Raw genomic sequence first — 50,227 nt, forward strand, 5'->3', positions numbered from 1 at the left:
GTGCGTTGAACTTTGGTACCGCCAACACCCTGTATACAGAGGCTGATGGGCAAGTGCTGGGCGGCGGCGGGGCGCCTTTGTCTATTCAATGCTCGGCGGGTACTTCGCCGGTATTGACCATCACGTCCGGCGCCAATGATGGCAAATCCACCGGTGGAACGCGTGCCCTGGCAGACGGTGCCGGCCACTTTGCGCCCTATGACATCTACACCGACGCCGCCCACACGCAAATTCTTGCCAACAACGGCACTATCAATCTGGCGGCCAGCACCGGGGTTGCGCAAACCGTGAATATTTACGGTAAATCCCCAGGCAAGGTGGGTTTGCCGGCCGGCACTTATACCGACACGATTGCGGTCACGCTGACGTTTTGAATATGAGGTATATCGCTTGCGGCAATCTTCGGATGCCAAGGGAAATAATTTATTTGCTGTTCCATTTTGAACTCCGTCTTCCATTTTTGAGCGGGAGACGGCATAGATTTATTGATTTTTAAATTGATCTCTACCTGTATCGCATTCACACCCCTAAAGACATCTACGGGATGACAGGAGTTGGATGATCAGGTGCATGCATCATGTTAATATCGCCACCCCTCGTGACCGAGGGGCCTCTGGCGGGCAGGCTGGTCGAGAGAAAATCCCCTTGTTTCCTGAGATTTATAGCTTGATGTGCCATTTTTAACGTCCATGGCATGATTTCGTGGGCGTTAATCAGCCGATATTCATTTTTCCATTTAAAGCTGCGCTTGCTATGGCAGCAGTTCAGAAACTATACGCCTCAAAAGGAAGAGTCATGGCCGTACCACGCATTATTTTCCCAATAGCCATTGCTGTTGTCGTGCTCGGAGCCGGCACGCTGATCTATCAGGGCCTCAACGGCACAAGCAGCTCGCTGAGCTGCGCAGATGATTTCTCGCAAGCCACGGTTATCGAGGGTGTTAAAGGTACAGTTGCCGGCGACACTACACTAGCCACCAGCCAGGCTGGTGAGTCTGGACATATTCCTTTTGCCAAGCCTTACCATTCGGTCTGGTGCAAATGGACTTCCCCAGAAGACGCAAGCTTCACATTTGATACCACAGGCTCAAAATTCGACACCGTGCTTGCCGTTTATAAAAGCACGAGCCTGAATTCGATGCCGGTGGCCGGCACGAACAATAACCAGTCGGAAAATGATGTAACCAGTGCTGTGACTTTTTCAGCCAAGAAGGGTGAAACCTATTCGATTGCCGTCGATGGGTTTGAAGGTGCTTACGGTAAGTACATCCTCAACTGGGCCAAGAAATAAGCGAACATGGCAGCTGTCGGCGGCCATTGGCTAAGGTGAAGGGGGACGACAATCCTCCACACCAGAAAACCCCGTAGATTAACGTCTACGGGGTTTTTTATTGTCTGCCGGTAAGTACGATGGGCGAAAAAACCGCAATCGCGGGCCTTTTCGCAGGGCAGCCCGACTTACTTGAACAAACCGCCAATTGCGTTGATCGCATCCGCAGCCTTGTTCACGTTTTGCTGGCGTTGAGGGTTAGTGTCCACTTGTGCCTGAGTGTTGTAGGTACTGTTGCTGCAGCTCTTGTTGGTTTGTGTCAGTGCTGCCTGGAACGCGGTCGCGCGCAACGTATCGCCCTTGGCATTGGCCGCATTGATATTGGTCTGCAGGTCGCGGATCTGTTGCTGGCAGGAGGCACTGTTGGCGTTGACGGTGTTGTTGCTGTTGCCGGCACCCCCCAAGGCAGATGACAGGGCACCGGTGAGGGCAGACAGGTCGGCGGCGTGGGCGGGCAAAGTGAACAGGCTGAACAGGGCGGCGGCTGGGGCGAGTTTGGAAAGACGCATGGCAAACCTCAATGTTTTATTGCCTGCGCATCTCCGGGGGCCCGAGCAGGCGCAGAACAATATCCGTATAAAGGTGAGCGCTCGGGTGGGGCGAAATATATTTGGTCAAATTTTGACCTTCAACCGTGAAACTCCATAAATGTGAGTTGTTTCACGTTGTTTGTCTGGCATTGACGACGTATCAAGGTGAGGGCACGAGCCCAGTGATTCGCGATGCAAGCTGAAACGCCTGGGTGCTTCACTTGGCGCAACAAATACCCGATAGCTTCACCAGCAGTGTCAGCGCGACGATTGCCCAGCCAAAGTTGAGTGCGACAAACATCCATTCCGGCGGATTTGTACCCAGGGAAATCGTCGAGGTAACCGTCAAGAAAACCATCAAAAGACCAATTGGGAGCCAGAACCAGAGGTGTTTCTGGCGCTGGCACACCTCTATGTGCAGCGGGCTATCTTCATGGAGCGTCATGTGTTGTCGGCCTCGGTAACCTGCTGCTTCCCTGCCGATGTTCAGCTCAAGAGCGCTATCCTGAGCAATGAGTCCAGGTGATGCAAGGTGCATTCGCCGTTAGTGTCAATATGAATGGACTCCGGTCCTGCGTATAAGCGTATGGTGGATGTTAAACACGGTTTGAGGTACCCACCATGGACGACAAGCTCGGCGCCCGCCTGAAAGAAGAACGCAAGGTCCTTGGGCTTTCCCAGCAGGAGTTTGGTGCGATTGGCGGTGTCGCCGCCAATGCCCAGGTGCATTACGAAAGTGGAGTGCGGCTGCCCAAGTCCGATTACCTGATTGCCCTTCGGCGCAAGGGGGTAGACGTGATTTACGTGCTGACGGGGGAGAGGGCGGCGATCAACCAGGACGACCTGAGTGAAAAGGAGACATCGATTATCAACCAATACCGCACGCTGGACTGCCTGGATCAGGAGGCGATTGCGCAAATCACTTCGTCGCTGTCCGCTGATTAATGGCACAGGGCAAGGAACCGCTTGGTGTATAGCTGGCAGTGCATGTGCGCTATTACTGTTTGTTGAATGCCCGGGCCTGATGAAGTGTATGCCCGTATCTCCCGGTAGCTGTACGGGGCGAATACCGACGCAACGTTCTACTGTCTTGGCCACAGTACTTCGTTCGGATGTTGCCCATGTTCATGTCTTCAAGCCTGTTGTCAGCCTTTGCGCTGTTCGCCTTTGTCTCCTCGATTACGCCCGGCCCCAATAACACCATGTTGCTGGCGTCCGGGGTGAACTTCGGTTTTATTCGCTCGATCCCCCATGCACTGGGGATCAGCATTGGCTTCATGTTGTTGGTGATCGCCGTGGGCCTGGGCCTGGGCGAAGTGTTCAAGGCGTTGCCGTGGGCCTACACCGTATTGCGTTATGTGGGGGCGGCGTATTTGCTGTACCTCGCCTGGAAAATCGCAACGTCCAGCGCGATGTCCGATGACACCGATAACAAGCGCAAACCCATGACGTTTCTCGGTGCGGCGGCCTTCCAGTGGGTCAACCCCAAGGCCTGGGTCATGGCATTGGGCGCGATCACCACCTACACGCCTGCCGAGGGTTATGTCACCAACGTGCTGTTGATTGCTGCGGTGTTTGCCTTGGTAAACCTGCCCAGCGTTTGCGTATGGGCCGGCTGTGGCAGCGGCTTGCGCAATGTACTGCGCGAGCCACGCTGGTTGCGGGTGTTCAACTGGTCGATGGCGGCGCTGTTGGTGCTGTCGTTGTATCCGATGTTTTTTGCCGGCTGACACGCCCTCTGACCTCCAGCGGGTTGCGTCAGCAGGCCATGGATCCTAGACCGGTGAGATGGTGGCCAGCAGACCAATTGCGATGGTCAGCGCAAGAAAACCGAACAGGAAAAATGCCATCTTAGCCATAAGGCCTCCGAAATGAACGGGCCGGCAGGACGGTTCCTGCCGGGCTCCACGGGCGTGTCGGGAGTGGGTGTATTGTCAGGGCAGGGCGGTTTTCGATACAGGGGCAGATGCAGAAGAAAAAAGCGTATCAGATGGGCCGGGGCGCCGCAGGAGCAGGAAAGCCGGGGATGATCATTTTGGGGTATCAGGGAATAAACCGCGGCTCAGTAACTTGTGGGCGGGACTGCTGAAGGAACTAACCTTTTGCGGGGAGTATCGTATCCACGATTTTCGTGGGAGGTTGAAGGCGAACTGCGTCGTGCGTGGCTATTCTCAAGCGGCGCTGGGAGGGTTCCTTGAAGTGATTTCATCGGGGCGAGTAGGCAAATGGGCAAGACATTGGCTGCGCTGTCGTTTTTGATGACCCTGGTTTGGGTTTCAGTGGTTATTGCGGTAATGACTTATTTTTCCTGATGCACGTGGGGCACGGGTGCGGCACCTGGTGAAGCGGTCGGTATCGCCATTGCCCACTCCCGCCTGCAAAATCTGTAGATGACTGATCTGGCGAGCTTTTTTGTTTGCCAGGGCGCCTCTTGATTGTTTGAAAAAGCCCGCACCCGACCTTGCATCGAGGGGGCTGGATCTATATATTCCCTAGCCTGCTGCAACGCTCAAGGGCTTTTAACGCTGCTTGGCCTGCTGCATAGCGCTACCGCCCGAATGGCGAAACTGGTAGACGCATGGGACTTAAAATCCCCCGCTCGTAAGGGCGTGCCGGTTCGATTCCGGCTTCGGGCACCATCATATTCAAGGGTTTGCGGGGTTTTAGGACTTGGCTGGCTCTTTGTTTTTTTCCGCAATATTCTTCTCCTTTCCGCAATTCACTTCGTCGGCGTAACTTTTTTGCCGATGCGTTTGCGGATGTAGTTCTCTGTCATCACCACGGTTGTGTGCCCAAGCTGATCTCTGGCTTGCAGAATATCTCCGCTTGATTCCGCCTTATCGGTACCAGCCTTTGCGCGCAGGTCCCGCATCTGAAAGTCTGCCTTTTTTACGCCGGCAGCTTCTCTCGCAGCATCAAATCTCCCCCGTAACATACTGCTGGTCATGGGCTGCCCGTTGTCCATAACAATGAGTTTGCTGGACCGGATTTTATGACTGTCTTTCCTGGCCAGTATTCGGTCGATAACAACCTTCAACTCCCCAACGATCTCAATTCGTCGCTTGGCTTTGGTTTTTCCTTGCTGCACAGCCAGGCGATCTTCCCTGATATCGCGCTCATCCATTTTGAGGGTGTCAGCGATACGCTGACCTGTCAGGTAGAACAGATCGAGCGCGTCTTTTAGCGGCTGGTCTGCGTGCAAATACACCATCGCGAGCATTTCATCTTCGACGTAGATGTCACGTCCGCTTTCCTTATTGCCTTTAACACCGGCGCAGGGATTGGCCAAGGACGTGTAGCCGCTGGTCCTGGCGAAGTTCCAGATCGAGCTGAGCAATGCTTTCTCGCGATTTGCACGAACAGGTGCGGTCTTTCCTCGATGTCTCAAGTACTGAGCAACGTGATGGGGTTCAATAGCTTCCAGCGGGGCCGGTGGGTCATTGAAAAAGGCAAGTAACTGCTTCAGCTCTCTGGCGTTGTCTTTCTGCGTCGCCGGCGCTTTAGTTGGAACAACTTCCAGCACGTATTTTTCAGCGACATAGGCGAAAGTCAGTACATCCTGCGCCATGGCTTGGGATATACGGCTTTTTTCGAGCTTTGCATATTCCAAGATTGCCAGCCCGTAGTCCTTGCCCAATGGTATTTCTTTGCGTGGCGTCCCGCCTGTGTCGTAAAGGTAATACGTCGTGTCGCCACGCTTCCTTTCGCGTAGCCGGGGAATGCTCCCAGGCCGGGTTGGTTTTCGTCCCATCTACCCCACCAGCCGCGGTTGCCATTTCGGTTTTTCCATCACGCCGGCAGCCTCGCCAGTGAGTGCCGATGCGATGACGCAAGGCCACCCGCTGCGTTTGATGGTGTGGCGAATGCCGTTTCTTTTGAGAACTTGCACCTGGCCGACTTTCGTTTTCGCGCCGGTAAGCGTGCAAACCTCTTCATGCGACAGGAAGTGAATACCGTCCATAACTACCTCCCACCGGCCGCCGTGGGCCGGGCTGTCTTGATGATGTGAATGACCAGGCTGAAGGTGATCAGCATCCAGCCACAGGTGCCGGCGAAGCCGTAGAGGATGTCGGCTGTTTCGCCATCCGCCAGAAGGCGTGGGCCGAGCCAAAAGAACCAGCCGGCGCTGCCGACCAGGTACAGCAAAGCGCCCAGCAGGATCAGGGTGAGTTTGAATGCGAACATGTGGTGTCCTTGCCGCGCTGGGCGGCAGACGGTGGGTGAGATGGGGTTACGCTGACCGGCGGCGGTTCTCTTTCTGGCGCTCTACGTCGATCTGCTCGTAGAGGGCATCGACTCTTTTGCTTTTCCTATCGATGGCCTGTGAGCGTTTGATGTGGTCTGACATGGCCTTGTCGTAAGGCTCGATTTGCTTGAGAAGCCGAAGTTTTTCTTCTGGGTCTTTCGAATCATTGAATCGGACCGCAAGCCGATCGCGCGCCTTGAAATCCACACCATCCAACGCCCGGTTTTCCTTTTGCATCTCGTCGAGAACTTCGGCGGATTGCCGTTCCCAGCGCAGATACAGAACTTCGCTTCGCTTGGGGCGGAAGAAGTGCTGGTTCCTGATCCAGGCAACCAGTTCATCCTTTGTCATTTCATCGAGAACATCTTTGGTGGCCGAGCTTTTCATGCGTGCATACCTCGCCCGCCGTTCACCGGCAGGCATGTAGGGGAATGGAGTAATGGCTTTTTGCTCGGGTTTCTCAACCCTTTAGATGGGTGTACAACAGGTGTTCAATTTGCTGTGTCTGTGGGAGGACGCGTGTCACACAACCTAGATGTGCCGATCGCTCATGAGTACCGAGGTCACACGGTATTTCTCAAGTTCGTCTGGAAAAGACCTAACGACCCGGTGCCTACATCTGCGAAAATCATCGAGCCCGTGGACATACACGGAATGGGTGAAGTCGCAGCTGAGTTGGCTGGGCCGTGGGCCGATTACCCTGCCGCCCTGGACGAAGCGATGTCGGTCGCGGAGCGCTGGGTTGATAGTCAGTTGCCCTAGTCAACCTCGACAAGGTGTTGTTCTTGAGTTTCCTTTCTGAGGCGTGTCAATATTCCTGCGCCCATAAAGGAGTGTGCGGATGAGTACTTACTGGAGTGAAATCGCTGATCTGGCTCGCCAAGTGGCTAGCGCGAGCAAGCGTTTGGAAGATTTTCTCCAGCGTGTTCCTGATCCGTGGAAGGCGGCTGACAAGAAGGCATTCGCTGCTCTACATGCCGATCTCCTTCAAGCCCAAGATGCCTACTCATTATTTGAGCACTCCAAGCTCGACGTTTAAGTACCTTCTGACAAGGCTAGGCATGTAGGGGGATTGGGGTTAGGCGCCCTTGAACGGGACGACGTTTTCGAGTTCGCGCTTCACGCCATCGGCATCGCGAAAGGCTTTCCATTCGGCGTGGTGTGCAGGGCAGTAGTCGACGTTGGGCGCTACCTCGGCTGCGTGGTACTCACAGACCGGCCTGTCGCAGGTCTTGCCGTCTCCAACCGGGTAGTCGCAAAGCTGAGTCCCAACATCACCGCATTCAGCACAGTGCGGGCCCAGGTCGCCACATAGATGCCCCGTCGGCTTGCGGTTCTTGTCGTAGATCCGGTAGCAGGCCATTACTCAGGCCCCTTGTAGATGAAGACGTAGGCGAACCAGAGGGGGGCGATCATGGCGACACCTCTTTGCGGTAGCCGGCGTCGTAGATTGCTGCGGCTGCGTTTTCAGTGATGTAGGGGCCGCAATTCACGACGCTAGCTGCTTGAATATGCTTGATTTCTGCGCGGCGCTCATCTGCCGCGATCTGCTTGGGCGATCGAAACTCTGTGGCCCACTGCAATTCCTCCTGATCGAGGAAACTAACTACCGCCATTCCGCCGCGGTGAGCCAGAACTGCGCATTGCCGAAACGTGGATGTCCGAGCGCTGAGCGCTTCGCAAGTCGTTCCAACAGGCGGCAATCCTTCGCCGTTCCAGGGGTTTCCATTTTCTTCAGGCATGACTTCGTCCTTGCCGCTATAGCGGCTGACTTTAAAGGGGGAGGGGATGAGCAGAAATATATAAGTACATCGCACTCAAAGCCGCGAAATAGGCCCATACTCCGGCGCTTTGGGGGGCTCGGAAATGTTCACTCGCGGTAGAACCTTTTGGACTTGGGCAAATCCGCACCTTCATTGCCGAACCAAAGATGAGCGTCTTGCTGACGGCGCTCAGGTCAACGTTCAGGTGCGGACTTCAAGCACAGGCGCTGTGCAGCTGTTTCTTGGGTTATACGCTCCGAAAGGAATTATGATTTTTGAGGAGTCGTTTGACTCACGGCCTGGCCAAACAATGACGCAAGCGATGGAGTGGGGCATATCCAGAGCAAAAGAACTCTGGACTACCTCCAGGGAAAAATCTCTGAATACGCGTAAGTTTTCAAAGCTCCCTCGATCGATATCTGAGTAGTCCACGTGACCGCTCATCGCTCTATTTGAGTGCGCACATGTAATTAGATGTCACTGCTTCGGTGGGAACATTCCGGGGCCTCCGGCAATAACCGCCGCAAGGCGAATTTATGAGCGGAATAGATGACTTCAGATTCAAATCTCACCAGCTCTTAATCGAACTCGACGCGGCCACCAGCAAAATGATGATGATGGTTTCCGCTAAGGAAGTAGTAGGGGCTGCCTGGGAAGCCGCAACTCTGCGCCATCACGATGCTTTCGAGGCTTGGAACTCTTTTCTTAACTCTCCTGAAAACCCTCTGGATAAATCTGTAAACCAGATTCACTAACGCTCGGCGAAGAATTGTTTTTCTGTCGGTATGGGGAGTCCTTGCCGGGCCATGCCCGGGGTGTGGTGCTACGATGACCCCTCCTCTAAATGGGCTGGACCATGACCAAGCACGATATTTACGATGAGATCGAAGGCTTTCAGGTTTGGAACTACATGGAGTGCGACAAGGACGAGGACGGCCGGGAGACCTGGCGCATCAACGTCGAGGTAAAGCGTGGTGGTGAGGTGGTGGTGCCGGTTGTTGCGGGTGACCGAACCTATGTTGATCGTGGCCTGGCGCAGGTTGCTGGGCGCGAGTTCGGAGCCAAGATGATTGCTGGCGCAGGTCTATAGGTTTTCTGCGGGCATGGTAAGTTCCGGTCTGGCCACCCCCCCTGGCGGTTGAGGGTAGGGGGGATCAGGCGATTGCGGATAGCGCGAGGGTATCCTCACCACCGCGCGCGATACCGGCGTGCAGTTCAACCTTGCTGCCAGCAAGCATTCCAGCGATTTGGGCGTTAAGATCCAACTCTACAGATTTTCCTTTCCTGGATTCCCCGATCTCCTTGGTAGCGAGATATTCGCTGATCAGCGCCTTGTCTTGAGCCTGAATCGCAACAAGGTTGTGACCGGTGGCGGCGCGGCCGAGCGGGTCGTCGTCGCCTTGAGGTACAAGCGCTTTCAGCTTCGACTGAACCTCCCAGACCCACGCCAGTGCAAAGTGGTCGCCGGCAGTTTCTGCCGAATACTGACTGCGATGAACGCCAGATCTGACTCCTGAGCAGTAGGCCTTTCGGGCCTGGGTGAGCTTGGTATGCAGCGCCTCATATGCGTACAGCGCAATGTTCTGGGCGGGAGAAACGCCGACGAATTTCGCGCACTCAATGACTTGACCTTTAGCGCTACTCCACGTGCGGCGACGCAGGGTTGTACAGCTGAATGCGTCTGCTACAGCGATGCTCAGCTGTTGATCCCACGCCGGTCGGCGCTTGGTGCGGAACAGGGTCGACTCAACTTCACCGACGTCGCTCAACTTCACATCCATCTCGGTCAGCCGGTACTCGCGCATCAATGCCTGGGCCTGCCGGAGTGCCGTTGCGGATTCGTTCTCATTGGCGCTCTGGGCAAGTGCCAGGCAGTGCTTAATTTTGCGGATCGCGCGCTCAAGCTTCTTTTCGTCGATCTGTTGTGCGGACATAGTGGATGCCTCTCCGATTGGCGATAACTGGAATGATGTGCCTTACTCGTTGCTCAACTTTGAGCAAGGAGAATGGCAATGGCGCCGATGACACGTCAAAGAACAAAAGCGTATTTCGATTGGGCAGCAGCGCGCGTGCCGTACTCGAGCAAGGAGGAGACGCTGCCGAACGGGGTTTTTATTGAGGCTTGCGGCCGGCAGCTAAGCAGCGGGCAGATCCAGCTTTTTGTTGGCGTCCACACTGCCGAAGGAAAGCCCGTCCTTGAGGACTACACCGACAATGCTCAAGGCATGACTGTCCAAGAAGCCATTGACTGGGGTTTTGATCGTGGTCGAAGTGTCGCCAATGGGCAAAAGTAAGAGTGAATGAACGCTCCTCTCGAAGCGTTTTTTATGGAGTCTGAGCAAGAGGGTGTGACATAGGTGATTCACACCGGCTGGCTTGATTCGTTGATATGGGGTATTACGGGTGACCGGCATGGAGCCGGATCAAGGAAAACGAGATGCCACTCTTAGTTGACCGTACGCCGCCAGTTGACTACGACGACCCGATTCACGGCGTGCCCTTCGTGATCGCCTTTAACTGGGGCGATCAGCACAATCCGGTTCCCCAAGAGCTCATCGTTCTGACAAAGGTCGGCAACGACATCATCGTCGCGGCGACCCGGCAGATTGGCTGGTCCTCTTATGAGGAAGCTGTCTGGATTGGCAAGCTGGCGGCTGATAACTTCGTCTCGAAATACTGGCAGGACTGAAGGACAGTCAGTGAGGCGTGGTGACTTCGTCTTCTGGGTCTGGAGGGTCGTCGGCGAGCGACTTCAATCCCGCCGCCCTGATGATCTGCGACACCTTTCCGTAACTACTAGGTGTCGCGACACTCCATCGTACCCGTCTAGACACGCAGAATATCGAGGAACGAATGCGTGAGTTACATCGACAACTCTCTGAGCTTACGCTCGGTTGCTCGATCAAACTGGAGGAGAAGCACCTCACCTTGCTCTCCAGTGATGACGCCAGCGCAAGTCAGGCCGATTACAAAGCCATGAGCTTTCGCGCCGTATTTCACCGCCAGTATTAGTGATCCAGCCGTTTCTATATCTCTGAGAATTTTCTCTGCAGGACGCAGCGCTGCGACTGGCAAGTCGAAACTTTCACTGGTCATCATTGACTCCGAACGCACACACAAGGTTTTTAGGCGATATGCCAATCGGGGCTTTTTGCCCTCTATAAAATCACGACTGCTGCGGTAAAGCGGGGTTCAAAATAATGAACTGACCCAGCTTATGAACTCAGGCTGTAGAAAAATATTCGTCGCATGGATCGTTGCGTAATTCTCGCAGACTTTCGCTATGAAAGGCTCGCGCCACGTTTGCGCTAATTAGGATTTCGAGGCACGGATAGCTCTGATCAGACCGTTGCGCGCTTGAGCTGATCCGTCAACTGCGTGGGCAGGTTTCGCAGCGTCAGGGTGCCGCCCGCTTCGTCGAACTCGATCTTGTCGCCCAGCAGGTGCGCCTCGAAACTGATCGACATACCCTCAGCCCGCCCGGTGAACCGCCGGAATTTGTTGAGGGTCTTCTTGTCCAGCGGCAGGGTTTCGGAAATGCCGTAGTCCTTGGCCTTGATGAAGTCGTAGAAGCTGCGTGGCTGGTCCTCGTCGATCAGGCCCGACAGTTCGTCGATAGCGATCGGCTCGCCCAGTTTGGCCTGGGCCATGGAGTAGCTGACCAGCGCCTGGGTCTTCTCGCGTGCCGACTCTTCTGGCAGATCCTCGCTTTCAACAAAGTCGCTGAACGCCTTCAGCAGCGTCCGGGTTTCGCCCGGTCCGTCGATCCCTTCCTGGCAGCCAATGAAGTCGCGGAAGTACTCGCTGAACTTCCGACCCTGCTTGCCCTTGATGTACGAGATGTACTGCTTCGACTGTGGGTTGTTCTGCCATTCGCTGATATTGATCCGCGCGGCCAGGCGGATGTGGTCCAGGTCCAGGCGCTTCACTGTCATCAGGTGGAGTTCTTCGGTCATGGTCACAGCTTCTGTTTCCTGCACCAGGGCGATGACCAGGTAATCGGTCATACCTTGCTGGTAGTGGCAGAAGAGCGCGTGCCCGCCGGTGCTGAGGTTCGATTCTTCCATCAGCTTGGTCAGATGTTCGACCGCGGTGGTGCTGAACTCCAAGAAGGTGGAGCCGCCGGCCAGGTAATTGCTGAGCCAGCCGCTGAGGGGGTAAGCGCCTGATTCAGCATGGAAGAAACCCCAGGCCTTGCCGGCGGTTGCGTTGTAGCTTTCGTTTAACTGGCTGATCAGGTTGTCATGGGAAGCGCTTTCTACCTGCTCGGCGGCTGCCAAGTGCAAAACTGCTGGGGTGCCGTCAGGCTTCTTGTCGATCTTGTGGATCACGCTGTGAAGTACGGGCATTGCATTTACCTCGGGTAGGCGCCGCCCTCCTTGACCGGTGGTGGCAATTTGGTTTGGGTTGGGGTATTACGGGTGACCGGCATGGAGCCGGATCAAGGAGCGAAAAATGCCAATAACTATTACGTTTGATATCGAAAGCGCCTCTGTCGCGGACACGAATGACCGCAACAGAATTTACGCTGCGTTCGAACGGCTCGGATGGGAAAATACCGGAGGATCTGCTTGGCGTTACCCTGCATTAGGTAGCGACAATCCGTCCGAGGATTGGTTTAACCACGTAGTCCCGGCACTGATGTATTTTAGAAGCATGGTTGAGCACGCAAACTTGAATGTGACGACTTTTACCGTTGATGCGCACTCAGAGGCAGGATTTCGAGGAAAGCAACAGCCAACAGTTGGAGCCCGAATTGTCCCGGCGGCTCTAATTGAGATGTACGACACCACGGCTGATAAGCTATCTGAGGACAGGTTGAGGAGATTTATTTCCGACGCCGCTGACAGCCTTGCTTAGCATCAAGATATTGGCTCGATGATCTCGTCGCCCGGGTCGTGCTGAATGGCGAGTAGGCTTTTATTGCGGAATTCCCGCGCCACGTTTTCGGATATCGTGAATTCGTGGCGCGGCGGATCGAGTAAGGCTTTTGACTTGGCGCCCAGCGCATGCAGGTGATGGATCATCAGCGTCATCGCCTCGCCCTGCTCAGTAATGCCTGACCACTCCATCAAGTCGGCCAGCGCCTGCCGGGTGCCGGGGCGAACCCTGAGCCTCAATTCCTCTTCGGCATTCGCCACGCGCTTCTTGGCAGTTTTCTCGGAGCGTTTTTTCTGCGGTACTGCTGCCATGGCCTACCTCTTCTATTCGGCTGGTCGGCAGTGCGAGCCAGGTTTGGCGTTTGCGTTGTTGGAAGCGGGCTATGCGGCGCATTTAGTTCGCCCCGGTTTTGCTTTTGGGTAGTCGATCCCGTGGGCAGCGATGATCCGCTCAAAGGCTTTCGATCCCATCGCCAGCCTTCCAAGGCACTGGCGCCGGGTCAGGCCCAGCTCCAGGAATGCCCGGATTCGCTCAGCGTATTTCGCATCGCTGGCTGCATCCGCTCGCCGGGGCACCAGGTTTCGAGCGCCGCCCCGGGTTGGAGCCTTGAACGTAATCCCGAACTCCTGGCCGATGGTGGATACCGTGCGCCGGTCAATCCCGAGCTCTTCCGCTACATCTACCTTTGCGTGAGTGGGGGCAAGCTCGCGAATGCGCTCAACCAGCTTCAGGCGTTTCTGGGTACGAATATCGAGCGGCGCCATTGGAAGGGGAGCCGACTCAACCCGCCGCCGAACAAACGGCTTCGGCGCCGGCGGCATCTGGTTGCTGTAGGTGATGGGCTTCGGTTTGTAGCCGACGGGCGCCGCTTCTTCGATCTGGCCGCCGCTGGCCAGGAACTGGGCGACCTGGGCCGCCAGTTCATCCGAGGCCGGGCGAAGCGCCTCGACCAGGCTGAGGTGGTTGCTAATCATGCTGCGATCCCCAGGACCTGGTTCATGCGCTCGTCGAGGATTTCGTAGAAGGTCTTCACACGCTCGGTAAGCTTGCGGATCATCGCTTCGTCCCGGTAGGCGCGCTTGATGAACAGAGGCATGCCTGGCCAGTAGCAAACGAAGTCGATCCACTCACGCTCGGAGACCCACAAGCCGCCTTGGCACTGAGCGACGTGCTCCTTTGGGATCTCGCCGGACAGGATCACTTCAACCTGAAACTTCGGCAGCTTGGTTTTGATCTCGGTCAGGCCTTTGGGCCCGACCAGAGAGTCTGGCGAGTAGCCGGCGCCGTGGTTGAGGATGATTGCAACCTGGTTCGTTTCAACCTCTTCGCGATCCTCGTAGAGCTTCCGGGCAACGCCTTCAAGCTCATGGCCGCGCTCGGTGTGGCGGTTGCCTTGGAAGGGGTCAGCAGCCTCGCCGGTGATGCGCTCGCCGATCAAGGTATTCATGTAGGTGAAAGCACCGGCGCCGAATCCTGCCTCACCTTTGCCGTTAACCAGCAGGCACTCCAGTTCGGAGCAGGTGACGATACCCAGGCGCAGTGCCAGCCACTCAGGTGAGCCCTGCTGTATTTCAGTGATGATCTGCATGGCTTACTCCTGTGTCCGGCTGGCGGCTTTGGTGATTCGAGCCGACACGGTGTCGAACTCTGACTTGAAGACGTTGGCGGCGCAGCCGTACTTAGCTGCGAAGTTGTCCTGCAGCACCTGGCTGCACTTTTTGAGCAGAGCGTCGAGCTGCGCGGCCTGGCCAGCGGTGATGACTGGCTCGGCCGGGGCGGCGGGTTTTTGGTTTGCGGTTTGACCGTCGTCGTCCTCACCGGTGGTCGTGAAGTTGAGCAGCGCGCCAGCGGTGTAGCGCTTGCCGTAGCTGACCGAGCTGGCGACCGCCTGAACGGCGTTTTTACTGCCCGTAGTGTCAGCAGGAAGCAAAATCGATGTGGTTTCTCGATGGCCTTCTTTGTGGCTCAGCACGCCTTCAACCTCGACACCATTCGCGCCGCGGGGAATGCGAAACGAGAGAGCAAACCCGTGCTTTGCAAGAATGGGTTTCAGCTCCTCGTTGATGTCTTCCCAGAGGGCATAGGTCGATTGCACGTTCTTGAACTTGTCGCGGATGGCGCCACGCTCGCGAATCACCGGGAGCTTTTTCTGCATCTCGGCCATTGCGGCATCAAATGCCTGTTTCGCCAGCCTGTCCTGGTGCTGCTGATGCATCACCATCAACCTTTCCATCTTGTCGATATCAGCGGCCGGGTCGGTGGCCACCTGCTGAATGATCGCCATGATCGTGGCGGATTCGCTTTGCACGGCCGGCAAGCGCTCGACCTTGTCCTTCACTGCAAGATTGCTCATGGCGACCTCAGTATTGAATTGAAATGGCGGGGATCTTCCGCTGGGCGATCAACTTGATGGCTTGCTTAGCGCACTCTTCTGTCATTCCGCCGGCAACAAATGCCTTCAGCGCTGCGCCATTGATTGACCGTTGATGTTCAAGGTCAGCCTCACGCGCTGCCGCCTGGCGCAGGGCCTCGTCAGCGGCTGCGTTCGCCCTGGCTACTTCTGCCAGTCGTGCCTGCTCGACGGCTTCTTCCTGCCGTCGAATGGCCGCGAGTCGTTCCTGCTCGGCGCGATGCTCAGTGGCGATGCGGTTCGTCTCGGCCTGTGCCGCTGCTGCGCGGGACTGTTCGGCCTGCAGCTCCAGTTGTAGGCGCTGGCGTTCGGCGGCTGCCTCGGCGTCCAGTGCTGCCTGTGCAGCGGCGCGTTGAGTCGCGGCTGCCTGGTCCAGCAGTTCCTGCTCGCGACGGGCGGCAGCTTCGCGCTCGACCTGGGCCTTCTGCTCGGCTTGGAGCCGCGCCTGTTCGGCGGCAACCCTGGCAATCTCTGCGTCACGGTCGCGCTGGGCCTGTGCTTCAGCTTCGGCGCGCAACCGGACCAGTTCGGCCTGCTCCGCTTCGTACCGGGTGCGCTCGGCCAGCAGGGCGCGCAGTTTTACGAGGGTCTGGTCTTTCACCTGGGCGGCTTCAGCCAGGAACTCTTCCCATGTTTCGCTGATTGCGACCAACTCAAGCTGGGCGATGAGGTCGGCGACATGAGCGGCGGTCGGCGTGGATTCGAAAGCGGCCAGATCCTTGATCGCCTGGATACCGTCAACATGCTTGTCGGTGCGGGCCAACTCTGCTGCCTCCCAATCCGTCAGCGGCTGCCGGGTGGCATCGCGCAGGGCATCCATCTTGGTCACGAACTCGCGTAACTCAGCCTCGACCACCTTGGGCATTTCCTTGAGGCGCTTCAGGTAATCGCGGCCGGGTGTTTCGACTGCCTTTTTGGACTTGCTCACCGTTGCGGCCAGAGAAGCAATGCGCTCTCGGCCCTTGCGGGTGGTCAGATCGGGAACCTCGGCGGTGACTTCGGCCTTCACCGCGTCGAAGAACTGGCCCAGGCCACCGGCAACGTAAATCGCCGGCGCGTTGTCGGCGCTGATGTCGTCGATGGTGATCACTTGCTGTTGTGCGGACATGGGGAATCCTTGCCGCGATGCTCGCAGCGATTGAAGGTGTTGTTTATTGAGTGATTCGATCAGCGAGCGCGCTGAGCAACATCAGAAAGGTGCAGACGGAGAGGGCAGAGAAGGAGCCGCGCCAGATGAGTAGGCGCCGAGTGCGTTGGTGGGTGGTCATGGCCAGGGCCTCAATTGCTGCAACACCAATTCGTGCAGCGCCTTACCGTTTCGGCTCATGCGCTGCCCGCGAAGCTGCCACTTCTTCGTGCTGGGCCAGCAGTCGATCATTCGACCGTCGGGTAGCGTCAGCACAACGTGGTAGCCACTGTTGTGCTTCTTGTGGGATATACCGGTGCGGGCCAGCCAGCCATCGAAACGCTGCATGGCTTCGGCCTTCATGCGCTTCTTGTGACCTTCTGGGTTTGGCTCGCTGCCTTCGCCACCACAGTTCCGGCAACACCGCGTATACCCAACATCCTCACCGATGAACTCGCAGCAGCTCATGCAGTGGCTGCCGTCTTCGATGTTGTCTTCAAAGAAGCTCACGGCCGAACCCTCACCGCGATCCGCCCGCCCTTCATTGTCGGCGCCAGGCGCTGGGGCAAGTCCCGCACCAGGTCTTCGCGCTTGCGGCCGATCACCTCATTGAAGGGGAGGCCGAAGCCCAAGATGGCGATGCGGCACTCGATGTCGTCGAGCTGCTCATCAGCCAGCGATTTCACGATTGGCGTGGTCATGCAGCCTCCTTGCGCTGCCGGCTGATCTTCAGCAGCCAGGCGCTGTAGTGATGGAACTCTTCGGCATTGATGGCGCCGGAAGTGAAGTGGCGGACAATCAGGCCCTCAGTCAGCGACTCGGCCAGATCTGTCGTGTCCGGATGCTCAAGAGCGAGAAGGGCGGTGGTTATCGCGACGTGAGGGCTCATAGGTCGGCATCCACGTCGTCCTCTACAGCTTCCCGCTCTGCTGCTACGGCTTCGGCGGCGTAGGGCTTGAGCAGATCCATGGCGATGCGCTCTGCGGCTTCGATGGGGCGGGGCTGGCCGATAAGGTCAGCTGCGTGTCCGCGTGAATCTGCCTGGCCGCCGAGGATCGACGACAGGAACAGCCGGGCAAGTGAGTCGCGCTCGTCCAGGCCGTCGATCTGGCGTTGGTTCAGGATGCCTTGCAGGTAGGTGCAGTACCGATCAAACGTCACCACTTGCGGCTGGCCGTGGCGGCGCTTCCACTTGATATCGACGCCGCACACCAGCTGTTCCGCCGAGTGTTCCAGCCACTCCTGCTCCGGATTCGCCTCGCCTACCTCTTGAGGCAACTGAGCGTCGAAACGCTCTTGGCATAATTTGAATGCTGCGCTCATGCTGCCTCCGGCCAATGGCGTTCGATGCTCTCTTTTGCGTAAGGCGATAGCCGCCGATAGCCGTTCACCGAGCCGCAACCAGGCATGGTTCCTTCCAGCTCAACACAGGCGCGCACATCGCAACGCCTGGAGCAGACCCAGCCGCCGTAGTGGCAGCGGTGGACCTCACCTTTCGGCTCGGGGTGGTAGGCAAGCCCGGCTTTCCATGACGGCGACCCGCGTAACTTGAGGCCGCATCCTCGGCACACCGCTTGAGTTTCAGTACAGTTATGCATGGCGACCTCCAGTGTTTGGGGTTAGGCGGAACGGGCGTCAAGCATGGCCTCGGCCTGTGCGTAGGCCATTTCTGCGACCGTGTCGAACTCGTAATCGTCGTAGTAGGGGTTCGCGCTCATGCCTTGCATGGCTTTTGCCGCAAAGTAGTCGCGCAGGCTCATGCCAGACAGATCACGCTTCGTTTCGGCGACCGTTGCCGGCTGAAAAACCATGTGGTCGTAGTCAGCGACCGGGAAGGCAGGCCCTCCGTCTTGAGTGCTCATGACTTGCTCCATTTGTTGGTTCACCTGTATTCGTCAACACTCCTTCCTCCCGCTGGTTGCCGATGGGCGCGGGGGAGGAGTGCTGATGTAATAGAGGTGAGAGAAGGGTGCCCAGGCCCGCTACTGGCGACGGCCTGGGTTTGCAGCGTCAAGTTGTCCTGGTGCGCTGGGGTGGCCTACCGGAGTTCCGGCTGATGCGCGGTGACATCGACGGCCTACTGTCCGCTGCCTGTATGGTTGTTGGGCGCAGCCTTCAGGCTTACCGCGCCACGCAGGTGAATCGTTGGCCTACTTCATGGCAGCAGCTCCTATCGTTCGCTCACTGGGAAGGCAGTGGCCACCTATCAAGTCTGCATGGGAGATCGCTCGAGTCTGGCTGGCGAGTAAACCGTCTTCGCCGCGTTGTTCGTCGCTCTGGCTCGGGTAAAGGTGGCCACCCTGCTATCTCGTGACAGTCAGCCGAGCGATCTCCGATACAGCCTGCGCTTCGGCACGCAGGTGGATCGGGCAGTTAGCGACAGGCTGTCGTGGCGCTGGTTGTTCAGCCGGGGAATTTGAAGCCAGCGTCTTGGAGGGCCTTTAGGCGCTCACAGAGGGCAACGTACTCCCTGAGTTCTGAGAGGCTTTTTGCATCGAGGGTTGATTTCAGTTGCTTGATTGCCTGGGTGATCTCGGCGGCTTCGCGAGTAACCGTCTGCCTGAACACCCGAAGCTCTTCGATGTTTTCTTTCTTGATCTCCTCAAACACATGCTTGGCGTTGATCACGCCGGAATATGCGGCCTCTAGGGAGGCAGTCGTTTCCTTTACGCGGTCCTGAAGCTGAAGGCTTTTGGCCAACAACTCTTCGTAGCTGGAAATCTCCGAGGACAAAAAGTCCTCTCTATTGAGCTGGCTCATGCGTTCCTCCGTTGATTTCCAATGCCGCCTCATAGAAGCGGCATCAGTAAATCTGTGGGTGTTTCATCTCCACCACGCGCATCGCCCGATTCATATCTCTGGCCGGCGTCACACATTTCGTGGACGGTGTTATTCGCCGACCGGCTTGCGTGGTTTCGCGTACTCACATTTGATGAGCACGGCCAGTTCCAGAGCTGGCATGGGGATCGAATTTGTTTTTCGCGCTGTTCGCCGTATTGGCGATGCCTCAAGGGCTTCCCGTTTCCGGGGATCGATCCGCGAAGATTTCAGGTTTTTAAAGAGCGGCGGGCGGAGGCCCTTCGCAGTGGCTGTGTGTTGCTGCGATGGATGAACTATCACGCATCGTGTTTATTTCGTCAACACGAAATGTGATTTATTTTTGCGAATTAACACACCAGTTCTCGGTTACGTTTTCGGGGTGTGTGGGATATGATTCTTTAATACTGTACGGATATACAGCAAATTAACGGGGGTTGATTTCATGGCGAAGAAGCAGGCAGGTCCGGCAGCACAGCAGGAAATGAGTGGTATGGAGCGCCTTGCGCTACGCGTCTCATCGATGATCAATCACCCGGTCGCGCAGGCGCAGCGCTGGGTGACGATTCATCGCCTGGACACGGATGGGGATCGGGAGTGGGAAGAGGTGCTGAGCGTGATCGCTGATACCGACGAGCTTGAACTGACGCTCAATGACGACGGTAGCGTGACGGTGAGATGGGAGCAGCAGGAAGTCGAGGTAGCGGGGAGGGGAGAGGTCGAGTTTCAGCCAGAAGAAGAGGCAGCGCCTTTCTGACGGGCATAAAAAAGCCCGCGCTTGGCGGGCTGAACAATTCAAATTTGTGCGTGACTTCTATTTGCCCCGGGATGCCCACCTTGCGAGAGTCCAGTACGTAGACTGACCGATTCTTGGTTCCTTCGCGTACTCTGTGGGGCGCTTCAAGCCTACCTGTACAAGATCGTCACGAACCTGAAGCACGGTCCAGCGAATGCCCTTTGCTAAGTCTTTTTGGAGAAAGCAGTTTTCTCCGGAGGTTCTGTCGGCCCACGCTGTAAATTCTGAGCGATTATAGTGAAACATGGACTCATTGAAGTCAGTAGCGGAAGCGCAGCCAAAAGCTGAGCTGTCTAAAACCACCAGGTCGTCCGCTGCCAGAGAAAAAGTAGCGGGCGCGGAAGTGTGCGTAGGCGCATGAGTGGTCGGTATCAATCTGTACGCAATGGCGCCGATAATGATCGCCACAAGCGCAGAGCATAGTGCGACAAACAACGCATTGCTGCTAGGTATCGAGACTGCTCCTGAGTTGACATCTGCAGCGCCCGTACCCCACGAATGGCTCTCTTCGGCAGAGGGTTTAGCGTCATCTTTTGCTGATACATCGGCGCCGCAATGCTTGCACTTTATTGCTGCGCGCTTGATGGTCTCGGCGCACATCGGGCAAATTCTGTCAGATGAGGCTCCAACCTCAGAGGTCTCCCTTTGCTCTGTATTCGCCGAAACTGACCATACTAGCGCAGCGATCCATCCAAGCGCCGTCCATCCCAGCAACAGGTTCACCAAAAAAATTGAGTTGCCGTTGCGATGCTTGCGCTTTGCAGCTATGAAGGTGGGAGTGAAATAAATGATGAAGGCGGCCATAAGAAACACAAAGCCGGCCACGGGGCTTCCGCTATCCATATCAAAAACCTGATCCGTTGAATTGAGCCCGCACTTTACCATTCGTGGCGTACAGCCACCATCAAAGGGGCGGGGCGTGCAGACAACAAAAAGCCCGCACGATGGCGGGCTCTCTATAACACCTGGGGCTGCCAATCCTTCAGCGTTGCCAGTCTGCATTCACGCGGATTGCCAGCTCAATGGTGGCACGACGAAGGGTAGAAACAAGAAGCCCGGCGCTTAGCCGGGCATTTCCAGAAAAACAGGCTATTTCATCGGGTGCGATTCATTGCCTCGGAAATTTTCTTACTGACAACAAACGGCATTATGACCAGTGCGCACCCGCCAACAAAGAAAGCAGCTGTTACGTCTGGAATCTTGGAAACGTAAGCTGGATAGCCAGAGGTGAATACAAATGCGAAACCGCTTGGCAGAGTCGTGAAAGTGAATGCCTTTGCCACGCATTCAAAGGCGCGCGACGTATCGCATTTATAGCAGCCGAACAGGATCATTCCAGCTAAGAAGCCCACAGCTGAATTTATTGGTTGTAGATTCTTAAAAACAATGTCCGCGGCTTCAAAAACGGTCATCAAGCATTCCTTGCTTTCGCAGAAACATACTTACCTATCGCTAAGCCACAGATGGATGCAGCGATTCCCAAGCCGACTGGAGACGGCACCGCTGACGCAACGCTCCAGCAGACACCGGCCACCGAGCTGAAGAAAAAAGCCGACCCAATCATCACAGGGATATCAATCAAGTCAATGTGAAGCAAGGCTTTAATCATCTTCTTTCGCTCCATAGCTGCGTTGGGTGCTACCCACTCAGTATACATGCGAAACCGCTCATCAACTGGCGAAAACCTAATTGTATGAGAAACCTCTATGTTTTCAACAGTCATGAAAAAACCATGCGCAAAGGAGACCTTCCCCTGAGTAGGAATTTCAGTTTCCACCAAATCAAAATATCTAGATGACTCCATAACAGCGCTCATGGGTGGTCACTCGACATAGCTTTAAAGGATATCCCCGTGTGGAAAAATCTTGTATCGCCGCAAAAATCGCAGCTAGCGGCGAAAAACCAGACCCCAATTTTAGGTAAATTAGGAACAGGAGTCGCAACCACACCAGCAGTTTCCCCTGTCGGAGATGGTGCAACCTGATATTTACCGGAGGAGCAGAATGAGCACGTCCTCCCAGGCCTCATCCGCTCAAGAAACCCCTCAAAAGCATCTTTGGGCACCTTCAAAGCTTTGTGTTCTGCTGGCTCGTCAGCAACTTGCGACTCATCAGGCAAACTTTCCTCAACTGTATCGACCACTATGATTCCCTTCTTGTGCGAAAAGCTATAAGAAATAAGTTTACTATTACAACATCTCGCCGCATCGAACCATGCGCCTATTCGGACTTGCTCCGGACTATTTGCCCCGCCTTCACCTCATCCGCATACCCATCCATCAGCTCCTCGACCTCCTGGAACCTCATAGCGATCGCTATCAGTTCGCGAGCGTCATCTTCCTGGCCGGCATCAGAAAGCTTTACAGCAGCCTGCTTCAGGTCGACGCCTGACCACTTGAGCAGGGCGGAAGCCTCTTTAAGGTCGCGGTGCAGTTGCTGGTTTGGCATGGTGAGGGGCATGCAGTCTCCTTGCTGTTTCTTCGATCCTACTCAGATTCGGTTCGCGTTATCAGTCCAGCACCAACCTCGTCTGCGAGGGCGGCGAGCCGATCCGCATCATCGTATAGCTTCGCTACCAGCTTTAGGACGGCTGCAACATCGATATCTTGGCAGTCCTTAGTGATGTTGATTATGCCGCCCGCGGTTTGCTCGAGGCCCAGCCCAAGGTAATTGAGCTCGTTGCGCAGCTGTTTGTTCGAATTGGTGAGGGGCATGGCGCTATACCGGTTGTCCGTTCCACACGTAAAGCACTCGAGCCAGGATGTGGGTGTCGTCGACACGAATGTCCTCGGGGTCGTGGTGCTTGTTGTCCGAAATCATCTTGAAGCGATCCTTGCCTTTCTTTTGCAGGCGCTTCACATACAGCATCTCGTCGTGGGAGAAGAGGTAGATCCCGTCCCCGGTGAACTCCCGGATGGTGATGTCGACCAGTAGCGGGTCGCGGTCTTTGATCGTTGGGGCCATCGACTGGCCCCACCCGGTGATCATCTTCAGGTGAAAGTGTTCTTTGAAGGTGACACCCAGGTCACGCAGGTGCTTTGGGCTGACCCTTATGTCCTGAAGCATTTCCGGGTATTCGTGCGGTATCTGTCCGCCGCCCATCGCCGCGCGCACGTCGTAGTGCGCAATCCACACCTCGTCACCGACCTGGCCAGGGCGAGAGAAGTCGACGTTTATGACGTTGCTCGACCTAAGCTCTCTCGCGGTGTCGCTGACAGCGTCTGCGATCATTCTCCGCGCTTCACCGGTGAGGTTCTTGCCGTGTTTTTCCAGCATCTGGTTCACGATTTCAGCAGCGGACGGGCGGGCAGATGGATCAGCGACCTGGCCTGGTGCGCCTGCCGACTCATTCCGCGTGTCTAGCAGAAGCTCGGACTTGTCGACGCGTAGCGCCTTGGCCATCAATTCTATATCTGCAAAAGACGGCTCTCGCGTCCCGGCCTCGTAGTTTCCCACTCGGGATTGCGACCAGCCGCAAGCCTCAGCCAGTTGAGCCTGTGATTTTCCAGCATTTTTACGTGCGCGTTTGATGCGCTCAGCTAATTCGGTCATGCGCGGGATTCAATCACGTATTGAAATACCCGGCTTTCACTTATTGTGTTTGCCATTAACACGATGCGTGTTTATCCTTGGGCCAAGAGCTATAGGAGCGATTTCCATGAACCACGTCCGAAACATTCGAGAGAAAGCCGGGATTAGCCAGGCCGCCCTTCGTCGGTCGCTTGGGTGGAATCAGTCGCGCCTCGCTAATTACGAGTCCGGCCTTCGCTGTCCGGGACTCAGCGAGGCACGACTGATCGTGTCTGCATTGAACGCCTTGGGAGCCAAGTGCGTTCTTGATGAGGCATTTCCGCCTGCGGGAGTTTCATCCCAGTCAGCCGCCTGACATCCCTGTCCGCCGTTCCATTGAGCAAATGATCGCCTCTGCACCTGCAGGGCGCCACGTAAAGAATTTCGAGGTTTTAGGTATGCAGGATTTTCTGAGGGCTTGCGACACCGTCGTCGATGAGGCGAATACCAAGAATCTCGCCACGTTGATGAGCATGCCACCTGTGAGCCTGCTTCAGCGTGCCAACGCGAATTACGACAACGCCTGGTTCAACGTAAAGCACCTGTATGCCTTACTGCTGCATACGGATGACATGCGCCCCTTGGCTGCACTGGCTGGCGAGTTTGGTTATTCGATCATGAAGACGGATCAGCCCTCGGCAATCGACATTCATGAGGCGCTGGGGCGCGCAACTCTAGAGTTTGCCGAGGTGACCGTCGAAACGCATGCAGCGATGGCTGATGGCCGAGTAGATCAGGTTGAGCGAGCGCGAATCCTGCGCGAGATCGGCCATGCCGAGAGCGCTCTGGCACAGCTGAAAGCCTCGGTGAAGGTCGCCTGATGAAAGCCGAACTGAAACTTCAACTGAACGCCGAGCCGGGCCTTTCCGAGCTTGAGGGGCTATTTGCCGCCCTTGAACAGATTCTCTCCGATGCTCCGCACCTTCGCTTGAAGGTCATCGATCTGCTTTTCACCGTCAGCGACGGCAGCCTCAAACCCGGCTTTGTCGAGTTGGTGGCGATTCCCGCATTCGGGGCAGATGGTCATTCGGTCATTGAGCTTCAGATAACCGACCGAATGAGGGAATTGGTGGGCGCACTCGCCGCAGGTGATGTTGAAGTTTTGAGTATCGATTAATGACATGTCCGGCCTCCTGGCCTTCGTTTGTGGAAATTCGAAATTACCACGGATGCGCCGGACACCTATAACGCCTGAATCTCAGGCACAAAAAAACCGGGTTCACGGCCCGGTTCATTGCTACATCACTTGAGGCAACTCTAATGCAACAGATAACTCAAGGCAATACCCCCAACAATCTCGCGCCACGTTTTTCGCAATCTAAAAACGTGGCGCGCGGAGTTTCCATGTCCAGCCTTGAGCTGGTGGATTTCATCAACTCCAAGCGCGAGAAGGGCCAGCCGACACTGACGCACAAGAACCTGATCGCCAAAGTGCCGCGTGTTCTTGGCTCCGATCAATCGGCTAAATTTTCAGCCGATTACCTTGATGCCCGTAGCCGCGCACAAAAGTGCTTTGTGTTCCCCAAGCGTGAAGCCTGTCTGATCGCCATGTCGTACAGCTACGAGCTTCAGGCATTGGTGTTCGATCGCATGACGGCGCTTGAGGATCGTGAGCGCGCCCGCGCACTGCCGAGCAACCCCAAGATCATCGGCGAACTCGCAATTCTGGAATGCTTCGACCGCCTGTTGAAGCCTGCCAACTCCAGCAAGATGCTGATGCTGGCCAAGATCGCCGCCAACAACGGCCTGGACGCCAAGTTCCTTCCTGGTTACGCCGTGGACGCCGCCCCTGATGCCGCTGGTGGCTCTTCGATGCCCACTAAGGCAATCACCGCCCTGATCAAAGATCACGCCATCGCCAGCACTGCCCGCGCCTTTAATCTCGCACTGGAGGCCCACGGCTTCCTCAAGGTCCTCCAGCGCAAAAACTCGAAACAGCAAATGGTGGATTTCTGGTCCGTGACCGAGAAGGGCATGGCCTACGGCAAGAACCTCACCAGCCCTCAATGCCCCCGCGAGACGCAGCCCCACTGGTACGTGGATCGCTTCCTTGAATTGGCCGCTAAGGTCGGGAAGGCCTGACATGCAATACACCGTCACGATTAACCAGGTGAAGGCGCTGGAGTGGGGGCTGAATTCTCAGCAGGCCCTGCTGTTCGCGTTCGTCTACGGCTGCCCGAGCTGGACCAAGCCAATCAAGACCGATGACGGGGTCTTCTTCGCGCTGAGCAAGGCAAAGATCACTGAGGAGCTGCCGCTGCTCACAGACAAGCCAGACACCGCTTACCGCATGCTGAAGGCCCTGGAAGAGGCCGGTTTGATTGAGCTTTCCAGCACTTCGAACATCACGCTTTTTCGCCTTACCGAGAAGGCCATCGAGTGGAACCAGAAGCTGGATGGGTCGGAAAAATATCCGACCCCACCAAAAAACAAAGGTCGGAAAAATATCCGATCTACCTCGGATAAATCTCCGAGCAAGGTCGGAAAAAAATCCGAGCAAGGGTCGGATAAATCTCCGACAAATCAGGATACCAATCATCAGGGTACCAATCAGGACACCAGTCAGGACTTGCAGGACGCCACCGGCAAGCCGGCTCAGTCCCGCGGCTTGGTGCTGGTGGTTGATCGTGCCGACGCTCCACGTGTTGAAATCCCCGCCGACATGCCAGGCCCCAAAGATCAGTCCTGCAAAACGTTCAAGGTCTGGGCGAACTACGCCATGGCTTACCGCAAACGCTACAGCACCTGGCCGGTGTGGAATGCCAAGGTTGGCGGCCAGCTCGGCCAACTGGTCGACCGCCTCGGCGCGGATGTCGCCCACCACGTCGCTGCCCACTTCCTGAAAACCAGCGACGCCGCTGTACTGCGCAAGTGCCACAGCCTCAACGAACTGCTGGCCAACGCCGAGAGCTATCACACCCAGTGGGTGACCGGGCAGCGCATCAACGGGACAACCGCCCGCCAGATGGAACGGACCGAGGCGAACCACTCCGCAGCCGAGCAGGCCGCCCAGATGGTTCTGGCCAAACGCCAAGCAGGTGACCGCAATGAATACCTCTGAAATGAACGACCAGCAGGTTGCTGGGCTGGCCGCCGCCATCTGCGCAACCGCCGAGGCCATGGGCCAGGAAATGAACCCAGGCACTGCCGCAATGATGGCCGAAGATCTTTGCGCCTACCCGGTGCCGGTCGTCAAAGCCGCGTTGAAGGCCTGCCGCTTTGAGGTGAAGGGCAAGCTGGCGATGGCCGACATCCTGCAGCGCGTCCAGTCCTCCGATGGGCGCCCGGGCAAGGACGAGGCCTGGGCCATCGCCATGACCACCAACGACGAATTTGAAACCGTGGTGCTGACCGACGAGATCCAACTGGCCCTGGCTGCTGCGAAACCCATCCTGGATGGCGGGGACAAAATCGGCGCGCGCATGGCGTTTATCGACGCCTACCAGCGGTTCGTGGGCCAGGCCCGCGAGGATGCGAAACCGGTCAACTGGCACGTGTCCGTGGGCTTCGACTCCAACCGCCGCATCCAGGCCGTTACCAAGGCTGTGGAGCTGAAGCGCATTCCACAAGAGCACGGCCAGAAGTACTTGGCTGACCTGAGCATTGTTCCAGTTACCGAGGATGGCCGCGCCATTGCCGGTTTGCTCACCGGCGCCGTTACCCAACCTGCACCAGTGCTGCGCCAGAAGCTGGAACTGGTCAAAAACTCGATGCTGGAGATGCGCAAGGCCAGCGCCGAACGAAAAACCGAAATGCGGATTGAAGCGGCCAATGAGTTGGCGGATCGCCGGGCGCTGCTGATCCGGCAGTCTCAGGAACTGGAAGCGGAGAGGGCAGCGCAATGACCGACAACACCGAACTGAAGCGGCTGGCCGAGGCCTGTGTCGCTGCCGGCGAATACCTGCCGGGTGAAGCATGGGAAGAGGACCGTAGCTATTGCCAAGCAGAAGTGGCGTTTCTTGAATTCGCACCCGTAGCAACGCCAGCCGCGGTCCTGGCCCTGATCACCGAGCGCGACCAGCTCAAAGCCGAGAACGAATTGGCCCGCATGCGCATCAAGGAACTGGATCTGCTGTTTGGCCGCTACATCCTCGCCATGCGTTCGGCTCTCATCGAGGAAGAGCATGGCAAGGGACCTGCCGCCGCGATGGAGTGGATCTACAACTCGCTGGCCGGACCGGGCGAGCTGCCTCCAGAAGGCGAGACCGACAGCCAGGCCTACTTCGATCGGGAGATTCTCGCCGTGGATGACGGAATGCAGGAGGTAATGGCGTTCCACGAAGGTCGACGCGCCGCCACGGGCAAGGGAGAGCAGTCATGACCCTGGATTCAATCGCTTTGTGGCTCGGCTACGGTTCCATGTTGGTGGGCGGCTCTCTTTTAGTGCTGATGATGCTGATAGTCGTCGCTGTGGTTCTTAACGCAAAAATCAACCTGCTCGGCAAATACCTGCAGTTCTACTGGGACCTGAAAACCTTGCGCGCGACCATGCGTCAGCTTGAGGCGGAAGGGAAGGTGAGCAAGACGACGGGAGTGAAGCCATGACCAAGCCGGCCAAACCCCGTCCGATGCCTGTCTACCTGGTGCTGCGCCGCCTGGTCGATCCGGCCACCGGCAAAGAGGTGGCAGCGTTCGTGCCGTCCTCCGACGCCGATCGGTCGATCCTTCGCGAGCGTGAATTCAAGATGAACGCGAAGATCCGTGCGGACCTCAAACAGCCGCGCAATCCACGGTTCAATGGTTTGGTCCACGGCCTGGGCCGGGTGCTGAGTCAGAACATCGACCGGTTCTCTGGCAAGCATTCCCATGACGCGATCAAGGCCCTCCAACTGGAGTCGGGTGTGTATTGCGACGAGGAGCTGTTCGACATCCCTGGGCTGGGCCAGCTCACCCGCAAGACACCCCGCAGCCTTTCCTACGACTCGATGGGGGAGGAGACATTCCAAGACTTCTGGCGACAGTGCTGCGCTTACCTGGTGCTGCATGATTGGCCAACGCTCACGGAAGAGCGCCTGACCGAAATGGCCGAATTCGAAGCATTCAAGGAGGTCGCATGACCCATAACTTCAAGCCGGGCGACCTGGCGATGATCGTGAAAAGCTTTCCCGAATGTTCCGAAAACATTGGTCGCTGCGTTGAGGTGGTCGAGGTTGACTGTCCAGTGATGGATAAATTTCCAATTCGGGTCGCGGCAGACAATTTGAAAGGGTTGTGCCAGTTCTCTGGAGAAGTTGAGTCTGTCAATTTTTGCTGGTGCGCGCCTTCTTGCCTGATTCCCCTGCGCGGCGACTTCACCCCAGAGCAGCAGAAAGCCAAGGAGGTGGATCATGTGCACTTGGTTTGAAGTGACGCCGCTCCAAGACAACCCTGCCGAGGCCCACAACGCTGCTGGACTTGCTGATGCAGTCGGCTGCTCAGTTCGGGACCTCCCAACGCTCAGCGATACCGCCATGGAGCCAGGCGAATGTCTGTGCGATCTGGACATCGAGGCATTTGAGTCGAAGTTCGGCTACCGGCATGAAGTTGGTGAAACCTCTTTCGATAATCGTCTGGTCGAGGTTTCGGCATGAAGCGCACACCACTTCAGCGCAAGACCCCGCTCACGTCCGGGGGTCCACGTCGCAAGCGTTGCCCATCGTGCCGGGTGATGTTCACTCCAGCCCGCGCCGCGCAAGCCGTATGCGGAGAGATCGAGTGCGCCATTGCTCACGGGCAGTCGGAGAAGGGCCGAGCGATCGCCGGCAAGGCCCTGGCCGAAGTAGGGCGCCGCGACATCAAGGTTCGCAAGGAGAAGCTGAAGAGCAGGGCGGATCACCTCAAGGACACACAGCAGGCATTCAACGCCTGGGTGCGCGCCCGTGATGCTGAGCTTCCGTGCGTCAGCTGCGGCCGCCACCACCAGGGTAAGTACGACGCAGGCCACTACCGCACCGTGGGGAGCAATCCGGCCTTGCGCTTCGAGCCGATGAACTGCCACCGCCAGTGTTCGCCGTGCAACACCCGGCTCTCCGGAAACATCGTGAACTACCGCATCGAGTTGGTGAAGCGTATCGGCGCCGAGGCTCTCGAGTGGCTGGAAGGCCCTCACGAGGCAAAGAAGTACACCGTGGATGAGTTGAAGGCGATGACCGCCGACTACCGGGCAAAGACCAGAGACCTGAAGAGGGCTGCAGCATGACCTATCGCAACGTTGTTTCAGCAGTAGTTCGAGCCCTTGCGGCCGAGACCATCAGTTCCGCCGGCGGCTGCGACTTTGAGCCGAAGGTGCAATGCGCCAAGCAGAAGGGGGAGATCGTCGGCAAGGAGGCCGCGTTTCTCCAGGACTGCTGGGTGTTCGGCCGACTGCACAAGATGCTGACCCCGGCGCACTGGCGGGCACTGGTGGCGAAGTACTCGACGCATGAGGAACGAAAACACGGTGCGATACTGGAGTTGCTGAACTCTGTGAAAACGCCGGCGCCGAAGCGCTTCCGGGAATGCGCGGTGCTGACCTGGGCCATCCCGCAAGTTGCCGGTGCCGAGGGCAAGCGCTCCGCCGCGGTGCTGCCTGCGGCCTGGTATGACATTGCCAATTGGGACAATGACGGCAAGCCAGAGTCAACTCGTTATCGTTGGCGTTCATCTATACGAAATTCTTTGGATTGCCAGGTGAATGAGGCGCTGATGGCCGCTCAAGAGATCCTTGACGCCGAGGGGCTAATGGAGAAAGTCATGGCATCATAATTTGCTGCGGCAATGAACTGTACAGATGACCTGTAAGACATCAGCTTTGAGATGGGCGGGAGGTGGTAACAGGCTTCCCGCCGACGGTTTTTGATGGACTACATGGGCTCGGTGCCTGGCGTTCTAGCCCTATCACATGCCGCGCTGAAACCACCTTGCGCCAGCCATTTTTCTAATGGTTCCGCTTTCAGGGGTTTTGTTATCAGGTATCCCTGAGCCTCTGAACACCCCCAGAGCGTGATCAGGTCCAGAATGCTTTGGGTTTCGACGCCCTCTGCTACGACTCTATAGCCTAATCCTCTGGCAAGCTCGATGAGTGTCTTAACTAGCCGTTTATCTTTTTCGTTGGTGTTGAGGTTGCTGATTAGTGACTGGTCTAATTTAACCGTACTCACAGGCAGTTGCCTTAGATATGTCCAGTTGCTGTAGCCAGTGCCGAAGTCGTCCACGGAAACTTCAATGCCTAACGCGCGGGCGCGCTCAAGCTGCTCAATAACTGTCTTCGGGTCTGACATGAGCATGCTTTCCGTGAATTCAAGCTCTAAATTTTTCGACAGAAGGGCGCCGTTGTTTATATATTCTGTAATTTTATTTAAGAACTTAGAGTTCTCAAGATCACTGACAGTGACATTCATGGAAATTCGTAATTCAATACCTTTGCCGAGCCACTCCTTGGCTTGGTCAACTACGGCGTCAAGTACCCAGAAGGTAATTGCATGCATCAACGCAGTTTTCTCTGCAAGTGGTATAAATTCTGCGGGACTGATAGGCCCGAGCGTAGGATGATTCCACCGGATCAATGCTTCAACATTTTCACATGCTAGACTAGGTAATGTGACTTTCGGATGAAAAGTTAAGCTCAGCTGATCTTCAGACCGAACTGCATCAGACAGGGAGCTCAATAGGGTAAACGCTCGCTGCTGAGCTGCGTCCAACTCAGGTTGATACATCGCCCAGCCCAAGTTTCGAACCCTTGCGTCATCAGCTGCCCCTACGACTAACCGTAGCCAGTCCCTCTCTTTTGCATCGGCGATTTTCAATACTCCAATACCTGTCTGCATGAGTATTGGGATTCCTTGGCAATCAACCGGCTCGTCAAAATTTGAAAGAATCTTAAGGCAGAGACCTTCCACCGGATGGCCACCTTCTAACAGAAACCCAAAACGCGTTGGACTGATTTTGTACAAGAGAGAATTCTTAGGTAATAAAGACTGAAGTCTACCCTTAACGCTGAGCATTAAATTTTGAGAAAAGCTGTAACCAAGCGCTTTTACTACGTCATTCAAAAATTTTGGAGATATTACGTCCACAGCAAATAGATCGTGCTGAATGCCGCTAGAGCTTGCTAGTCGAATATCTTCTTCCAGTCTGAGTCGGTTGAAAAGTCCGGTTGGCTGATCAATAAAATTACGGGAACGTAAACCCATAATCCGCAAGACAACGAGTTGAGCGAAATAAACGAGCATTGCTGCATCTCGCGTGCTCATTGGTTGTCGAGGTGAAGTATCTATTATGCATAGGCTGCCCAGAGAGAAACCATCACTTGTGAGAAGTGGCGCGCTAGCGTAATAGCGAATGAAGGGCGCGCCGGTGACCATGGGGTTATCTTTGAAGCGCTCATCATTCTGCGCATCCAAAACCTCTAACGCCTTCCTGTCGCGTAGAGAGTGTGCGCAGAACGAAACGTCCCGAGGTGTAGTTTGCTGCTCAATCCCGATCCGTGCCCTGAACCACTGGCGGTGCTTGTCGACAATAGAAATCAGGGCGATGGGAGCATTGAAGTATTCTGAAGTCATTGAAATCATTTTTTCGAAGACTTCATCGTCTTGTTCATTTTGCGGGCAAAGGGCCTCAACGCGTTTTAAGCGTTCTGCTTCGTACTCAGGGAAGTGGGTATTTGCGTCCATGACTAACCTCGTGTATCACGACCATGTGGCTAAACGGTATCAGATCACCGTTAACCCTACGACTTCATTTACTTATTGAGTCAGTAGGTACGACCCATTCATGCGAAGGGAATACGGCAAAATACGGGCGTTTCGCTTCTCGAAAGGACAGAGCGCATTGGATCCGCTCACTCTGCATCTATAAATCACAATGCAGAATCCGAAGAAACGTTGCATTAATTGAGAAAATGAGAGAGTATTTATTCATCGTGCCCATACACTGCATTTCGAACGGTCTTCAGCGTTGAAATCAACCAATGAGTCCGGTCTAAAGGAGGCTCCGCCAAGTACGGGGCCTCTTTCGTTTGGTTTCAGGGAAACCTGGTCAATCTCAAGGCCTCGCCATCGTGCGGGGCCTTTTTCGTTTTCGGCCCCGCCACACCCTTCGCACTTAGTAGGGAGTGCCGCCGGGGCTGACCTATTTCAAACATGCCCCACGGAGTCGAGCGCATGGAGTATCTACAGCGCCTGCTCGACAAGATCGACAGGTTCGAATTGCTGATTGCGGGCCTAGTTGGCGCCGTGATCGCCAGTTGGTGGCACAAGGACGACTTGAACGACTGGCGTGCCTGGATGATCTTCCTGATCACCGGCATGGCCTGCTCGATTTATCTGACGAGCATGGTCAGCACCTATCTGGGAGTGACCGAGCCGAAGATCGTCGCCGGTATCGGCTTTCTGTTGGGTGCATTCGGCGGCTCGCTCCTGGCGGCCATCAATCGAGCCATCAAATCCGCTGACCTCTGGGCGCTTATTCGCCAGCGGTTCGGGGGAGGCAATCCACCATGAATCTTGAACTGATCAACTCCATCGCCTGCGGCCTTATCGCGCTGTGGGCCGCCTGGTGCGTACTGAGCGGTAAGGTGAGGGACGGCATCCTCGGGAAGCTGATCTACTCGACGATCGCCATCACCGGTTTCGTTGTGATGGTACGCAGCCAGAACATCTTCTTCGGCCCAACCACTGCTGGCCTGACGCTGCATGTGTCCCTGGCCCTGGCCGGTGCCCGGCACATCTTCATGGTCACCTATTGGCAACGGGTCAAGGTCTGGCTGTGCCGGACGCTGAACTGCGAGCACTGCCTGCACTGTGACAAGGCGCCAGGTGGTATCGAGCGCCGGACAAAGTAATCCGCGCCACGTTTTCGAATGCGCCAAATCGTGGCGCGCAATCTTGAGGGGTGCAGATGACGACCATTGCCTACAAAGACGGCGTGATCGCCTATGACGGCCGCCAGACCCGGAACGACCGCATCGTTTCCGACAGCGCGGCAAAGTGTCAGGTGGTAGATGGCGTCAGCTTCTTCCTGTCGGGGACTGTATGCGACGAGAAGGCTTTGATCGCTGCCTACTTCGGCACCGCATCGCCAGTTCCTGTTGAGTGCTCAGGTTATGCCGTTGACGGTGGCAAGCTGATGATGATCGGCCACGACGACACGACCGGCATATGGAAACAGGATCTCGACCCGGCGAACCCGGATGCCATGGGCAGTGGGGCGCAGTACGCCCTGGCCGCAATGGATATGGGCGCAAGTGCAGAAGACGCAGTGCGCGCTGCCATGAAGCGAGACATATACACTGGCGGAGCTGTTCGCACGGTGACCATCAAGCAGGACTAAGGATTCCCTATGACAACCAAGCAACCCGACTGGGAGGCGAGGATTAGCCGTATTGAGCCTTTATGCTGGTTGTCATATGATTCATTCAGGAGATGGCATTCCTCCTCATAACCGCCTTTTGGCTGATGATGCCTACGCAAACCCTATGGAGGGTGCGTAGGCTGTCGCCTGTCTTTCCATAGGGATTCTCAGATCTCTTTGGAAGTCTCGAATGTACAAGTCTCTCTTCGCGGTAATCATTGGTGGCAGCTTCGGCTGTGTGCTTCGGTGGGCGCTTGCCTTGAAATTCAATGGTGCGTTTCCAAACATGCCGCTGGGTACGCTCCTCGTTAACCTGATTGGCGGACTCATCATAGGGTGCGCCATGGCCTTCTTTATCAAGATGCCAGATCTCGATCCTGCGTGGCGATTGCTAGTGACCACGGGTTTCTGTGGCGGGCTGACTACTTTTTCAACGTTCTCCGCTGAGATCGTATTCATGCTGCAAGAAGGTAGATTCGGCTGGGCTGCTGCTACGGTGCTCACGCATGTCCTGGGGTCGTTGTTGATGACCTTCATCGGCTTCGGGCTAGTGACGGCGCTGGATTAACCCCTATAGCCGCTAGGCCTGGAAGTCTGCAAGGAGCATTCGATGGAAAGGCCATACCCTCCCTCGTCACTACTTGACCTGTCCGATTTCGGTATCCGCCTGACGCCTGCGCCCGAAGTATGGGAATGGCTCCAAGCCGAGATCCTTGCCGACACAGGCAGCATTCACAACGAAGACCATGCCCACTTACTGGATGCAGACATCCGGGTCATGTGGGCGTCGTCGAGCTTCGAGAAGCAGGGCAGGACAGTCCTGGGCCAGGCTGAGCAGGTAGCGTTCCGCGCTGGTGGTTGGCAGAAAACCCGGATGGAACAACAGATGCGTGACTGGTTCGGCGACGTGCCGGCTTTCATCATCACTCTGGCTGCTGACTACTGTGCCCAGTGCTCCGACCTTGAGTTCTGCGCACTGATCGAACATGAGCTGTATCACCTGGCTCATGCGACCGATAAGTACGGTCAACCAGCATTCACCCAAGACGGTGCACCGAAGATCAAGCTGCAGGGCCACGACGTCGAAGAGTTCGTCGGCGTGGTCCGCCGCTATGGTGCGAGCACTGATGTTCAAGCATTGATGGATGCAGCAAACAGTCCTGCTGAGGTGGGGAAATTGAACATTGCGAGGGCCTGCGGAACCTGTCTGCTCAAGTCGGCCTGATTCCATGACAGGTATTGACGGATGACAACCATATGGCAGTACTACGAAGCGAGGTCAAAGCCTTCATCGTTCAGGCTCTGGCCTGCTTCGATACGCCATCCCAGGTGGTAGCAGCGGTCAAGACAGAATTCGGGATTGAGATCACCCGCCAGCAATGCGAAACGCACGACCCGACAAAGTTTGCCGGGCAGAAGCTCGGCAAGACCTGGGTGGACCTGTTCCACGCTGCTCGCAAGCGATTCCGTGAAGAGACAACCGATATCCCCATTGCCAATCGTGCGTACCGACTTCGCGGCCTTGGGCGGCTGGCCGAGAAGGCCGAGAACATGCGCAACCTGGCGCTGACTGCCCAGCTTTACGAGCAAGCAGCCAAAGAGACGGGTGACGTCTATGTCAATCGCCGCGTTGAGCCGGACAAGTCGCTGGATGAAGAAATCAAACTGCTTGAGATCGAGAAGCGTAAGGCCGAGCTCAAGCTGATAGAGAAGGGCGGCGGCAACTCCAACGCCCAACTGCTGGCCGATCTAATCGCGAGGCTGCCGTCATGATCGCGAACACCGGCAACCTGATGCTTGATCGCCAGCTGTCCCGCTGGTACCCACTGAAGGATCACCCAGTGCAACTCGCCCTGGTGGCGGCGGTGTCGGAAGGAATTCGCTTTCCACTGGTGCCCGCAGGCCGTCGTAGCGGAAAGACTGAGCGGTTCAAGCGTTTCGTGGTGAAGCAGGCGTCGGCTTACACCGGCATGTATTTCGCGGCAGCGCCAACGCATGCCCAGGCGAAGAAAATCTTCTGGGATGACCTCAAGGCTTTCACGCTCTGCTGCATGCACAGTCGCCGGCCGTCAGAGTCCGACCTGATCATCTACCTGGACAACGGTAGCGAGATTCACGTCATCGGCCTGGACAAGCCGCAGCGGATTGAGGGTATCCCCTGGACCGGCGGTGGCATCGACGAATTCGCCGACATCAAGCCGGACGCCTGGGAGGCCAACATTCTCCCGGCGCTGAACACCGTCAACCCAACCATGCCGGATTACCGGGCCTGGTGCTGGTTGCTCGGGGTGCCGGACGGCCTGAACCACTATTACGACCTCTGCATGCAGGCTGAGTCGGGCAATGACCCGAACTTTCGCGTGTTCCACTGGAAGTCGGCCGAGATTCTGCCGGCTGACGTAATGGACGCAATGAAGCGGGCCATGTCGGCCAAGCAGTTCAAGCAGGAATTCGAAGCGTCGTTCGAAACAGCGTCTGGCCGGATCTACGAGGACTACAGCAAGGCGAACACCACGAATGCAGCCATTGAGCCTCATGAGCAGCTGATGTGGATGCACGACCAGAACTTCACGCCGCTCTCGTCCGCGATCGGTGTCCGGCGCAATGACGGCAAAGACCTTTATCTGCTGGATGAGATCGTGCTGATCAGCGCGGTATCGAAGCAGTCAGCCGCTGAGTTCGTGGACAAGTTCAAGGATCACAAGAACAAGCACGTTCTGATTTATGGCGATCCGGCGGGTAAGGCTGGTGAGAAACACGGCCACGCCTCTGACTACACCGACATCGAGGGCGTGCTGAAGGCCAATGGTTGGACGTACACGCGCAAGGTCAAGCCGGCTCATCCGTCCATCAAGGATCGGCAGAACGCAGTCCGGGCGAAGATCCTGACCGCTTCGGGCGAGACCAGCCTGTTCATCAACCCGGTCACCGCTCCCTGGTGCCACAAGGGCCTGAGTACGGTCCAGCTTCAAATGGGCTCGACCTTCCAGGAAGACCAGAAAAACGACTACCAGCACATCACCACGGCGATTGGCTATTGCATCGACGTTGAGTGGCCGTGCATCAAACGCACAGGCGGAACACGCCGAATTGGAGGCTTGGCCTGATGCCAGTGCAATCGACAAACCCCGACTACGACGCGCATATCGCCGAGTGGGAGATGATGGACGACGCGCTCGAGGGTGAGTGCGCCGTGAAGCGCAACGAGCGCAATCTGCCCAAGCCGAGCGGTATGGTTGAGGCTGAAAAGCTGGATGGCGCGGGCAACAAGTACCTCTACGAGAACTACACGAACCGGGCTCAGTACGAACATTGGGTGCGTGACTCGTTGCGTTCGATGATGGGTCTGGTATCCAGACTTATCCCTGAGATCGAACTACCCGCAGGCCTGAAAGGGCTGGAGGACAACGCCACATCTGATGGCTTCGGCCTGAAACAGCTGTTCTTCCGCATGGTGCGCCAGGCCATTTCCCACGGCCGGGTGCCGCTGGTGGTGAACATCGACGAGAGCGGTGAACCGTATTTCTCAACGTACGCCACCCGCAACGCCATCAACTGGGACACGGCCGATCAAGGTGGGCGGCAGGATCTGGTCCTCTCGGTGTTCCGCGAGTTTCGCAAGAAGGGCGGCGACCGCTACAGCCATGACTGCGACACGGTGTTCCGTGAGTTCTTCATGAAGGGCGACGTTTGCTACACAGCGGTGCGCAACGAGGGCGGGGGACTGGTCGAGGACGAAAGACCGCTTGGCACCACCGGGACCGACAACCGCCTGGTGAAAGGCCTGCCATACCTGCCCGTGATCTACTGCGGTTCGACCGACAACTCGCCGGACGTCGACGAGGTACCGTTGCTGACCATGGCACGGGCCGCGCTGAAGTCCTACCAGTTGAGCGCTGACTACTTCACGTCGTTGCACTACACCAGCCATCCACAGCCGTGGGTTGCAGGGATGGATGACGTGGAGCTGAGCGTCACCGGCCCATCCGCTGCTTGGGATCTTGGTCCGACGGGCTCCTGCGGCTACCTTGAGTTTCAGGGCGCCGGCATCGAAGCTGTCCGCAAGGCAATGGATGACCAAAAGAACGCCGCGCTTGAAGCCGGCGCCAAGGTCATGGATGTGGCCGGCACCGAGTCGGGTGAGGCGCGCAAAACACGCCAGAACGATCAGCACGCCACGCTGCACAGCATCGTCATCACTGTGGCCGAGGCGGTGGAGCAGGGCCTGCGGTACGCCGCCGAGTGGAAGGGCTACGACCCCAAGCAGGTCAAGTTCAAGGTGAACCCTGAGTTCGTGACCCCAGTGGTCGACGCTCAGGTGCTCGCCGAGCTGCTCAAGGGTGTGATGGCCGGCACGATCAGCGCTGACACCTACTGGCAGTACCTCACCACCGGCAAGCTGCCGGAGCGCCCATACGAAGACGAAGCCGAACTGATCAGCGATGAGCGCGAGTCGGCCGGCATCAACCTGGACAAAGACGATGCCATCGACAAATCTGGTGCAGGCGGACAGCCAACTGCTGGAGCAGACGACGCGCCATAGCGTCATGCTGGAGCGACTTAAGGCCGGCGAGGTAAAAAAGTTCGAGAAGTACCTGCGCCAGATCGACAAGCTGGTGCGGGAGCAACTGACCCGCAAGGAGCTGACCACCTACAGCCGGGACCGCCTTGAGCTGTTCCTGGCTCGAGTGGACGGCAAGTTGCTGGACATCTACAAGGCCTACGGCGACCTGGTGCAGGCCGATCTGGTCGACATCGCGCTGTATGAGTCGAGCTTTGAGGCCAAAAGCCTGAGCAATGCGCTCTCAATTGACGCAGTTGTGCCGACCAACACGGTGATCCGTGCGGCGGTGTTCTCCTATCCGCTTCAGGTAAAGGGCATCGACGGCGGCAAGCTGCTGAAGAGCTTCGTCAGCGGCTGGACGCGGACCGAGACGATGCGCGTCACGAACACCATCCGGCTCGGCTTCGGCCAGGGCCAGACCAACGCCCAGATCATCCAGGCGATTCGCGGCACCGCGGCGCAGAACTTCACTGACGGCGTCCTGGCGGTGAGCAACCGCAATGCTGCCGCCGTGGTGCAGACGGCAATCCAGCACGTGGCTACCACGGCGCGAATGGAGACGCTGAAGGCCAACAGTGACGTGGTTCTGGGCTACCGCTGGGTGTCGACGCTCGACCGCAAGACCTCTCAGCAGTGCAAGGGCCTGGATGGGATGCGTTTCGACCTGGGTAAAGGCCCGCTGCCGCCGGCGCATATCAACTGCCGATCAACTACGGTGCCCACCACCAGGCTTTCGGAGATGTTCGCCAAGGACGCCACGCGCGCTTCGGTGGGCGATAACGGCGGGGCCCAGGTCGACGCCGGCCTGAATTATTACGAGTGGCTGGCAACGCAACCGGCGAGCTTCCAAGACCATGCTCTTGGGCCGGTCCGCGGCAAGTTGTTCCGCGATGGCGGGCTGACGCCGGAGAAGTTTGCCAAGCTGCAGCTCGACAAGTCGTTCAAGCCGCTGACCCTGGCGCAACTGAAGGATGCAGAGCCTGACATGTTCACCCGAGCAGGCGTTACACTCGGCGCTCAACCAGGTTGAGATAGCACATGCAGATCATTGTTGAGGATGGGAAGGGCAGGCCAGACGCGAATAGCTTCGTGCCGCTGGAGAAGCTGACCTTCTACCGCGACTACTACGGGTTCCGGATACCTGAAGCAGAGGCTGAGCAGGTCGAACTGCTGCTGCGCTCTGCGGCCGACATCAACGGTCGCCAGTGGAAAGGGCGCAAAGCCAATCCTGAACAGGCAATGGCCTGGCCCCGACGTGACTGCAAGATCGAATACCAGACATTGTCTGAGACGTTCGTGCCCTTTGAGCTTGAATGGGGTCAGGTACGGCTGGTGATCGAGCTGTATGCAGCAGAGCAGGGCTTTCAGATCGAAGAGCCAACCCACTGTACCGAACCAAACGGGCGGCGGACTCGATTGAATCGAGATACGCCAGGCCTGCGTATGCGACCGCCGCCATATGCGCCGAGCAGGACGCAGTTCGCCGATTACCTGGTCATGCGCGGGCTTTCGATAGTCCGATAAACCACAGAATTCACACCAAGCCGCCCAATGGGCGGCTTTTTTATGCCCGTCAGGCGGGCCAACCAAGTCCCCAGGGGATACCCATGCCATTTGAATTTGACCCGGCCGCCGCTGGCCTCACCCTCGACGCAACTCAGACCGCAGCCCTTCAGGAGGCGCTAGGCGGAAAGGTTCAGGAGTATCTGGACAAGGAAGTAACCGGCCTCAAGTCCAAGAACCAGGAGTTGCTGGGCTCGAACCGGACCATCAAAACCGAACTGGACAAGCTGAAGGGGCAGTTCGAAGGCCTGGACATCCAAGCGGTCAAGGGGCTGCTTGCGAAGGTTGGTCAGGACGAAGAAACCAAGCTAATCGCTGAAGGCAAGCTGGACGAGGTGATCACCCGCCGCACCGAGCGCCTGCGCAGTGACTACGACACCAAGCTGAGCGCCGAGAAGACCCGCGCCGACAAGGCCGAGCAATTCGCCGCCAAGTACAGCGACAAAGTGCTGGCCGATTCCATCCGCGCTGCTGCCATCAAGGCCGGCGCGCTCCCCGAGGCTGCCGAGGACATCATCCTGCGCGCCCGGGGCACTTTCAAACTCAGTGAAGACGGTGAGGCGATTGCCACCGACCGTGACGGCGAGGTCGTTTACGGGAAGGACGGGAAGACCCCGCTGTCGCCGCTCGAATGGGCGGAATCTCTGCGTGAAACAGCAACACACCTGTGGCCAAGGGCTCAGGGTGCCGGGCAGACCGGCGACAACGGTGGCAAGGCCACGAAAAAGTGGGGTGAGTACACGGAAACCGAACGCGCTGCGATCGCCCGTGACAACCCAGAGCTCTTCAAGAAAATCCAGGCCACCAAAGGAACCTAATCCATGGCAACTACCCAACTGACCGACATCTTCGTCGGTGACTACTACGCCTCGCTGGCGCCGGTTAACAGCCCGGAAAAGACCGCTGTTTATGAGTCGGGCATCGTGACTCGCTCCCCTGTGCTGGACGCGATTGCCTCCGGCAGCCAGGGTACCGCCGAGATCAGCTACTGGCAGGATCTGAACGCTGATGAAGCCCCGAACATCAGCAACGACGACCCGAACGACCAGGGTGAAGTCGGCAAAGTCACTCAGGACAGCATGCGTGCCCGCGTCCTGTACCTCAACAAAGGTTACGGCGTAACCGACCTGACCGCCGAACTGGCAAACACCGAGCCTCAGCAGCAGATCCGCAACCGCTTCGGCACCTACTGGACCCGGCAGTGGCAGCGTTACACCCTGGGCGCGGCTCGCGGCATCATCGCCTCGAACATCGCGAACAACGGCGGTGACATGGTCATCGACGCGGGCGCAACCATCAGCGCGAACGCCTTCCAGGACGCTGCGTTCACCGCCGGTGATGCGGCCGACCAGTTCGGAGCGATCGGCGTGCACTCCGTGGTGATGAACCAGATGGTCAAGCAGGACCTCATCGAGTACCTGCGCGACTCCGACGGCAAGATCATCCTGGCCACCTACCTCGGCAAGCCAGTCTTCATGGACGACGCGCTGGTATATGGCGCGGGCAAGTACCTGTCCGTGTTCTTCGGCCAGGGCGCTTTCGGCTACGGCGAAGGAACTCCCAAGGTGCCGGTAGAGCTGGAGCGTAAGCCAGGCGGCGGTAACGGCGGTGGTGCCGAGGTGCTGTGGGAGCGGAAGACCTACATCCTCCAGCCCGCCGGCTTCAGTTGGAAGGGCTCCGAGGCTCAGAACCTTAGCCCGACCGCGACTCAGTACGCCGCCGCTGGGAACTGGCAGCGTGTGTTCAGCCGCAAGCAGGTCCCGTTCGCCGCTGTGATCAGCGGTACCACCACGCCGTAATCCGGCCCACACAGCCTGGCGCCCTTATGGCGCCGGGATGCTTTTGAGGTGACTCATGAAAGTGATCTACACGGACAAGCCGGGCAAAGAGCGCGGCGTGTGCTACCGCCTGCTGAGCGAATTCTTCGGTGTCATCGGTTCCGCCACTGAGGTGGTCGTCGATGGCGATGCGCCGGATATCTTCGATGCTTACCAGGCCGTCGGCATCAAGGTTTCCGACGGCAAGGAGCAGGAAGCACCTGAAACCGACCCTCTCAAAATGAAGGTCCCCGAGCTGAAAGAGTGGCTGACCGCCAAAGGCATTGCCTTCGACGCGACTGCCAAGAAAGAAGACCTGCAGGCCCTGGTGCCAGCGGAATAAGGACAAGCACATGACCGACTTCATCACCGTTGCCGATGTTGACACCCAGCTCGGTCCTGACTGGGCCGGCACCGGTGATCCGGTCCTTGCTGTGGCCATGGCCAATGCCTGGCTCACAGCCAAGATTAAGCGGGCTGTTCCTGTTCAGGTTCCGGCCGAGATCAAAACAGCCGGCGCCCAGGTTGCCAAAGAGGCAGCGGCGGGCAAGCTGTTCACAGCAACGCAGAAGGAAGTGCAGAGCAAGACGGTCTCGGCTCAGTCCGGCACATCGGTGAGCAAAACCTACGTGGCGGGCTCTACTGATCAGTCGGCGGGCGTCAACTTCGCCCTGGCCCTACTAGAGCCGTGGATCAAGCGCTCCGGCGTGATGATGCTGAAGAGGGTCTGACCGTGGGCATGCGTGAAGATATCCAGGCCGAACTGGCCGAAGCGTTCAACGATCCTGATGGCTTGGCCGACGCAATCAAGCCGGTCACAGGCGTGCGCAAGGTGGCGGGCGAGTATGACCCCGACCTGGGTGGCGAGACGCCTGAGACCACTGTGACTTATACCGGCCGCGGCGTCCTGAGTAGCTACCTGTCCAAGGAAATCGATGGCTCCCTCATCCAGACCACCGACAAGAAGCTGCTGGTGCTGCAAAACGAGCTATTCGTGTCGGAGGCCGGTGTTCCGACGGCGATACCGGCCGCTCCGGCCATTGGCGATATCGTCAACGGGTTGCGGGTGATGAACTTGTCCGCCGACCCGGCTGATGCGACGTGGACGGCGCAACTGAGGAAATGACATGGCGACTCAATCCGGCAGCTTCGCCCTGAGCCTGGCCGAGTTCGCCGCCCAGACTAGCGAAGCCATCGATGCCAGCGTGCGTGAAATCATCATCGAGGTCGGAAGCAGCCTGATCCACATGTCTCCCGTGGGTAACCCGGAGATCTGGGCGCAGAACGCAGTGGCCACCCAGTACAACAAGGCCGTCGACGATCACAACAGCGCGCTGCGCAGTGATCCGGCCAACCTCACGAAGGGTGGCAGGCTGAAGAAGGGCCGCAAGCTCAACGACGGCATGGACCTCAAGGCGCCAGAAGGCTACGTCGGAGGCCGCTTCCGTGCGAACTGGCACATCTCGCTGGGCGTGGTCGAGAACGTCACCTTTGACGAGGTAGACCCGAGCGGCGTCGAGACTACCGCGGCGCTGGTCGCAGCGATGAGCGATTTCACCGCCGGACAGATGGCTTACATCATCAACAACTTGCCCTACGCGATTCCGCTGGAGTTCGGCCATTCCACTCAGGCCCCCGGCGGCATGGTCCGGGTAACTGTGGCTCGCTTTCAGCAGATCGTGCTGGAGGCCATCAGGAACAACCAGGTATGAGTCACGCAATCATCGCCTCGATCTACGAGGCAAAGCTCATCGCCTGGAACGCTGTCAGGTCGGAGAAGCTGAAGATCGTCTTCGAGAACACGGCCTACACGCCGGCGGCGGGCGAGACCTACTTGCGAGCCTTCGCTATCCCGGGCGACACCGTGAGCAACACGCTCGGCGGTGATCACCGGCTGTTCACCGGCGTGTTCCAAGTGAGCATCATCGCGCCTGCGGGCACCGGTAAGACCAAGACGAACCCTATAGCAGCTGAACTGACCGATCTGTTCCCGCTATACGCCAGGGACACGAAGGGCTCCGTCACCGTGGTGACGATGTCGCCGGTCGACCAGGGCCCCGGTATCACCGGTGATTCCACCTACACCATCCCGGTCTCGTTCTTGTACCGAGCCGACACGAACTGATCCCGCCCATTGGGCAAACCCACGAACCCGCCACTGAGCGGGTTTTTTCACATCTGCAAAGAGGAAATACCCATGGGCTACAAAATTCCGGACGGCGGCACCTTCCAGCACGGTGCCACCTATGGCCCGGACATCCCGTTTTCGGCACTGAGCAACGCGGCTGAGGCCGTGGCCACTGTGACTGGCGGCACACTGTCGGCTGGCGACATCGTGATCGTCACATCCGGCTGGACTCGCCTGGGTAATCGGGTTGTGCGTGTGAAAGCTGCCACTGCCACCGCCATCACCCTCGAAGGCATCGACACCACCGATGTGCAGGTCTACCCGGCCGGCTCCGGCATCGGTTCGCTGAAGAAGGTGCTGACCTGGGTACAGATTCCGCAAATCACTGACGTGGCTTTCGCCGGCGGCACCCAGAACTATCTGGACGTGGTGTTCCTGGAAGACAAGCAGGGCCGCCAGATGCCAACCGACAAAGCGGCGGCCAGCTTGGCGCTGACCATTGCGGATGACCCGGGCCAGGCATTCAACGCCATCCTGCGTGCAGCGGATGCCAGCCAGACCATTCAGGCTGCGCGCCTAAACCTGCCGGGCAACGACACGCTGTTCTACGGCGCCTTCACCTCCTTCTCCAATCAGCCGACCGTGTCCCGCAGCAACTTGCTGACCCGCACCGTCAACCTGGCGCTGCAGGGCGAACCGACCCGTTATCTGACTGCGGTGGCGTAACCCATGGCAAAGATCAGAATTGCCCAAAACCCGACGTTCAAGGCCTTCGTGTCGATCCCTATCGTTGGGGGGGAACCCGAGAAGATCGAGTTCACCTTTAAGTATCGGGATCGCCCGGGGCTTGCCGCTCTGTTTGATGAGTGGAACCTGAAGCGCGATGAAGCTCGGACCTCCCTGGGTGAAAGCCCAACGCTTTCCGAAATCGTTGCCGCTGACACTGAGCAGCAGTCGCAGCAGATCAAGGACTTGGTGGTCGGCTGGGGCTTCGATGACAAGTTCGACGACAAGAGCATTCGAGCGCTGGTGACGTCCTGCCAGGGCGCCGCTGAGGCGGTCGTGAATGCCTACCAGAGCGCATTCAATCAGGCCCGCTTGGGAAACTGACGGACGCTGCCCGCGCACTCTACGCGCCGGCGGCACCGGCTGAACTGATGGGCCTGTTCGGGCTTTCCCCGGGCGACCTCGAAGAGGTAACCGAGGTATGGCCCTGCAACTGGCCGGCGTTCTTCCTGTTCAACCGGATGTCGACTCAGTGGCGGGCGGGCGCCGGTGGCGCGATCGGTCTCGACTACACCTGCATCCGCGACGTGGCCGGGTTCCTCGGCATCAAGAAAAAGAAACTCGCTGAAATCTTCCCTGACCTTCAGGTGCTGGAAGGCGAAGCCCTGCGCGTCATGGCGGAGGAAAGGGAAAACAGCCCGTAACCACGGGCACTTATTCAAGGTGAGTCGATGAACATTGCAGAACTCGGCGTCAAGATCGACTCGGCCGATGCAATCCAGGCGAAAACGAGTCTGGATGAAATGGCGAAGGCCGGCGGCCGGGCCGAGCAATCCGCTGCCAGCCTGATGAATGAAATGCAGGCACTGGAGAAATCACTTTCCTCCAGCGCCAAGACCACGCAGGACCTGGCAAAGCAGCGTGATGCCCTGGCGAAGCTGACCAAGACCGGCGCCTATGGCGAGGCCGAGGCAGCGAAGATCTCGGCGCAGCTCGACAAGCAGCAGGTAGCCCTGGCCAAGTCCGCCATGGACGAGCAAAAGGCCCTGAATAGCCTTCTGGGTGCTATCGACCCGGCCCGTGCTGCACTGGCGAAGCTAGATACGCAGGTCGAGCAACTGGGCAAACACCTGGACGCCGGCCGCATCAGCCAGGATCAGTACAACACTGCCCTGGGTAAGATCGACAAGGACTACGCCAAACTCGAAAAGACCACCACGGGCTTCGACAAGCTGCGCCTCGGCACCCGCCAGGCGCAGGAAAACGTCGTGCAGCTGCGTAATGCTCTTTCCTCGGGTGACTGGGGCAGCGGCGTGCGTGCTGTTGCTCAGTTGGGCGCCGGGGCTGGGGCAGGCGCTGCCGGGCTGCTTGCCATTCTGGGGCCTCTGGCCCTGGTCACCACAGCCGTAGGCGGCTTGGCCGTTGGCTATTACAAAGGTAGCGAGGAGCAGGACAAATTCCGTGAGTCGCTGGTAACCACTGGCAATGCCGCTGGCACAACCTCGTCATCGCTTGCTGCCATGGCGAAGCAGGTCAGCACAACCATTGGCACTACTGGATCGGCAGCGGCGGTTCTGGCGCAGTTGGCGGGCTCCGGTAAGATCGTCAGCAGTAGCTTCGAGCAGATTGCTATTGCAGCCCTCTCGTTCGAGAAAGCCACCGGCAAAGCGGCATCTGAAACCGTTCAGGAATTTACTAAGCTGGCTGATGACCCGGTAAAGTCGGTCGTTGCGCTCAATGACAAGTACAACTTCCTCACAGCCTCTGTGTACACCCAGATTCGGGCCTTGCAGGAGCAGGGCGACACCCTGGGTGCTCAGCAGTTAGCAGAGAGCTCCTATGCTGATGCTCTGATTCTTCGTGCCGACACCATAACCAATAATTTGGGCACGGTCGAAAGCGCATGGAATGCAGTTAAGGGGGCCGCCAAAGGTGCCTGGGACGCAGTGCTCGATATCGGGCGCGAAGATACCTTCGACGAGAAGTTCGAAAAGCTCGCCGACCGCCTGAATACGCTACGTAACGCTAAATCTAACCCGATGATCCTGGGCGACAACCCGGACATGATGATGCTCAGTGGCGGCGAAGCCGGAGCACAGAGCGACATCACCTCCTTGTTGCAGAAGGAAGTGGATGATCAGGCGAAGGCCCGGCGTGAAATGTTCCAGGCGCAGGATATTCGTGAGGGCACGAAGGCCTACGAAACCCTGCAAAACAATCTCGACGCCACGGCATCAAAGTCCACGAAGCTGACGAAAGCGCTTGAGGAAAATCAAAGGCGTATCGCTTCTGCGCGACAGGCAGGCTACACGTTCACCGCCGCAGAGGAAGCGGCTTTAGAAAAACAGACCCGCGACAAGTTCAAAGACCCAAAAGCTGCTGCCAATCAGGTCGACCTGACCGGTTTCAACAACGCCAAGAACAACCTCTCCGATATAGTCAATGAATACCGGAACGCCCAGAAGGAACTGGAGGCCCAGCAGAAAGCCGGCGTGGTATCGCTATCGGACTATGCGAAGCAGCGTTCGGCACTGATCAATCAGGAAAAGGACGATGTCACCGCGGCGTACCAGGCCGAGATTGATGCACTGGAAGCGGCCAAGGCCAAGAAAGGCACGACGGTGGCCCAGAGCATCCAGCTCGACCAGAAGATCGCTGACGCGCGCGCAGGGATGGTCAAGGCGCAGAAGGAGGCCGACAGCCAACTTGAGGTGTTGGCCACCAACGAGACCGGGCGTCTGGCCAAGCAGGAGCGGTCAATCACCACCTACGTACAGGCCCTGGCTCAGCAGCAACGAGCCTTGGAGCTTGCCGGCCAACGTGCAGTACTCGGCGTTGGCCAGGGGGACCGCCAGAACGCACTCAACGGCGAACTGAACAGCCAGCAAGACCGGTTTGCTCAGCAGTCGCTGGAGTTGGCCAACCAGAAATCCGATCCGTCGCGCAACATGTCGGAGGAGGAATTCAAGCGAAAATCCCAGGCGCTCGCAGATGCGAACAAGGCCGCCACTGACCAGATCCGGCAGAACTATGCGGATGTGGAGAACGCCCAGGGCGACTGGACGAAGGGCGCGACGTCGGCCTGGGCCAACTACCTGGATTCGGCGAAGAACATTGCCGGCCAGACCAAAAGCCTGTTCGGCAATGCCTTCAGCAGCATGGAGGACGCGGCCGTCAACTTCGCCATGACCGGCAAGGCATCGTTTTCGGACTTCGCCAAGTCGGTCCTTGCGGATATGGCGCGCATTGCTACCCGCCAGGCGAGTTCGGCATTGCTGAGCAGCTTGGTTGGCGCAACGGCCAGCTACTTTGGTGGCGGCGCCGGGAACGGCCTAGCTGCCGGGTCTGCCGGTGCCGCGTCGTCAAATCTAGGCGCTTCAGCGGGTGGCTACTCAGGCTCGTATTTTCCGCAAGCCAAGGGCGGCGCCTGGTCGGGCGGTGTGCAGATGTTCGCCGACGGCGGCGCCTTCACCAACTCAATCGTCAGCAAGCCTACGGCGTTCGGTATGGCCAACGGCAAAACCGGGGTCATGGGCGAGGCGGGCGACGAGGCAATCATGCCGCTCACTCGTACAGCCAACGGCAAGCTGGGTGTAATGGCCATGGGCGCCGGCGGGGCAGGTGCAACACAGATCAATGTCGAGGTGCATATCGACGGTGACGGTAACGCATCGTCCTCGGCTGATACCCCCGGCTACGACCTGTTTGGCAAAGAACTGGCTGCGTTCGTCGAGCAGAAATATCAGCAGCTGCGTAACAAAGACATGGGCCAGGGTGGTGTGATCAATAAAGCAATTAAGGGGCGCTGATGGCAATCGAACGATTTACCTGGGCGACGGAGAAGGGCGCGGAGGGTGATATCACTCAGCGCGTCCGCTCGAAGCAATTCGGTGACGGCTACGAGCAGTCGACGGAGGACGGGATCAACAACAAATCCCAGTCCTGGCCCGTCACCTTCACCGGCATGAAGTCCCGGATCAAGGACATCATGGACTTCATCGACCGGCACAAGGGTGCAAAGGGCTTCCTCTGGGAGCCGCCCCTTGGCGAACTGGGCCTCTACAAGTGCAACGGCTACAAGCCAGTGCACCGCGGCGGCCAGGTCTACGCCATCACCGCGACCTTCGAACAAACCTTTCACCCCTGAGATAACCACCCATGGCACTGATCACGGACATCCAGAAACTGGAGCCCGGCGCCGAAATTCGTCTGTTCGAAATTGACGGGACCGAGTACGGCGCCGATTACCTTCGCTTCCACGGTCACGCCATCCCGCACACGCCTGAGGAGCTGCTGGCCTACGAGCATTCGGAGGAGGACCTGCCGGCCAAGTCAATTTGGTGGCAGGGCGCTGAGTACGCGGCGTGGCCGGTGCAGATTGAGGGCATTGGCTCCAACAGCGATGGCACGGCCACCAGGCCGACGTTCGCAGCTGGCAACATCAATGGGCGTGTCACGGCGTTGTGCCTGGCCTTCGAGGACATGCTGAAGTTCAAGCTGACTGTTCGCGAGACCCTGGCTCAGTACTTGGACGCCGCGAACTTTCCCGAAGGCAACCCGACTGCTGACCCGACTCAGGAAGGGCTGGAGATCTGGTACATCGACCAGAAAACCAGCGAGGACGGTGAAGCGGTGGTCTGGGAGTTGTCGTCTCCGGGCGAGATCGATAACCACGGTCTGCCCGGGCGCCAGATGACTACGTTTTGCCATTGGGCCATGACCAACGGCTATCGCGGACCAGACTGCGGCTACACCGGCGCTGCCATGTTCGACGACGAGGACAACCCCACGAATGACCCGGCCAAGGATCAGTGCAAGGGTTGCCTGTCGTCCTGCAAATTGCGCTTCGGCGAAAACAACGAACTTTCCTTCGGCGGGTTCCCCGCCGTTTCCCTGATTGCCCGGAGCTGATCATGCGCAAGCACATCATTGCCGCGATCCAGGCGCACGCGGCGGCCCAGTTCCCGAAAGAATGTTGCGGCCTGCTGCTGGCCATCGGTCGAAAGCAGAAGTACTACCCGTGCCGGAACATCGCCACGGAGCCGAACGAAGAGTTTCGGCTTGATCCCGAAGACTACGCCGCGGCGGAAGACCTGGGCGAGGTGATCGGCATTGTCCATTCACACCCTGACGCAACCAGCAGACCTTCACCTCATGACCTGGCCATGTGCGAAGCCACGGCTTTGCCCTGGCACATTCTCAGCTGGCCCGAGGGCGACCTGCGCACGATCACGCCAACGGGTAGCACGCCGCTGCTCAGGCGCCCGTTCGTTCACGGCGCATGGGACTGCTGGCAGGTCTGCGCTGATTGGTATCGACGCGAGTGGGGGCTTGAGTTTGACGCCTTCCAGCGCACTGATGGCTGGTGGGAGAGTGCGGAGAACGCGAGCCTGTACGAGCAGCACTACGAGGCTGCCGGATTCGTGCGAGTCGACCGGCCGCAGCGCGGCGATCTGATCGTCATGCACGTAGGGCGGACGGTTCACCCGAACCATGCCGGGATCTACCTGGGCACTGATCCAGCTCTACCTGGTGAAGAGTCTGGCGCCTTCGGGCCTGGCCCATTTCTTCTTCACCACCTGTACGGCAGGCCGTCCGAGATTATCGTTTTCGGCGGCCCGTGGCATGACCGAACGCGCCTGATGCTCAGGCAC

General features: G+C 57.7%; 78 protein-coding genes, 1 tRNA gene and 1 riboswitch (2 of these 80 cut by a window edge). Of the genes, 50 read left to right on the forward strand and 29 right to left on the reverse strand.

The window, feature by feature from the left end; genetic code table 11:
- Positions 1-374, forward strand: the 3' portion of a protein-coding gene (locus HX815_RS11100) for a spore coat protein U domain-containing protein (RefSeq protein ID WP_032899364.1). The gene continues 163 nt to the left of window position 1, outside the view; only the last 374 of its 537 coding nucleotides appear in the window; its start codon lies off the left edge, out of view; its stop codon occupies positions 372-374.
- A 421-nt stretch (positions 375-795) separates the two neighbouring features.
- A complete protein-coding gene (locus HX815_RS11105) occupies positions 796-1,290 on the forward strand; it encodes a hypothetical protein (RefSeq protein ID WP_087693941.1) in 495 nt (164 codons plus the stop codon).
- A 167-nt stretch (positions 1,291-1,457) separates the two neighbouring features.
- Here the strand turns inward: HX815_RS11105 and HX815_RS11110 are convergent, their stop codons facing one another.
- Both HX815_RS11110 and HX815_RS11115 read right to left on the reverse strand, forming a co-directional pair.
- Complete coding sequence (locus HX815_RS11110) at positions 1,458-1,838, reverse strand: DUF1090 family protein (protein WP_003207691.1); 381 nt, start codon at positions 1,836-1,838, stop codon at positions 1,458-1,460.
- 238 nt (positions 1,839-2,076) lie between these two features.
- A complete protein-coding gene (locus HX815_RS11115) occupies positions 2,077-2,304 on the reverse strand; it encodes a hypothetical protein (RefSeq protein ID WP_256348171.1) in 228 nt (75 codons plus the stop codon).
- A gap of 176 nt (positions 2,305-2,480) precedes the next feature.
- Between HX815_RS11115 and HX815_RS11120 the strand changes: the two genes are divergently transcribed.
- The 3 genes from HX815_RS11120 (at position 2,481) to HX815_RS11130 (ending at position 4,498) form a co-directional block, all read left to right on the forward strand.
- Positions 2,481-2,804 (forward strand): helix-turn-helix domain-containing protein, encoded by a 324-nt coding sequence (locus HX815_RS11120; protein ID WP_177028201.1) that lies wholly within the window; start codon positions 2,481-2,483, stop codon positions 2,802-2,804.
- A 176-nt stretch (positions 2,805-2,980) separates the two neighbouring features.
- Entirely contained in the window at positions 2,981-3,589 is a 609-nt protein-coding gene (locus HX815_RS11125; RefSeq protein ID WP_177028202.1) for a LysE family translocator, read from the forward strand.
- A gap of 822 nt (positions 3,590-4,411) precedes the next feature.
- Positions 4,412-4,498: transfer RNA gene (locus HX815_RS11130), tRNA-Leu, on the forward strand.
- Between the two features lie 80 nt (positions 4,499-4,578).
- Here the strand turns inward: HX815_RS11130 and xerC are convergent.
- Genes xerC through HX815_RS11150 form a run of 4 tightly spaced genes read right to left on the reverse strand, consistent with a single transcriptional unit; the run spans position 4,579 to position 6,492 of the window.
- A complete protein-coding gene (gene xerC / locus HX815_RS11135) occupies positions 4,579-5,610 on the reverse strand; it encodes a tyrosine recombinase XerC (protein ID WP_177028203.1) in 1,032 nt (343 codons plus the stop codon).
- A complete protein-coding gene (locus tag HX815_RS11140; protein ID WP_177028204.1) occupies positions 5,611-5,820 on the reverse strand; it encodes a DUF4224 domain-containing protein in 210 nt (69 codons plus the stop codon).
- 2 nt (positions 5,821-5,822) lie between these two features.
- Positions 5,823-6,044, reverse strand: coding sequence for a hypothetical protein (locus tag HX815_RS11145; protein WP_177028205.1), 222 nt, complete (start codon positions 6,042-6,044; stop codon positions 5,823-5,825).
- 46 nt (positions 6,045-6,090) lie between these two features.
- Complete coding sequence (locus tag HX815_RS11150) at positions 6,091-6,492, reverse strand: hypothetical protein (RefSeq protein WP_177028206.1); 402 nt, start codon at positions 6,490-6,492, stop codon at positions 6,091-6,093.
- A gap of 454 nt (positions 6,493-6,946) precedes the next feature.
- On the opposite strand from HX815_RS11150, the gene HX815_RS11155 reads away from it, so the two are divergent.
- A complete protein-coding gene (locus HX815_RS11155) occupies positions 6,947-7,144 on the forward strand; it encodes a hypothetical protein (RefSeq protein ID WP_177028207.1) in 198 nt (65 codons plus the stop codon).
- A gap of 39 nt (positions 7,145-7,183) precedes the next feature.
- Here HX815_RS11155 and HX815_RS11160 read toward each other — a convergent pair whose 3' ends face one another.
- Together HX815_RS11160 and HX815_RS11165 are read right to left on the reverse strand one after the other, a co-directional pair.
- Entirely contained in the window at positions 7,184-7,468 is a 285-nt protein-coding gene (locus HX815_RS11160) for a hypothetical protein (protein WP_177028208.1), read from the reverse strand.
- 49 nt (positions 7,469-7,517) lie between these two features.
- A complete protein-coding gene (locus tag HX815_RS11165) occupies positions 7,518-7,847 on the reverse strand; it encodes a hypothetical protein (RefSeq protein ID WP_177028209.1) in 330 nt (109 codons plus the stop codon).
- Between the two features lie 124 nt (positions 7,848-7,971).
- Between HX815_RS11165 and HX815_RS31600 the strand changes: the two genes are divergently transcribed.
- The 3 genes from HX815_RS31600 (at position 7,972) to HX815_RS11175 (ending at position 8,958) form a co-directional block, all read left to right on the forward strand.
- Positions 7,972-8,295 (forward strand): hypothetical protein, encoded by a 324-nt coding sequence (locus HX815_RS31600; protein WP_256344569.1) that lies wholly within the window; start codon positions 7,972-7,974, stop codon positions 8,293-8,295.
- A gap of 109 nt (positions 8,296-8,404) precedes the next feature.
- Complete coding sequence (locus HX815_RS11170; protein WP_177028210.1) at positions 8,405-8,623, forward strand: hypothetical protein; 219 nt, start codon at positions 8,405-8,407, stop codon at positions 8,621-8,623.
- A gap of 101 nt (positions 8,624-8,724) precedes the next feature.
- Positions 8,725-8,958, forward strand: coding sequence for a hypothetical protein (locus HX815_RS11175; protein WP_177028211.1), 234 nt, complete (start codon positions 8,725-8,727; stop codon positions 8,956-8,958).
- Positions 8,959-9,022: 64 nt separating this feature from the next.
- Here HX815_RS11175 and HX815_RS11180 read toward each other — a convergent pair whose 3' ends face one another.
- Entirely contained in the window at positions 9,023-9,802 is a 780-nt protein-coding gene (locus tag HX815_RS11180) for a DUF2786 domain-containing protein (protein ID WP_177028212.1), read from the reverse strand.
- 78 nt (positions 9,803-9,880) lie between these two features.
- Between HX815_RS11180 and HX815_RS11185 the strand changes: the two genes are divergently transcribed.
- Both HX815_RS11185 and HX815_RS11190 read left to right on the forward strand, forming a co-directional pair.
- Positions 9,881-10,162: a hypothetical protein gene (locus HX815_RS11185; protein ID WP_177028213.1), complete on the forward strand. Its 282-nt coding sequence runs from the start codon at positions 9,881-9,883 to the stop codon at positions 10,160-10,162.
- Positions 10,163-10,305: 143 nt separating this feature from the next.
- Entirely contained in the window at positions 10,306-10,557 is a 252-nt protein-coding gene (locus tag HX815_RS11190) for a hypothetical protein (RefSeq protein WP_177028214.1), read from the forward strand.
- 173 nt (positions 10,558-10,730) lie between these two features.
- Here the strand turns inward: HX815_RS11190 and HX815_RS11195 are convergent, their stop codons facing one another.
- Positions 10,731-10,964, reverse strand: a complete 234-nt coding sequence (locus HX815_RS11195; protein ID WP_177028215.1) for a hypothetical protein — start codon at positions 10,962-10,964, stop codon at positions 10,731-10,733.
- Positions 10,965-11,209: 245 nt separating this feature from the next.
- Positions 11,210-12,217: a nucleoid-associated protein YejK gene (gene yejK / locus HX815_RS11200; RefSeq protein ID WP_177028216.1), complete on the reverse strand. Its 1,008-nt coding sequence runs from the start codon at positions 12,215-12,217 to the stop codon at positions 11,210-11,212.
- A gap of 106 nt (positions 12,218-12,323) precedes the next feature.
- On the opposite strand from yejK, the gene HX815_RS11205 reads away from it, so the two are divergent.
- A complete protein-coding gene (locus HX815_RS11205; protein WP_177028217.1) occupies positions 12,324-12,728 on the forward strand; it encodes a hypothetical protein in 405 nt (134 codons plus the stop codon).
- Positions 12,729-12,730: 2 nt separating this feature from the next.
- Here HX815_RS11205 and HX815_RS11210 read toward each other — a convergent pair whose 3' ends face one another.
- The 11 genes from HX815_RS11210 to HX815_RS11260 form a co-directional block, all read right to left on the reverse strand.
- Positions 12,731-13,060, reverse strand: a complete 330-nt coding sequence (locus HX815_RS11210) for a hypothetical protein (RefSeq protein ID WP_177028218.1) — start codon at positions 13,058-13,060, stop codon at positions 12,731-12,733.
- Between the two features lie 69 nt (positions 13,061-13,129).
- Positions 13,130-13,723, reverse strand: coding sequence for a hypothetical protein (locus HX815_RS11215; RefSeq protein WP_177028219.1), 594 nt, complete (start codon positions 13,721-13,723; stop codon positions 13,130-13,132).
- Positions 13,720-14,337: a lambda exonuclease family protein gene (locus HX815_RS11220; RefSeq protein WP_177028220.1), complete on the reverse strand. Its 618-nt coding sequence runs from the start codon at positions 14,335-14,337 to the stop codon at positions 13,720-13,722. Before HX815_RS11220 ends, HX815_RS11215 begins: the two co-directional genes overlap by 4 nt.
- A 3-nt stretch (positions 14,338-14,340) precedes the next feature.
- Positions 14,341-15,102, reverse strand: a complete 762-nt coding sequence (locus HX815_RS11225) for an ERF family protein (RefSeq protein WP_177028221.1) — start codon at positions 15,100-15,102, stop codon at positions 14,341-14,343.
- A gap of 7 nt (positions 15,103-15,109) precedes the next feature.
- Positions 15,110-16,267, reverse strand: coding sequence for a hypothetical protein (locus HX815_RS11230; protein ID WP_177028222.1), 1,158 nt, complete (start codon positions 16,265-16,267; stop codon positions 15,110-15,112).
- Between the two features lie 156 nt (positions 16,268-16,423).
- Positions 16,424-16,795 (reverse strand): hypothetical protein, encoded by a 372-nt coding sequence (locus HX815_RS31605; RefSeq protein ID WP_240678616.1) that lies wholly within the window; start codon positions 16,793-16,795, stop codon positions 16,424-16,426.
- Positions 16,792-16,986: a hypothetical protein gene (locus tag HX815_RS11240; RefSeq protein ID WP_177028223.1), complete on the reverse strand. Its 195-nt coding sequence runs from the start codon at positions 16,984-16,986 to the stop codon at positions 16,792-16,794. The genes HX815_RS31605 and HX815_RS11240 overlap by 4 nt, the downstream gene beginning before the upstream one ends.
- Positions 16,983-17,174 carry a hypothetical protein gene (locus HX815_RS11245; protein ID WP_065950848.1) on the reverse strand — a complete coding sequence of 64 codons (192 nt, stop codon included), beginning with the start codon at positions 17,172-17,174 and terminating at the stop codon, positions 16,983-16,985. The genes HX815_RS11240 and HX815_RS11245 overlap by 4 nt, the downstream gene beginning before the upstream one ends.
- The gene (locus tag HX815_RS11250; protein ID WP_177028224.1) at positions 17,171-17,608 is read right to left on the reverse strand and encodes a hypothetical protein; all 438 of its coding nucleotides are present in this window, start codon (positions 17,606-17,608) and stop codon (positions 17,171-17,173) included. The genes HX815_RS11245 and HX815_RS11250 overlap by 4 nt, the downstream gene beginning before the upstream one ends.
- A gap of 296 nt (positions 17,609-17,904) precedes the next feature.
- On the reverse strand, positions 17,905-18,147 hold the full coding sequence (locus HX815_RS11255; protein ID WP_177028225.1) for a hypothetical protein: 243 nt from the start codon (positions 18,145-18,147) through the stop codon (positions 17,905-17,907).
- Positions 18,148-18,688: 541 nt separating this feature from the next.
- Positions 18,689-19,045: a hypothetical protein gene (locus tag HX815_RS11260; RefSeq protein WP_177028226.1), complete on the reverse strand. Its 357-nt coding sequence runs from the start codon at positions 19,043-19,045 to the stop codon at positions 18,689-18,691.
- 502 nt (positions 19,046-19,547) lie between these two features.
- Here HX815_RS11260 and HX815_RS11265 point away from each other — a divergent pair.
- Entirely contained in the window at positions 19,548-19,859 is a 312-nt protein-coding gene (locus tag HX815_RS11265; RefSeq protein ID WP_177028227.1) for a DUF1654 domain-containing protein, read from the forward strand.
- A 57-nt stretch (positions 19,860-19,916) separates the two neighbouring features.
- On the opposite strand, the gene HX815_RS11270 is transcribed toward HX815_RS11265, so the two are convergent.
- From HX815_RS11270 to HX815_RS11295, 6 genes are all read right to left on the reverse strand, one after another.
- Positions 19,917-20,741 (reverse strand): superinfection immunity protein, encoded by an 825-nt coding sequence (locus HX815_RS11270; protein WP_177028228.1) that lies wholly within the window; start codon positions 20,739-20,741, stop codon positions 19,917-19,919.
- Between the two features lie 251 nt (positions 20,742-20,992).
- Complete coding sequence (locus tag HX815_RS11275; protein ID WP_119739681.1) at positions 20,993-21,310, reverse strand: hypothetical protein; 318 nt, start codon at positions 21,308-21,310, stop codon at positions 20,993-20,995.
- Positions 21,310-21,714 carry a hypothetical protein gene (locus HX815_RS11280; protein ID WP_157986830.1) on the reverse strand — a complete coding sequence of 135 codons (405 nt, stop codon included), beginning with the start codon at positions 21,712-21,714 and terminating at the stop codon, positions 21,310-21,312. The genes HX815_RS11275 and HX815_RS11280 overlap by 1 nt, the downstream gene beginning before the upstream one ends.
- Before the next feature lie 403 nt (positions 21,715-22,117).
- Entirely contained in the window at positions 22,118-22,357 is a 240-nt protein-coding gene (locus HX815_RS11285; RefSeq protein WP_177028229.1) for a hypothetical protein, read from the reverse strand.
- Between the two features lie 26 nt (positions 22,358-22,383).
- Positions 22,384-22,611 carry a hypothetical protein gene (locus HX815_RS11290; RefSeq protein ID WP_177023281.1) on the reverse strand — a complete coding sequence of 76 codons (228 nt, stop codon included), beginning with the start codon at positions 22,609-22,611 and terminating at the stop codon, positions 22,384-22,386.
- Between the two features lie 4 nt (positions 22,612-22,615).
- Entirely contained in the window at positions 22,616-23,449 is an 834-nt protein-coding gene (locus HX815_RS11295) for an XRE family transcriptional regulator (protein WP_177028230.1), read from the reverse strand.
- 106 nt (positions 23,450-23,555) lie between these two features.
- Here HX815_RS11295 and HX815_RS11300 point away from each other — a divergent pair, with 106 nt between their 5' ends.
- From HX815_RS11300 to HX815_RS11360, 13 genes are all read left to right on the forward strand, one after another.
- Positions 23,556-23,783 (forward strand): helix-turn-helix transcriptional regulator, encoded by a 228-nt coding sequence (locus HX815_RS11300; RefSeq protein ID WP_177028231.1) that lies wholly within the window; start codon positions 23,556-23,558, stop codon positions 23,781-23,783.
- Positions 23,737-24,288 (forward strand): phage regulatory CII family protein, encoded by a 552-nt coding sequence (locus tag HX815_RS11305; protein ID WP_256351092.1) that lies wholly within the window; start codon positions 23,737-23,739, stop codon positions 24,286-24,288. The genes HX815_RS11300 and HX815_RS11305 overlap by 47 nt, the downstream gene beginning before the upstream one ends.
- The gene (locus tag HX815_RS11310) at positions 24,288-24,584 is read left to right on the forward strand and encodes a hypothetical protein (protein WP_177028233.1); all 297 of its coding nucleotides are present in this window, start codon (positions 24,288-24,290) and stop codon (positions 24,582-24,584) included. Before HX815_RS11305 ends, HX815_RS11310 begins: the two co-directional genes overlap by 1 nt.
- 227 nt (positions 24,585-24,811) lie before the next feature.
- Positions 24,812-25,549 (forward strand): Rha family transcriptional regulator, encoded by a 738-nt coding sequence (locus HX815_RS11315; RefSeq protein WP_256351086.1) that lies wholly within the window; start codon positions 24,812-24,814, stop codon positions 25,547-25,549.
- Position 25,550: 1 nt separating this feature from the next.
- A complete protein-coding gene (locus HX815_RS11320) occupies positions 25,551-26,528 on the forward strand; it encodes a phage replication protein (RefSeq protein ID WP_177028235.1) in 978 nt (325 codons plus the stop codon).
- A complete protein-coding gene (locus HX815_RS11325) occupies positions 26,515-27,312 on the forward strand; it encodes a hypothetical protein (protein ID WP_177028236.1) in 798 nt (265 codons plus the stop codon). The genes HX815_RS11320 and HX815_RS11325 overlap by 14 nt, the downstream gene beginning before the upstream one ends.
- A complete protein-coding gene (locus HX815_RS11330; RefSeq protein WP_177028237.1) occupies positions 27,309-27,788 on the forward strand; it encodes a hypothetical protein in 480 nt (159 codons plus the stop codon). The genes HX815_RS11325 and HX815_RS11330 overlap by 4 nt, the downstream gene beginning before the upstream one ends.
- Complete coding sequence (locus tag HX815_RS11335) at positions 27,785-28,012, forward strand: hypothetical protein (RefSeq protein WP_177028238.1); 228 nt, start codon at positions 27,785-27,787, stop codon at positions 28,010-28,012. The genes HX815_RS11330 and HX815_RS11335 overlap by 4 nt, the downstream gene beginning before the upstream one ends.
- Positions 28,009-28,524 (forward strand): hypothetical protein, encoded by a 516-nt coding sequence (locus HX815_RS11340; protein ID WP_177028239.1) that lies wholly within the window; start codon positions 28,009-28,011, stop codon positions 28,522-28,524. Before HX815_RS11335 ends, HX815_RS11340 begins: the two co-directional genes overlap by 4 nt.
- Entirely contained in the window at positions 28,521-28,811 is a 291-nt protein-coding gene (locus HX815_RS11345; protein WP_177028240.1) for a hypothetical protein, read from the forward strand. Before HX815_RS11340 ends, HX815_RS11345 begins: the two co-directional genes overlap by 4 nt.
- Entirely contained in the window at positions 28,795-29,037 is a 243-nt protein-coding gene (locus tag HX815_RS11350; RefSeq protein ID WP_177028241.1) for a hypothetical protein, read from the forward strand. The genes HX815_RS11345 and HX815_RS11350 overlap by 17 nt, the downstream gene beginning before the upstream one ends.
- A complete protein-coding gene (locus HX815_RS11355; RefSeq protein WP_177028242.1) occupies positions 29,034-29,645 on the forward strand; it encodes a recombination protein NinG in 612 nt (203 codons plus the stop codon). The genes HX815_RS11350 and HX815_RS11355 overlap by 4 nt, the downstream gene beginning before the upstream one ends.
- Positions 29,642-30,190, forward strand: a complete 549-nt coding sequence (locus HX815_RS11360) for a hypothetical protein (RefSeq protein ID WP_177028243.1) — start codon at positions 29,642-29,644, stop codon at positions 30,188-30,190. Before HX815_RS11355 ends, HX815_RS11360 begins: the two co-directional genes overlap by 4 nt.
- 98 nt (positions 30,191-30,288) lie before the next feature.
- On the opposite strand, the gene HX815_RS11365 is transcribed toward HX815_RS11360, so the two are convergent.
- Entirely contained in the window at positions 30,289-32,097 is a 1,809-nt protein-coding gene (locus HX815_RS11365) for a GGDEF and EAL domain-containing protein (RefSeq protein ID WP_177028244.1), read from the reverse strand.
- 489 nt (positions 32,098-32,586) lie between these two features.
- Here HX815_RS11365 and HX815_RS11370 point away from each other — a divergent pair, with 489 nt between their 5' ends.
- The 24 genes from HX815_RS11370 to HX815_RS11485 all read left to right on the forward strand — a co-directional run.
- On the forward strand, positions 32,587-32,925 hold the full coding sequence (locus HX815_RS11370) for a hypothetical protein (RefSeq protein WP_003218335.1): 339 nt from the start codon (positions 32,587-32,589) through the stop codon (positions 32,923-32,925).
- Positions 32,922-33,266 carry a hypothetical protein gene (locus HX815_RS11375; protein ID WP_177028245.1) on the forward strand — a complete coding sequence of 115 codons (345 nt, stop codon included), beginning with the start codon at positions 32,922-32,924 and terminating at the stop codon, positions 33,264-33,266. The genes HX815_RS11370 and HX815_RS11375 overlap by 4 nt, the downstream gene beginning before the upstream one ends.
- 56 nt (positions 33,267-33,322) lie before the next feature.
- Positions 33,323-33,754 carry a proteasome subunit beta gene (locus HX815_RS11380; protein ID WP_177028246.1) on the forward strand — a complete coding sequence of 144 codons (432 nt, stop codon included), beginning with the start codon at positions 33,323-33,325 and terminating at the stop codon, positions 33,752-33,754.
- Positions 33,755-33,833: 79 nt separating this feature from the next.
- A riboswitch (Fluoride riboswitch) is annotated at positions 33,834-33,896 on the forward strand.
- A gap of 69 nt (positions 33,897-33,965) precedes the next feature.
- Positions 33,966-34,343 (forward strand): fluoride efflux transporter CrcB, encoded by a 378-nt coding sequence (crcB, locus tag HX815_RS11385; RefSeq protein ID WP_177028247.1) that lies wholly within the window; start codon positions 33,966-33,968, stop codon positions 34,341-34,343.
- 42 nt (positions 34,344-34,385) lie between these two features.
- Entirely contained in the window at positions 34,386-35,000 is a 615-nt protein-coding gene (locus HX815_RS11390; RefSeq protein WP_177028248.1) for a putative metallopeptidase, read from the forward strand.
- 32 nt (positions 35,001-35,032) lie between these two features.
- Positions 35,033-35,548, forward strand: coding sequence for a DUF2280 domain-containing protein (locus HX815_RS11395; RefSeq protein WP_256346308.1), 516 nt, complete (start codon positions 35,033-35,035; stop codon positions 35,546-35,548).
- Positions 35,545-36,882, forward strand: coding sequence for a hypothetical protein (locus HX815_RS11400; RefSeq protein ID WP_138725816.1), 1,338 nt, complete (start codon positions 35,545-35,547; stop codon positions 36,880-36,882). The genes HX815_RS11395 and HX815_RS11400 overlap by 4 nt, the downstream gene beginning before the upstream one ends.
- Positions 36,882-38,318: a DUF4055 domain-containing protein gene (locus HX815_RS11405; protein WP_169872396.1), complete on the forward strand. Its 1,437-nt coding sequence runs from the start codon at positions 36,882-36,884 to the stop codon at positions 38,316-38,318. Before HX815_RS11400 ends, HX815_RS11405 begins: the two co-directional genes overlap by 1 nt.
- The gene (locus HX815_RS11410; protein ID WP_218168932.1) at positions 38,257-39,369 is read left to right on the forward strand and encodes a minor capsid protein; all 1,113 of its coding nucleotides are present in this window, start codon (positions 38,257-38,259) and stop codon (positions 39,367-39,369) included. Before HX815_RS11405 ends, HX815_RS11410 begins: the two co-directional genes overlap by 62 nt.
- 8 nt (positions 39,370-39,377) lie before the next feature.
- Positions 39,378-39,863: a DnaT-like ssDNA-binding protein gene (locus HX815_RS11415; protein WP_177028249.1), complete on the forward strand. Its 486-nt coding sequence runs from the start codon at positions 39,378-39,380 to the stop codon at positions 39,861-39,863.
- A gap of 83 nt (positions 39,864-39,946) precedes the next feature.
- The gene (locus HX815_RS11420) at positions 39,947-40,720 is read left to right on the forward strand and encodes a hypothetical protein (protein WP_177028250.1); all 774 of its coding nucleotides are present in this window, start codon (positions 39,947-39,949) and stop codon (positions 40,718-40,720) included.
- 3 nt (positions 40,721-40,723) lie between these two features.
- Positions 40,724-41,701, forward strand: a complete 978-nt coding sequence (locus HX815_RS11425) for a major capsid protein (RefSeq protein WP_134326529.1) — start codon at positions 40,724-40,726, stop codon at positions 41,699-41,701.
- A gap of 55 nt (positions 41,702-41,756) precedes the next feature.
- Positions 41,757-42,062: a HeH/LEM domain-containing protein gene (locus tag HX815_RS11430; protein WP_177028251.1), complete on the forward strand. Its 306-nt coding sequence runs from the start codon at positions 41,757-41,759 to the stop codon at positions 42,060-42,062.
- 10 nt (positions 42,063-42,072) lie between these two features.
- Positions 42,073-42,450 carry a hypothetical protein gene (locus HX815_RS11435; RefSeq protein WP_177028252.1) on the forward strand — a complete coding sequence of 126 codons (378 nt, stop codon included), beginning with the start codon at positions 42,073-42,075 and terminating at the stop codon, positions 42,448-42,450.
- 2 nt (positions 42,451-42,452) lie between these two features.
- Positions 42,453-42,845, forward strand: coding sequence for a hypothetical protein (locus HX815_RS11440; RefSeq protein WP_177028253.1), 393 nt, complete (start codon positions 42,453-42,455; stop codon positions 42,843-42,845).
- A gap of 1 nt (position 42,846) precedes the next feature.
- Positions 42,847-43,431 carry a hypothetical protein gene (locus HX815_RS11445; RefSeq protein WP_177028254.1) on the forward strand — a complete coding sequence of 195 codons (585 nt, stop codon included), beginning with the start codon at positions 42,847-42,849 and terminating at the stop codon, positions 43,429-43,431.
- Positions 43,428-43,844, forward strand: a complete 417-nt coding sequence (locus HX815_RS11450; RefSeq protein ID WP_177028255.1) for a phage tail terminator-like protein — start codon at positions 43,428-43,430, stop codon at positions 43,842-43,844. Before HX815_RS11445 ends, HX815_RS11450 begins: the two co-directional genes overlap by 4 nt.
- Before the next feature lie 72 nt (positions 43,845-43,916).
- A complete protein-coding gene (locus HX815_RS11455; protein ID WP_010211415.1) occupies positions 43,917-44,573 on the forward strand; it encodes a phage tail protein in 657 nt (218 codons plus the stop codon).
- Positions 44,574-44,576: 3 nt separating this feature from the next.
- Positions 44,577-44,957: a phage tail assembly chaperone gene (locus HX815_RS11460; protein WP_058419808.1), complete on the forward strand. Its 381-nt coding sequence runs from the start codon at positions 44,577-44,579 to the stop codon at positions 44,955-44,957.
- Positions 44,958-45,004: 47 nt separating this feature from the next.
- Positions 45,005-45,277 carry a DUF1799 domain-containing protein gene (locus HX815_RS11465; protein ID WP_177028256.1) on the forward strand — a complete coding sequence of 91 codons (273 nt, stop codon included), beginning with the start codon at positions 45,005-45,007 and terminating at the stop codon, positions 45,275-45,277.
- Positions 45,278-45,304: 27 nt separating this feature from the next.
- A complete protein-coding gene (locus HX815_RS11470; RefSeq protein WP_177028257.1) occupies positions 45,305-48,382 on the forward strand; it encodes a phage tail tape measure protein in 3,078 nt (1,025 codons plus the stop codon).
- Positions 48,382-48,720 carry a phage tail protein gene (locus tag HX815_RS11475; protein ID WP_177028258.1) on the forward strand — a complete coding sequence of 113 codons (339 nt, stop codon included), beginning with the start codon at positions 48,382-48,384 and terminating at the stop codon, positions 48,718-48,720. The genes HX815_RS11470 and HX815_RS11475 overlap by 1 nt, the downstream gene beginning before the upstream one ends.
- A gap of 11 nt (positions 48,721-48,731) precedes the next feature.
- Positions 48,732-49,484 carry a phage minor tail protein L gene (locus tag HX815_RS11480; protein WP_177028259.1) on the forward strand — a complete coding sequence of 251 codons (753 nt, stop codon included), beginning with the start codon at positions 48,732-48,734 and terminating at the stop codon, positions 49,482-49,484.
- A gap of 2 nt (positions 49,485-49,486) precedes the next feature.
- Positions 49,487-50,227, forward strand: partial view of a C40 family peptidase gene (locus HX815_RS11485; protein WP_177028260.1) — the 5' portion only. The gene runs 24 nt beyond the window's last position; the window shows 741 of its 765 coding nt (coding positions 1-741); the start codon lies at positions 49,487-49,489; the stop codon falls past the right edge of the window.

This window comes from Pseudomonas sp. E6002 (genome assembly GCF_013385565.1).
Classification (GTDB): domain Bacteria; phylum Pseudomonadota; class Gammaproteobacteria; order Pseudomonadales; family Pseudomonadaceae; genus Aquipseudomonas.

Excerpts from the sequence above, each read along its gene's own strand:
- HX815_RS11105 (WP_087693941.1), top strand. The coding sequence starts at position 796 with ATGGCCGTACCACGCATTATTTTCCCAATAGCCATTGCTGTTGTCGTG.
- HX815_RS11110 (WP_003207691.1), bottom strand. The coding sequence starts at position 1,838 with ATGCGTCTTTCCAAACTCGCCCCAGCCGCCGCCCTGTTCAGCCTGTTC.
- HX815_RS11115 (WP_256348171.1), bottom strand. The coding sequence starts at position 2,304 with ATGACGCTCCATGAAGATAGCCCGCTGCACATAGAGGTGTGCCAGCGC.
- HX815_RS11120 (WP_177028201.1), top strand. The coding sequence starts at position 2,481 with ATGGACGACAAGCTCGGCGCCCGCCTGAAAGAAGAACGCAAGGTCCTT.
- HX815_RS11125 (WP_177028202.1), top strand. The coding sequence starts at position 2,981 with ATGTTCATGTCTTCAAGCCTGTTGTCAGCCTTTGCGCTGTTCGCCTTT.
- xerC (WP_177028203.1), bottom strand. The coding sequence starts at position 5,610 with ATGGGACGAAAACCAACCCGGCCTGGGAGCATTCCCCGGCTACGCGAA.
- HX815_RS11140 (WP_177028204.1), bottom strand. The coding sequence starts at position 5,820 with ATGGACGGTATTCACTTCCTGTCGCATGAAGAGGTTTGCACGCTTACC.
- HX815_RS11145 (WP_177028205.1), bottom strand. The coding sequence starts at position 6,044 with ATGTTCGCATTCAAACTCACCCTGATCCTGCTGGGCGCTTTGCTGTAC.
- HX815_RS11150 (WP_177028206.1), bottom strand. The coding sequence starts at position 6,492 with ATGAAAAGCTCGGCCACCAAAGATGTTCTCGATGAAATGACAAAGGAT.
- HX815_RS11155 (WP_177028207.1), top strand. The coding sequence starts at position 6,947 with ATGAGTACTTACTGGAGTGAAATCGCTGATCTGGCTCGCCAAGTGGCT.
- HX815_RS11160 (WP_177028208.1), bottom strand. The coding sequence starts at position 7,468 with ATGGCCTGCTACCGGATCTACGACAAGAACCGCAAGCCGACGGGGCAT.
- HX815_RS11165 (WP_177028209.1), bottom strand. The coding sequence starts at position 7,847 with ATGCCTGAAGAAAATGGAAACCCCTGGAACGGCGAAGGATTGCCGCCT.
- HX815_RS31600 (WP_256344569.1), top strand. The coding sequence starts at position 7,972 with ATGTTCACTCGCGGTAGAACCTTTTGGACTTGGGCAAATCCGCACCTT.
- HX815_RS11170 (WP_177028210.1), top strand. The coding sequence starts at position 8,405 with ATGAGCGGAATAGATGACTTCAGATTCAAATCTCACCAGCTCTTAATC.
- HX815_RS11175 (WP_177028211.1), top strand. The coding sequence starts at position 8,725 with ATGACCAAGCACGATATTTACGATGAGATCGAAGGCTTTCAGGTTTGG.
- HX815_RS11180 (WP_177028212.1), bottom strand. The coding sequence starts at position 9,802 with ATGTCCGCACAACAGATCGACGAAAAGAAGCTTGAGCGCGCGATCCGC.
- HX815_RS11185 (WP_177028213.1), top strand. The coding sequence starts at position 9,881 with ATGGCGCCGATGACACGTCAAAGAACAAAAGCGTATTTCGATTGGGCA.
- HX815_RS11190 (WP_177028214.1), top strand. The coding sequence starts at position 10,306 with ATGCCACTCTTAGTTGACCGTACGCCGCCAGTTGACTACGACGACCCG.
- HX815_RS11195 (WP_177028215.1), bottom strand. The coding sequence starts at position 10,964 with ATGACCAGTGAAAGTTTCGACTTGCCAGTCGCAGCGCTGCGTCCTGCA.
- yejK (WP_177028216.1), bottom strand. The coding sequence starts at position 12,217 with ATGCCCGTACTTCACAGCGTGATCCACAAGATCGACAAGAAGCCTGAC.
- HX815_RS11205 (WP_177028217.1), top strand. The coding sequence starts at position 12,324 with ATGCCAATAACTATTACGTTTGATATCGAAAGCGCCTCTGTCGCGGAC.
- HX815_RS11210 (WP_177028218.1), bottom strand. The coding sequence starts at position 13,060 with ATGGCAGCAGTACCGCAGAAAAAACGCTCCGAGAAAACTGCCAAGAAG.
- HX815_RS11215 (WP_177028219.1), bottom strand. The coding sequence starts at position 13,723 with ATGATTAGCAACCACCTCAGCCTGGTCGAGGCGCTTCGCCCGGCCTCG.
- HX815_RS11220 (WP_177028220.1), bottom strand. The coding sequence starts at position 14,337 with ATGCAGATCATCACTGAAATACAGCAGGGCTCACCTGAGTGGCTGGCA.
- HX815_RS11225 (WP_177028221.1), bottom strand. The coding sequence starts at position 15,102 with ATGAGCAATCTTGCAGTGAAGGACAAGGTCGAGCGCTTGCCGGCCGTG.
- HX815_RS11230 (WP_177028222.1), bottom strand. The coding sequence starts at position 16,267 with ATGTCCGCACAACAGCAAGTGATCACCATCGACGACATCAGCGCCGAC.
- HX815_RS11240 (WP_177028223.1), bottom strand. The coding sequence starts at position 16,986 with ATGACCACGCCAATCGTGAAATCGCTGGCTGATGAGCAGCTCGACGAC.
- HX815_RS11245 (WP_065950848.1), bottom strand. The coding sequence starts at position 17,174 with ATGAGCCCTCACGTCGCGATAACCACCGCCCTTCTCGCTCTTGAGCAT.
- HX815_RS11250 (WP_177028224.1), bottom strand. The coding sequence starts at position 17,608 with ATGAGCGCAGCATTCAAATTATGCCAAGAGCGTTTCGACGCTCAGTTG.
- HX815_RS11255 (WP_177028225.1), bottom strand. The coding sequence starts at position 18,147 with ATGAGCACTCAAGACGGAGGGCCTGCCTTCCCGGTCGCTGACTACGAC.
- HX815_RS11260 (WP_177028226.1), bottom strand. The coding sequence starts at position 19,045 with ATGAGCCAGCTCAATAGAGAGGACTTTTTGTCCTCGGAGATTTCCAGC.
- HX815_RS11265 (WP_177028227.1), top strand. The coding sequence starts at position 19,548 with ATGGCGAAGAAGCAGGCAGGTCCGGCAGCACAGCAGGAAATGAGTGGT.
- HX815_RS11270 (WP_177028228.1), bottom strand. The coding sequence starts at position 20,741 with ATGGATAGCGGAAGCCCCGTGGCCGGCTTTGTGTTTCTTATGGCCGCC.
- HX815_RS11275 (WP_119739681.1), bottom strand. The coding sequence starts at position 21,310 with ATGACCGTTTTTGAAGCCGCGGACATTGTTTTTAAGAATCTACAACCA.
- HX815_RS11280 (WP_157986830.1), bottom strand. The coding sequence starts at position 21,714 with ATGAGCGCTGTTATGGAGTCATCTAGATATTTTGATTTGGTGGAAACT.
- HX815_RS11285 (WP_177028229.1), bottom strand. The coding sequence starts at position 22,357 with ATGCCCCTCACCATGCCAAACCAGCAACTGCACCGCGACCTTAAAGAG.
- HX815_RS11290 (WP_177023281.1), bottom strand. The coding sequence starts at position 22,611 with ATGCCCCTCACCAATTCGAACAAACAGCTGCGCAACGAGCTCAATTAC.
- HX815_RS11295 (WP_177028230.1), bottom strand. The coding sequence starts at position 23,449 with ATGACCGAATTAGCTGAGCGCATCAAACGCGCACGTAAAAATGCTGGA.
- HX815_RS11300 (WP_177028231.1), top strand. The coding sequence starts at position 23,556 with ATGAACCACGTCCGAAACATTCGAGAGAAAGCCGGGATTAGCCAGGCC.
- HX815_RS11305 (WP_256351092.1), top strand. The coding sequence starts at position 23,737 with ATGAGGCATTTCCGCCTGCGGGAGTTTCATCCCAGTCAGCCGCCTGAC.
- HX815_RS11310 (WP_177028233.1), top strand. The coding sequence starts at position 24,288 with ATGAAAGCCGAACTGAAACTTCAACTGAACGCCGAGCCGGGCCTTTCC.
- HX815_RS11315 (WP_256351086.1), top strand. The coding sequence starts at position 24,812 with ATGTCCAGCCTTGAGCTGGTGGATTTCATCAACTCCAAGCGCGAGAAG.
- HX815_RS11320 (WP_177028235.1), top strand. The coding sequence starts at position 25,551 with ATGCAATACACCGTCACGATTAACCAGGTGAAGGCGCTGGAGTGGGGG.
- HX815_RS11325 (WP_177028236.1), top strand. The coding sequence starts at position 26,515 with ATGAATACCTCTGAAATGAACGACCAGCAGGTTGCTGGGCTGGCCGCC.
- HX815_RS11330 (WP_177028237.1), top strand. The coding sequence starts at position 27,309 with ATGACCGACAACACCGAACTGAAGCGGCTGGCCGAGGCCTGTGTCGCT.
- HX815_RS11335 (WP_177028238.1), top strand. The coding sequence starts at position 27,785 with ATGACCCTGGATTCAATCGCTTTGTGGCTCGGCTACGGTTCCATGTTG.
- HX815_RS11340 (WP_177028239.1), top strand. The coding sequence starts at position 28,009 with ATGACCAAGCCGGCCAAACCCCGTCCGATGCCTGTCTACCTGGTGCTG.
- HX815_RS11345 (WP_177028240.1), top strand. The coding sequence starts at position 28,521 with ATGACCCATAACTTCAAGCCGGGCGACCTGGCGATGATCGTGAAAAGC.
- HX815_RS11350 (WP_177028241.1), top strand. The coding sequence starts at position 28,795 with ATGTGCACTTGGTTTGAAGTGACGCCGCTCCAAGACAACCCTGCCGAG.
- HX815_RS11355 (WP_177028242.1), top strand. The coding sequence starts at position 29,034 with ATGAAGCGCACACCACTTCAGCGCAAGACCCCGCTCACGTCCGGGGGT.
- HX815_RS11360 (WP_177028243.1), top strand. The coding sequence starts at position 29,642 with ATGACCTATCGCAACGTTGTTTCAGCAGTAGTTCGAGCCCTTGCGGCC.
- HX815_RS11365 (WP_177028244.1), bottom strand. The coding sequence starts at position 32,097 with ATGGACGCAAATACCCACTTCCCTGAGTACGAAGCAGAACGCTTAAAA.
- HX815_RS11370 (WP_003218335.1), top strand. The coding sequence starts at position 32,587 with ATGGAGTATCTACAGCGCCTGCTCGACAAGATCGACAGGTTCGAATTG.
- HX815_RS11375 (WP_177028245.1), top strand. The coding sequence starts at position 32,922 with ATGAATCTTGAACTGATCAACTCCATCGCCTGCGGCCTTATCGCGCTG.
- HX815_RS11380 (WP_177028246.1), top strand. The coding sequence starts at position 33,323 with ATGACGACCATTGCCTACAAAGACGGCGTGATCGCCTATGACGGCCGC.
- crcB (WP_177028247.1), top strand. The coding sequence starts at position 33,966 with ATGTACAAGTCTCTCTTCGCGGTAATCATTGGTGGCAGCTTCGGCTGT.
- HX815_RS11390 (WP_177028248.1), top strand. The coding sequence starts at position 34,386 with ATGGAAAGGCCATACCCTCCCTCGTCACTACTTGACCTGTCCGATTTC.
- HX815_RS11395 (WP_256346308.1), top strand. The coding sequence starts at position 35,033 with ATGGCAGTACTACGAAGCGAGGTCAAAGCCTTCATCGTTCAGGCTCTG.
- HX815_RS11400 (WP_138725816.1), top strand. The coding sequence starts at position 35,545 with ATGATCGCGAACACCGGCAACCTGATGCTTGATCGCCAGCTGTCCCGC.
- HX815_RS11405 (WP_169872396.1), top strand. The coding sequence starts at position 36,882 with ATGCCAGTGCAATCGACAAACCCCGACTACGACGCGCATATCGCCGAG.
- HX815_RS11410 (WP_218168932.1), top strand. The coding sequence starts at position 38,257 with ATGCCATCGACAAATCTGGTGCAGGCGGACAGCCAACTGCTGGAGCAG.
- HX815_RS11415 (WP_177028249.1), top strand. The coding sequence starts at position 39,378 with ATGCAGATCATTGTTGAGGATGGGAAGGGCAGGCCAGACGCGAATAGC.
- HX815_RS11420 (WP_177028250.1), top strand. The coding sequence starts at position 39,947 with ATGCCATTTGAATTTGACCCGGCCGCCGCTGGCCTCACCCTCGACGCA.
- HX815_RS11425 (WP_134326529.1), top strand. The coding sequence starts at position 40,724 with ATGGCAACTACCCAACTGACCGACATCTTCGTCGGTGACTACTACGCC.
- HX815_RS11430 (WP_177028251.1), top strand. The coding sequence starts at position 41,757 with ATGAAAGTGATCTACACGGACAAGCCGGGCAAAGAGCGCGGCGTGTGC.
- HX815_RS11435 (WP_177028252.1), top strand. The coding sequence starts at position 42,073 with ATGACCGACTTCATCACCGTTGCCGATGTTGACACCCAGCTCGGTCCT.
- HX815_RS11445 (WP_177028254.1), top strand. The coding sequence starts at position 42,847 with ATGGCGACTCAATCCGGCAGCTTCGCCCTGAGCCTGGCCGAGTTCGCC.
- HX815_RS11450 (WP_177028255.1), top strand. The coding sequence starts at position 43,428 with ATGAGTCACGCAATCATCGCCTCGATCTACGAGGCAAAGCTCATCGCC.
- HX815_RS11455 (WP_010211415.1), top strand. The coding sequence starts at position 43,917 with ATGGGCTACAAAATTCCGGACGGCGGCACCTTCCAGCACGGTGCCACC.
- HX815_RS11460 (WP_058419808.1), top strand. The coding sequence starts at position 44,577 with ATGGCAAAGATCAGAATTGCCCAAAACCCGACGTTCAAGGCCTTCGTG.
- HX815_RS11465 (WP_177028256.1), top strand. The coding sequence starts at position 45,005 with ATGGGCCTGTTCGGGCTTTCCCCGGGCGACCTCGAAGAGGTAACCGAG.
- HX815_RS11470 (WP_177028257.1), top strand. The coding sequence starts at position 45,305 with ATGAACATTGCAGAACTCGGCGTCAAGATCGACTCGGCCGATGCAATC.
- HX815_RS11475 (WP_177028258.1), top strand. The coding sequence starts at position 48,382 with ATGGCAATCGAACGATTTACCTGGGCGACGGAGAAGGGCGCGGAGGGT.
- HX815_RS11480 (WP_177028259.1), top strand. The coding sequence starts at position 48,732 with ATGGCACTGATCACGGACATCCAGAAACTGGAGCCCGGCGCCGAAATT.